We start from the raw sequence: 53,346 nt of genomic DNA, 5'->3' as shown, positions 1-53,346 counted from the left end.
TGGTGCCCACGCCGTCGGTGCCGCTCACCAGCACGGGTTCCTTGTAGCGCTTGGGCACTTCGAACAGCGCGCCGAAGCCGCCGATGCCGGCCAGCACGCCTTCACGCATGGTTTTCTTCGCCAGGGGCTTGATGCGGTCGACCAGGGCGTCGCCTGCGTCGATATCGACACCGGCGTCCTTGTAGCTGAGCGGGGTGGGCGTGGAGGAGGTCATGGGCTGGCGGTGTCGAGAAGAAGGAGCGAAAAGGTTCGCGAAGCGGCGAGGAAGGGCGGGCAGGGGAGGCGCCGGCGACCGAGGCGGCCGGGCCGATAGAATTCCTCACGATTTTAAGGGCCCTCCGGGCCCCCTCCATGAACCTTCCCGGGATGAAACAGCTCGCGCTCGATATCGGCATTGCGACGGGCCCCAGCTTCGACGCCTTTTTTGCCGGCCCCAACGAGGCGGCGCTGCGACACCTGCAAGTGTGGGTGGGCGGCGCCGACGGCAGCCCTGCGCTGCACTCGCCGGTGCCGACCTACCTCTGGGGCGACAGCGGCAGTGGCAAGACCCACCTGCTCGAATCCGTGCGTGTCGCACTGGCCGAGCAGGGCGCCAGCGTGGGCTGGCTGCACGCCGGCCTGCTGGAGCCGCCCGAGTTCGACGAGCGCTGGGGCGCCGTCCTGCTCGACGACGTCCACCTCTACACCGCGGTGCAGCAGCACGCGGCCTTCAACTGGTTTGTCAACGCCCAGACCCTGCAGCGCGGCGTGGTCGCCGCCGGCGCCTTGCCGCCGGCCGACCTGCCGCTGCGCGAAGACCTGCGCACCCGCCTCGGCTGGGGCCATGTGTTCCACCTGCAGGTGCTGAGCGAAAGCGAACGCCGCGCGGTGCTGCGCCAGGCGGCCGACGCGCGCGGCGTGATGCTGTCCGACGACGTGCTCGACTTCATGCTGCACCGCTTCAGCCGCGACCTGGGCAGCCTGATGGAGCTGCTCTCGCAGCTCGACGGCTACGCCTTGCAGACCCAACGCGCGATCACCATTCCGCTGATCCGCTCCATGCTCGAAAACGAATAAATAAGAAGAAGCGTCTGCTCCTCCTCGAAAAACAACCAATGATCAAGAAATTCATCGACAAGCTGCTCGGCAAGTCCGCTGGCAGCGCACAGGGCAAGAGCCGCTTCGGCAAGCGCCAGGAGGTGCCGGCAGAGGTTCACAAGATCGATCCTGCCCTGGTCGACGAACGCGCGAAGAACGTGGTCACCACGCTGCAGCAGGCCGGCTACGAGGCCTACGTGGTGGGTGGCGCGGTGCGCGACCTGCTGCTGGGCCTGCGGCCGAAAGATTTCGACGTGGCCACCAACGCCACGCCCGAGCAGGTCAAGTCGCTGTTCCGCCGCGCCTTCATCATCGGCCGGCGCTTTCGCATCGTGCACGTGGTGTACGGCCGGGGCCGCGAGCACGAGGTGATCGAGGTTTCGACCTTCCGTGCCTACATGGACAACGCCGCTGCCGAGCAGGTGGCCGGCAACGAACGCACCAGCAAGGGCGAGCTCGCGAGCATGAAGCACGCCGTGGACGCCAGTGGCCGCGTGCTGCGCGACAACGTCTGGGGCCCGCAGGAAGAAGACGCGGCGCGCCGCGACTTCACCGTCAACGCCATGTACTACGACCCGGCCAACCAGGTCGTGGTCGACTATCACAACGGCATCAAGGACGCCCAGAAGCTCACGCTGCGCATGATCGGCGACCCGGTCACGCGCTACCGCGAAGACCCGGTGCGCATCATTCGCGCGATCCGCTTCTCGGCCAAGCTGGCCGCGCTCGGCTTCAAGATGGAAGCCAAGACCGCTGCGCCGCTGATCGAATCGAGCAAGCTCTTGGCCGATGTGCCGCAAAGCCGCATGTTCGACGAGATGCTCAAGCTGCTGCAGACCGGCCACGCCATCGCGACGGTGGAGCAGCTGCGCAAGCTGGGGCTCGCCACCGGCATCTATCCGCTGCTCGACGTGGTGGTGGAGCGCGCCGACCAGCCCTTCGTGAAGGCCGCCCTGCAGGACACCGACCGCCGCGTGGGCGAAGGCAAGCCCGTGGCGCCCAGCTTCCTGCTGGCCTGCGTGCTGTGGGCCGACGTGCGCGACGGCTGGGCCCAGCGCCAGGAAGGCCGCCATGGCCAGCGCCCGCAACCGCCGTTTCCGGCGCTGCAGGACGCCATCGACGACGTGTTCAATTCGCGCATCGGCGACGTGTCGGGCCGCGGCAAGCTGGCCGCCGACATGCGCGAGATCTGGATGATGCAGCCGCGCTTCGACAAGCGCACCGGTTCCACGCCCTACAGCCTGGTCGAGCAGGCGCGCTTCCGCGCCGCCTTCGACTTCATGCGCCTGCGTGCCGACGTGGGCGAAGTCGGCGAAGCCATCGCCGAGTGGTGGCAAGAGTTCAGCACCGCCGACGACCTGCGCCGCCAGGACCTGCTCGAACAGGTGCGCGAAGAACAGAAGGTGCGCCAGCGCGTGCGCCTGCGCGACCCGGTCGCTGCGCCCAAGCCGCGCAGCGAACAGCCGGCGCGCCAGAAACAAGCCGCTGCAGAGTCGGACGACGGCGACGGACCCGACATCGAGGCCGACGCTGTGCCGCCGGACGGCGAAGCGGCCGCGCCGCGCAAGCGCAAGCGCCGGCGCAAGCCGCGCCCGGTGGGCGGCGGTAGCGGTGGTGGCGGCAGCGAGGGCGGCGGGAGTGCCGCAGGCGAATGAGCGCGACCGACCGGCCGAAGGACGGCAAGAAGAGCCCTGCAGCCGCCAAGGCAGCCAAAGGGAGCAAGCCCGCGCCGCGCGCCGCAGGCAAGCCGCCATCGGCTGCTAGCAAGAGCGGCCCGCCCGCGCGCCGCGCGCCTTCGCGTCCACGCGGTCCGCGCGAGGACTACCCGACCGTGCAGGCCTTCGTCGCCATCGGCGCCAACCTGGGCGATGCCGAGGCGACCGTGAAGGAGGCCATGGCTGCCATCGGTGCGTTGCAACGCACCCAGGTCACGGCCCGCTCGTCGCTCTACCGCAGCGCGCCGGTCGATGCCGAAGGCCCCGACTTCATCAACGCCGTGGTGGCCGTGCGCACCGGGCTGGACGCGGAGCAGCTGCTCATCGCGCTGCAGCGCCTTGAGACGCTGGCCGGTCGCGAGCGGCCCTTTCCCAATGCGCCGCGCACGCTCGACCTCGACCTGCTGATGCATGGCAATTCGGTGGTCGAAAGCCCCACGCTGACCCTGCCGCACCCGCGCATGCGCGAGCGCGCCTTCGTGCTCAAGCCGCTGGCCGAGATCGCACCCGACAAGGTGCCGCGCGCCGCGCTGGCGCGCGTGACCGGCCAGGTCATCCAGAAAATCCGCTGACCCCGGGGCGGCCGGCATGCGGCTGTACCTGCCCGACCTTGCCGGCGTCGCCGCGTGCGTGCGGCTGGTCGTGGCACTGCGGCTGCCGGTCTGGGCAGGCCCGTCGAGCCGGGGCTCGAAGCTCGGCCCGACCGGTCGTTCCGGTCGCGCCCGTTAAACTCGGGAAGTTTTCACGAAGGCGTCATGAAATTGTGATTGGCGCGTCCCAGGAGTTTTTCCATGTTCGGCAAGCTGCTGCCCCGAGAGGGCAATTTTTTTGAAATGTTCAACCAGCATGCCGAGCGCATCGTGGAGGCGGCGCGTGCTTTCGAGCAGCTCGTCACCCACTATGCGGACGTGCACCTGCGCGAACAGTACAACCGCGACGTCGACAACGCCGAGCGCGCCGCCGACCGCGTGACGCACGACGTCAACCGCCTGATCCACAAGACCTTCATCACGCCCATCGACCGCGAGCAGATCCACAAGCTCATCAACACGATGGACGACGTGGCCGACCTGATCCAGGACTCGGCAGAGACCATGGCGCTGTACGACGTGCGCCACATGACCGACGAGATCGTGCGCCTCACGGCCCTGAGCGTGAAGTGCTGCGACCGCCTCAAGGACGCCGTCAAGTACCTCGGCAAGATCGCCGACCCGGCCGTGGCAGAGGCCACGCTCAAGACCTGCGAGGAGATCGACCGCCTCGAATCCGACGCCGACCGCGTGATGCGCAGCGCCATGAGCAAGCTGTTCCGCGAAGAGCCGGACGTGCGCGAGGTCATCAAGCTCAAGGCGATCTACGAACTGCTCGAGACGATCACCGACAAGTGTGAGGACGTGGCCAACGTGATCGAGGGCATCGTCCTCGAGAATTCCTGAAAACGGGTAGCAACCGATGACAACGGTGCAGGTCGCCCTCTGGGTGGTGGTGGTGCTGGTCGCGCTCGCGATCCTGTTCGACTTCATGAACGGCTTCCACGATGCCGCCAATTCGATCGCGACGGTGGTGTCCACCGGCGTGCTGAAGCCGGGGCAGGCCGTGGTGTTCGCGGCTTTCTTCAACCTGATCGCGATCTTCGTCTTCCACCTGAGCGTGGCGGCCACTGTCGGCAAGGGCATCGCCCAGCCCGGGGTGGTCGACGTGCACGTGGTGTTCGGGGCGCTCATCGGCGCCATCAGCTGGAACCTCGTCACCTGGTACTACGGCATTCCGAGCAGCTCGTCGCACGCGCTGATCGGCGGCATCGTGGGCGCCGTGATCGCCAAGACCGGCACCAGCGGCCTCGTGGCTTCCGGCATCTGGAAGACCGTGGCCTTCATCTTCGTGTCGCCGCTGCTGGGCTTCCTGCTGGGCTCGCTGATGATGATCGTGGTGGCCTGGGGCTTCCGGCGCGCCACGCCGTCGCGCGTGGACCGGTGGTTCCGGCGATTGCAGCTGGTCTCGGCCGGCGCCTACAGCCTGGGGCACGGCGGCAACGACGCGCAGAAGACCATCGGCATCATCTGGATGCTGTTGATCGCCACCGGCTATGCCTCGACCAGCGACGCGGTGCCGCCGACCTGGGTCATCGTGAGCTGCTACGCCGCGATCGCGCTGGGCACCATGTTCGGCGGCTGGCGCATCGTGAAGACCATGGGCCAGAAGATCACCAAGCTCAAGCCCGTGGGCGGCTTCTGCGCCGAGACCGGCGGGGCGCTGACCCTGTTCCTGGCCACTGCGCTGGGCATTCCGGTGTCGACCACGCACACCATCACGGGCGCCATCGTCGGCGTCGGTTCCACGCAGCGCGCCAGCGCAGTGCGCTGGGGCGTGGCGGGGAACATCGTCTGGGCCTGGATCCTGACCATTCCCGCCTCGGCCTTCGTTGCGGCGATGGCTTACTGGTTCAGCTGGCAGATCTTCTGAAGCACTGAAGCGTCGGCGCCTCGTTCGCAGAGGTCGCCGCGCCTGATCCGGCTACTGTGAGATTTTTCGGCCCTCTTCGATCTGGTGCTCGAAGTAGTGCTGGAAGCTGTACACGATGCTCGCCATCAGGATCGAGCTGCCGAAGAACAAAGACGCCACCACGGCACCGATCGTGAGCCAGTTGGTCTGGCCCGGCGCGGCGTCGGGCGCTGCGCCGGCGTTGAAGCGGGCATTCCATTTCTCGGGCGTCATCAGGCCGTAGATGATCGCCATCAAGGCGCAGCCCGCGATCGTGAAGCCGAGCAGCGGAATCAGCGCCCAGCTCACGCCGTCGTCCACGCCGTACATGCGCAGGCGCTCGATGCCGTAGATGCCCAGCGCGGTGGGAATGGGCAGCAGCCAGCCGAGCCAGTCGCCCATGCCGCGCAGGTAGAAGCGGTGCAGGCCCAGCGGGCCGCCGAGGAAGGAGAGCCAGGCGGCCACGGTCTTGCTTTTCATCTTTTTCATCATTCGGGTTTCGTGCGGCTGCCTTCGCCGAGTACTTTTTCCATCAGGACCACATCGCGCCAGGCGTCGAACTTCCAGCCGCAGTCTTTCAGCACGCCCACGTGCGTGAAGCCCTGGCTGCGGTGCACGCCGACCGAACCCGCGTTGGCCGAGTCGCCGATCACCGCGATCAGCTTGCGCACGCCGACCGCTTCGGCCGCCTGCGAAAGCGCCGCCAGCAGCTGTGCGCCCACGCCCTTGCCGCGCGCGGCCTCGGACATGTAGATCGAGTCTTCGGCCGAAAACCGGTAGGCCGGACGCGGCTTGAACCAGTTGCAGTAGGCAAAACCCAACACTTCGCCGTTTTCTTCGGCCACGAGGTAGGGCAGGTTCTTGCCCAGCACATCGGCGCGCCGGGTGGTCATGTCGGCCTCCGACGGAGGCTCGGTTTCGAAGGTGCCGGTGCCGTGCAGCACGTGGTGGGCATAGATGGCCGTGATGGCTGCGATGTCTTCGTCGCGGCTGGGGCGGATGGTGAGGGTCATGCGGGTGGAGCAGGCGGCGCGGGGCCGGAATTCGGAGAAAAACCCGGGTCGGGCTATAATCGTGGGCTTTTCAGCGTGCGCTGGCCGGGTGGCCATGTCGCGTGTCTCGACGCTGGAAGAACATCGTGAGCGGGCCTCTTTCTATTTGAACTGGCTCGCTGACCACCCAAGGATAAATCATGGTCGTCATTCGACTCTCCCGCGGCGGCTCCAAAGGCCGTCCGTTCTTCAACATCGTCGTGTCGGACAAGCGCGTTCGCCGCGATGGTCGCTTCATCGAGCGCCTGGGTTTCTACAACCCGACCGCCAAGGAAAACGAAGAAAGCATCCGCATCGCCCAGGACCGCCTCGCGTACTGGAAGAGCGTCGGTGCCCAGGCTTCGCCCACGGTGCTGCGCCTGATCAAGCAAGCCGCTGCTGCGGCTCCCGCGGCGGCCGCCTAAGCCGCCCGCACGGCGATGTTGCCCACACTCGAAGCCGCCGAACTGCCGGCGGATGCGATCGAGGTCGGACGCATCGCCGATGCCTGGGGCATCAAGGGCTGGTTCAAGGTCCTGCCCCACAGCGCCCAACCTGAGGCGCTTTTTTCTTCCAAGCGTTGGTTCCTGCAGGCTCCCGGAGCCTCCACACCTGCCGCTTTCCGGCTCGCGGTTCGCGAAGCCAAAGAACATTCCGACTGCATCGTCGCCTCGTCCGAGGATGTGCCGGACCGCAACGCGGCTGAGGCGCTTCGCGGCGCGCGCGTGTTCGTGCCGCGCTCGAGCTTTCCGACCGCCGGCGACGACGAGTACTACTGGGTCGACCTGATCGGCCTGTCGGTCGTCAACCGCGAAGGTGTCGTGCTCGGTGCGGTGCGTGAACTGCTCGCCACCGGCCCGCAGACCACGCTGGTGCTGACGGCCGAAGAAGACGGCAAGACCATCGAGCGCATGGTGCCGTTCGTTTCGGTCTTCGTCGACAAGGTCGACCTGCCCGGCCGCCTCATCACGGTCGACTGGCAACCCGAGTTCTGACTCGGGCCGCGCGCGCATGCGCTTCGACGTCCTCACGCTTTTTCCCGAACTGTTCGCGCCCTTCGTGGCCAGCGGCGTGACGCGTCGCGCCTACGAATCGAAGCAGGTCGAGGTCGTGCTGTGGAATCCGCGCGATTTCGCGCAGGGCAACTACAAGCGCGTGGACGATCGTCCCTTCGGCGGCGGACCCGGCATGGTGATGATGGCGGAGCCGCTGACGGCCTGTCTCGATGCCGCGCTGGCTGCCCGCGGCACACCGGCGCCGGTGGTGCTGTTCTCGCCCATCGGCGAGGCGCTGCGCCACGAGGCCGTCGAGCGCTGGTCGGCGAGCGAGGGTGCGGTGCTGGTCTGCGGACGCTACGAGGGCATCGACCAGCGCTTCATCGACGCGCGCGTCACCCACCAGATCAGCCTCGGCGACTTCGTGCTGTCGGGTGGCGAGATCGCGGCCATGGCCTTGCTCGACGCCGTGACCCGCCTGCAGCCCGGCGTGCTGGGCGACGAGGCGAGCCACGTACAGGACAGCTTCAACCCGGCACTCGACGGCCTGCTCGATTGCCCGCACTACACCCGGCCCGAGCAGTGGAACGGGCAGGGCGTTCCGGCGCCGCTGCTTTCGGGTCACCATGCGCAGATCGAGCGCTGGCGGCGCGACCAGCGCCTGGCCATCACGGCCGCGCGGCGCCCCGAACTGATCGATGCTGCCCGGGCGGCCGGCAGGCTGAACAAGGCCGATGAGGCCGCGCTGAAAAAAAAGCTATAATCCGCGGTTCCCCGATCCTCTGTCCGGCCGCGCCCGGTTTCTTGGCGGTTTTCCGCCAAAGCCCACGGCGCCTTTAGTGCAGCCCGAAACGATCGACTATCAGGAAATCATGAACCTCATCCAGACCCTCGAGCAGGAAGAAATTTCCCGTCTCGGCAAGACCATCCCCGATTTCATGCCCGGTGACACGGTCATCGTCAGCGTGAACGTCGTCGAAGGCAGCCGCAAGCGCGTGCAGGCCTACGAAGGCGTCGTGATCGCCAAGCGCAACCGTGGCCTCAACAGCGGCTTCACCGTGCGCAAGATCTCCAGCGGCGAAGGCGTGGAACGTACGTTCCAGACCTACAGCCCGCTGATCGCCGGCATCGAAGTCAAGCGCCGCGGCGACGTGCGCCGTGCCAAGCTGTACTACCTGCGCGAGCGCAGCGGTCGTTCGGCACGCATCAAGGAAAAGCTGCCGGGCAAGTCGCAGAAGGCTGCGTCGGCCGCTTAATCAGCCGCCGTCCTTTCTGCTCAAAAAGCCGCCGCTCTGGCGGCTTTTTGCGTTGGCGCCGCGCATTCAAGACAGCTTTTCATTTTTACGCTCTACTCCCTTCATCCCGTCACAGGCCGCACCTTCTCTTGACCTCCACTTCCTCCGCCCCCACGCCCTCCACCGTCGTCGAACCCGTCAATGCCGTGGTGCCGCCCACGCTGCTGCAGATCGACCCGCGCCAGGTGCCTTTCGTGGACGGAAGTGACGGCCTGCCGGCGGTGGCACCAACGCAGCTGACGGCCGCCGCCCTGCGGGCGCGCTTTGCCTCGCCGCCCGTATGGACGCCCGAGCTGCGCCGCGAGCCCCGCATGAGCGACCGGGTGCCGGCCCAGGCCGCCGTGCTGGTGCCGATCGTGCAGCGCCCGCAAGGCGCGACCGTGCTGCTCACCGAGCGCACCACGCACCTGTCGACCCATTCGGGCCAGGTGGCGTTTCCCGGCGGGCGGGTCGATCCTGAAGACGCCAACATCCAGGCCGCCGCGCTGCGCGAAGCCTGGGAAGAGGTGGGCCTGTCGGCGCAGTTCATCGAGGTGCTCGGCACCTTGCCGACCTACACGACCGTCACCTCCTTCGTCGTGACCCCGGTGGTCGCGCTGGTGCAGCCCGACGTCGTGCTGGACATCAATCCCTTCGAAGTGGCCGAGGCCTTCGAGGTGCCGCTCGCCTGGCTCATGGACCCGGTCAACCACCGCCGCCACGCGGTCAGTGCCACCGATGGCGTCCGTCGCGAGTGGTACTCGATGCCGTACGTCGATGGTCCTCACGAGCGTTTCGTCTGGGGCGCCACGGCGGGCATGCTGCGCAACCTCTACCGCTTCCTCGTCGCCTGAGCCTGATTGGGCACCACCTGAGGCCAAAACCTTCAGGTGCTCTCGCTATCATCGAAGGATGAGCTTCTTTGCCATCCTGTGCGCGTTGCTGATCGAGCAGGTGCGGCCCTTGGGCCCGCACAACCCCGTGTACGGCGGCGTTCTGGCGTGGACGCGCTGGACCAGCCGCAACTTCGATGCGGGCAAGCCGCACCATGGATGGATCGCCTGGGGGCTCGCGGTGTTCGTGCCCACGCTGCTGTCGCTGGGCGTGCACTGGCTGCTGGTGCTCACGCTGGGCCTGCCGTTCGCCGTGCTGTGGAGCGTCGCGGTGCTCTACATGACGCTCGGCTTTCGCCAGTTCAGTCACCACTTCACCGACATCCGCGACGCGCTCGACGAAGGCGACGAGCCGCTCGCGCGCTCGCTGCTGGCGCACTGGCAGGGCGTCGATGCCGCCGAGCTGCCGCGCAGCGAAATCGTGCGCCACGTGATCGAGCATTCGGTCATTGCGGCGCACCGCCATGTCTTCGGCGTGCTGGCCTGGTTCTCGGTGCTCGCCGCCCTCGGCCTGGGGCCAGCGGGCGCGGTGTTCTATCGCATGAGCGAGTTCGTGGCGCGCTACTGGGCCCACAAGAACGGCGCGCCCGTGCAGCCTTCGAGCGTGGCGGTGCAGGATGCGGCCGAGCGCGCCTGGCATGCCGTCGACTGGCTGCCCGCACGCATCACCGCGCTCGGCTTTGCCGTGGTCGGTAGCTTCGAGGAAGCGATCGACTGCTGGCGCAACGACGCACGGCGCTTCCCCAACGAGAACGACGGCGTGATCCTCGCGGCCACGTCCGGCGCCGTGAACGTGCGCCTGGGTGGCGGCTCGCTGAGCCCGATTCCGGTGGCCGATCCGCTGTCGCGCGCGCAGGCCGGCGAGTCGCCAAGCGCCGGGCGCCGCCTGGACAGCGGCAGCACGCCGGGTCGCGAGCCCGAGCCCGGTCACCTGCGCAGCGTGGTCGGCCTGGTCTGGCGCTCGGTCGTGATGTGGATGGTGCTGCTGGCCTTGCTCACGCTCGCGCGTTTGCTCGGCTGACCCCATGAGCACCTCGCCCGCACCGGCCTTCTGGAGCCCGCGCATCGGCGCGCTCGAGCCCTATGTGCCCGGCGAGCAGCCGCGCATCGCCAACCTCGTCAAGCTCAACACCAACGAGAACCCGTACCCGCCATCGCCGGACGCCATCGCGGCGATCCAGTGCGCGGCCGCCGACGGGCTGGAGCGCTACCCCGACCCCACGTCGCTCGCGCTGCGCGAAGCCGTGGCGCGCCGCCAAGGGCTGCAGATCGGTGAGGTGTTCGCGGGCAACGGCTCGGACGAGGTGCTCGCGCACGCGTTCTTCGCGTTCTTCCAGCAGGCGCAGCCGCTGTTGATGCCCGACGTGAGCTACAGCTTCTACAAGGTCTATGCCCAGCTCTACGGCATCGCCTGCGAGCAGCTGCCGGTCGACGAGGGCCTGCGCATCGACATCGATGCGTTCGCGGCGCGCGCCCGCCAGGGCTGCGGCGGCATCGTCATCGCCAACCCGAACGCGCCGACAGGCATCGGTCAACCGCTGGCGCGCATCGAGCAGCTTCTTGCGGCCTGTCCCGATCGCGTCGTGCTGGTCGACGAGGCGTATGTCGATTTCGGCGGCGAGAGCGCGCTGTCGCTCATCAGCCGCTATCCGAACCTGCTCGTGGTGCAGACCCTCTCCAAATCGCGTTCGTTGGCCGGCCTGCGGGTCGGTTTCGCTTGCGGGCAGGCGCACCTGATCGACGCGCTGGTGCGGGTCAAGGACAGCTTCAATTCCTACCCGATCGATCGCCTGGCCTCCGCCGGCGCCGTGGCCTCGCTCGACGACGAGGCGTGGTTCCGCAAGACACGCGACCAGGTCGTCGACACGCGCGAGGGCCTGACTCTGCAGCTCGAAGACCTGGGCTTCGAGGTGCTGCCGTCGCAGGCCAATTTCGTGTTCGCGCGCCACCCGCAGCGCGATGCGGCCGAGTTGGCCGCGTTGCTGCGCGAGCGCGCGGTGCTGGTGCGGCATTTCAGGCAGCCGCGCATCGCGCAGTACCTGCGCATCAGCATCGGCACGCGGGATCAGTGCAGTGCGCTCGTGCAGTGCCTGCAGGACATCCTGGCCTGAAACCCTGAGAGAAATCCTGTCGATGTCGACCCTTCACGCCGACCCGCGCGCCGTTGCCTGCGCATCGTTCTGGCAAGCCTTGAGCGACAAGCTCGAGAGCCTGCAGTCCTTGTCCGGCCACGCGTTGGTGGGTGAATTGAATGCGCTGCTGCAGCCCTTCTTTCCGAACCTGGCGGCCGAAGTGCTGGGCGACCCGCCGGCCTTCACGCTCGTGCTGACGGCGCACGGCGCCGAGGACGATTTCGAGGACCTCATGGCGCTGGTGCACAGCGCGCCCGCATTGCCGCAGGTCGAGGTGGAGGCCTTCCGGCAGCGCATGCGCGAAGGTTTCAGCATGCGCATGAACGACTTCGAACTGGCCTGCTCGGACGTTCTCGTGAAGCACGCGCCCTACAGGGGGCAGGTGGCGCTGGAGATCGGCTTTGCCAAGCCCATTCCGATGGACATGCAGGACCACGCGCGCCACATGAGCCTGATCATGCTCGATCACATCCTGGGCGAGTACGACTTCGCCGTGAAGGTCGGGCCGGTCGATCATGTCGAGGCCGATGCGCAAGCGGATTTCGAGGGCGTGCCGCTCGACGGCTTCGTGCCTCTGTTCGACGCATGCTGGCGCGAGGACCTGGGCCACACCGGCGTGTTTCCCTCAGGCGAGCATGGCTGGTCCGGCCTGACCGCCACGCGCACCGCCGAGGACGGCAGCGAAGTCGAGGCGGTCGTCATGCGAAACGACGCCGCGAATGCGCTGCTCGGGCGCGCCGACCTGGGGCATCGGCTTTCGGCTGCCGTCCCCGTCGAATCGGGCGAAGAACTGGACGAGGCCCGTGTCTACGAAGACCGGCTGACCGCGCTGCTGCAGACGCACGGCGAAGGCTGCTGCACGCACATCGTGCTGGAGGAGGGCGTTCGCACCGTGCACTTCCATGTGGCCGATCCGCAGGCGGCCATTGCGCATGCGCAATCGGTTCAGGAAGCGTTGGAGTTGCCGGTGACGCTGGCCCTGGCCTTCGACCCGACCTGGAAGTCGTACCGCACCTGGCTGGCCTGAGTGCGGCCGGGCCCCCGGTGCGGCGTCAGTAGCGCGTCTGGCTCAACTCGGCGAACAGCTCGCCGTAGATCTTGTAGCGCGAGGCGCTGATCGGGCCAGCTTGCCTCGGCGTTTCGACGTTCGAGATCACACCGCAGCCGGGCTCGTGCAGGTGGGTGCAGTTGTAGAACTTGCAGTCGCCCGTGTGCTCGGCGATGTCGGGCATGAGGCCCGCGAGCTGCATCGGCTCGATGTGGTTCAGGCCGAATTCCTGGAAGCCCGGCGAGTCAATGAGGCCGGTGGTGCGGGCCTCGTCGATCCAGTACCAGGTGGTGCTGGTGGTCGTGTGCTTGCCCGAGTTGAGCGCCTGCGAAATCTCTTGCGTCAGCACGCTCGCACCGGGCACCAGCAGGTTGGTGAGCGTGCTCTTGCCCGAGCCCGACGGGCCGAGCACCAGCGTCGACTTGCCCGCCAGCAGCTTCATCAACGAGGCGTAGTCCGCTTCGCCCGAGGCCTTGAGCGACAGCGGCAGCACGCCGTGGTGCATGCGGCGATAGGGCGCCAGCTTGGCCCAGGCGCGCGCAAAGGGCTCGACGAGGTCGCTCTTGTTGAGCGCGATGATGGGCGTGATGCGTTGGGCCTCGGCCGCGATCAGTGCGCGTGCCAGCTGGTGTTCGGAAAACTCCGGCTCGGCCGCGATCAGGATCAGCACATGGTCGAGGTTGGCCGCGAACGACTTGGTGCGGATCTCGTCCTGCCGGTAGAAGAGGTTGCGGCGCGGCAGCACCTCTTCGATGGTGCCTTCGTCTTCGGTGGCCTGCCAGCGCACGCGGTCGCCGACCACGGCCTGGCTCTTCTTGCCGCGCGGATGGCAGATCAGCCGCTCGCCGGTGGGCGTTTCGACGAGGCAGTGACGCCCGTGGCTGGCGACGACGAGGCCGTCGTGGTGCGCCTTCCCCGTGTTGTGCGCAGCGGGGGTGAAGGCGGCGCGGCCCGGCTTAGCCACAGGCGTGTGTCCTCATGCGGCGGGGCTCGCAACCAGCGCGTCGGCCTGACGCGCGCAATCGAAGTCGGTGCTCGACAGGCCGTTCACGTCGTGCGTGTTGAAGCGCACCACGCAGCAGTTGTAGTGCACCGACAGGTCGGGGTGGTGGTCCTGCGTGTGGGCCACCATGGCCAGCGCATTCACGAAGGCGATGGTCTCGAAGTAGTTCGCGAAGGTGAAGGTCTTCTCGATCGCGACATCGGCGCCGTCGCCGGTGAGCTTCCAGCCGTCGAGCTGGGCCAGGCCCGAGACGATCTCGGTGGCGCTCAGGGCCTTGCGGGGCGGAAGGTTCTTCCAGTCCTTGGGTTTGAACATGCTGCTCATGAGGGGCTTCGCTGAAATAGGGGGTCGAGGGTCACGCCGTGGCCATGCGCGCAAGGCGCTCGGAGGCGGGCGGGTGGGAGTAGTAGAACTTGACGAACACCGGGTCGGGCGTGAGCGTGGAGGCGTTGTCCTGGTAGAGCTTGAGCAGGGCGGCTGACAGGTCGGCGCCGCTGGTCTGCGCCACGGCGTAGGCGTCGGCCTCGAACTCGTGCTTGCGCGACAGGCGCGCCGGCAGCGGGGCGACGAAGAAGCTGAACACCGGCACGGCCAGCATGAACAGCAGCAGCGCCAGCGCGTTGTTGGGCGCGGCCGGCGACAGGTTGGGCTGCACGCCCAGGCCGGCGTAGAACCAGACCTGGGTCGAAACCCAGCCCAGGAGCGCGAAGCCGGCCAGGCTCAGCGCGAATATCACGACGAGCCGCTTCACGATGTGGCGGTGCTTGAAGTGGCCGAGTTCGTGCGCGAGCACCGCTTCCATTTCACCGGCATTGAGCTGGCGCAGCAGCGTGTCGTAGAAGACCACACGCTTACTCGCGCCGAAGCCCGTGAAATAGGCATTGGCGTGCGCACTGCGCGTGCTGCCGTCCATCACGAAAAGGCCCTTGGCCTTGAAGCCGCAGCGCTTCAGCAGGGCCGTCACGCGCTCCTTGAGCGTTGGGTCGTCGAGCGGCTCGAACTTGTTGTACAGCGGCGCAATGAAGATCGGATAGATCACCATGACCAGCAGGCTATAGCCCATCCATGAAGCCCAGGCCCAGAGCCACCACAGCTCGCCGGCTGCGCCCATGAGCCAGAGAATCAGCGCGGCAATCGGCAATCCCATCGCGGTGCCGATGCCTATCGACTTCAGGGTGTCCTTGAACCAAAGCCCCCAGGTCATCTTGTTGAAACCGAAGCGTTCCTCGAGTCTGAAGGTCTGCCAGAGTGCGAACGGCAGTTCGAGAAGGCTGCTGATCGCCGTGAATGCTCCCAGCAGCAGCAACTGCTGCACCATGCCGCCGCCCAGCCACACCAGCAACAGCTTGTTCAGCGTGTCGAGCCCGCCAAGCAGCGTCCAGCCCAACAGCAGGGCGGCGCCCCAGGCCATTTCGACCAGGCTGAAGCGGACCTTGGCGATGGTGTAGTCGGCCGCCTTCTGGTGGGCGGCCAGCGTGATCGTGCTGGCGAAGGCGGCCGGCACGGCGCCGCGGTGGCGCGCCACGTGGCGCACCTGGCGGGTGGCCAGCCAGAACTTCACGAGCAGGCCCGCCACGAGCGCCGCCGCGAAGGCAAGGGTGAAGATGAGCGAATAAGACATCATGAAGCGGCGAGTTTAGTCCCCGGTATATCGGGGCGCAGGCCTTCGACGACAATCCTGCGATGCCCGAATCCCTTGACCCGACGCCCCCCGCAACCGTCCCCACCCTGAAGAAAAGCGACCAGAACCTGGTCTGGCTCGACTGCGAAATGAGCGGCCTCGACCCCGAGAAAGAGCGCCTGCTCGAGATCGCCGTGGTCGTCACCGGCCCCGACCTCACGCCCCGCATCGACGGCCCCGTGCTCGTCATCCACCAGAGCGACGCCGTGCTCGACGGCATGGACGCCTGGAACAAGGGCACCCATGGACGCAGCGGCCTGATCGACAAGGTGAAGGCCTCCACGCTGGACGAAGCCGCGGCCGAGCAGCAGCTGCTCGAATTCATCGCCAAGTACATCCCCAGGAGCGGCTCGCCGATGTGCGGCAACACCATCGGGCAGGACCGGCGTTTCCTGGTCAAGTTCATGCCCAAGCTCGAGGCGTACTTCCACTACCGCAACCTCGACGTCAGCACCCTCAAGGAGCTGGCCAAGCGCTGGAAGCCCGCGGCCTACACCGCCTTCAAGAAGCAGCAGGCGCACACCGCGCTGGCCGACGTGCACGAGTCCATCGAGGAGTTGGCGCACTACCGGGAAACCTTCCTGCGTTTGGTGGATTGACAACAATTAGGTAAAAACCCGAAGCCGTGCCATAATCGCAGGCTTCGCTGATTTGAACGCGTCTTTGGACACAGATCAGCGTCTCTCGCATCTCCCTATCTTGCACACCGCGCCCGATCGCATTCGCTGATCAAAAAGGGCCGCAGCCTCCGACGAAAGCCGGAAGTTGAATGTCGTTGGATGGTTGATGTTTTTAACCACCAACGGGGCGCCGCCCACGGCAGCGCTCGCGTTTGAGATTGATATTCATGACCGACGCTTTTGAAGCGCAGGGCGAACTCGCGCCTGTGCAATCCGCTACCCATAACGAATTCACCGCTGTCGCGGAAACCGTGTCCGAGGCTCCGATCCTCGACGCGCTGGACGCCGCAGCCGCCGAAGCCGAAGCGCCCGCCGCGCCCAACGGTTTCATCAAGCTGGGCCTCGCCCCCGAACTGATCGCCGCCGTGGCCGACATGGGTTTCACCCAGCCGACCACCGTGCAGGAAAAGGTCGTGCCGATCGCCATGGGCGAAGCCGGTTCGGCCCGCTTCGTCGACCTGATGGTCTCGAGCCAGACCGGCTCGGGCAAGACCGCCGCCTTCCTGCTGCCCGTGCTGCACACGCTGATCAAGCGCCAGGCCGAAGCCGAAGCCGAAGCCAAGGCCGAGTTCCAGCGCCTGGCCGCTGAAGCCGCTGCCCGTGGCGAAGCGCCGCTCAAGAAGCCCAAGCGCAAGGACCCGACCAACGCCCGTCATTTCAAGGCCGCCACCCCCGGCGCCCTGATCCTGTGCCCGACGCGCGAACTCGCGCAGCAAGTTGCGCACGACGCCATCGAACTGGTTCGCCATTGCCGCGGCCTGCGCGTTGCCAACGTGGTGGGCGGCATGCCCTACCAGCTGCAAATCGCCAAGCTGCAGAACGCCGACCTCGTGGTCGCCACGCCGGGCCGCCTGCTCGACCTGCAGCGCTCGCAGCAGCTCAAGCTTGACCAGGTCAAGTTCCTGGTCGTCGACGAAGCCGACCGCATGCTCGACCTCGGCTTTGCCGACGACCTGGCTGAAGTCAACCAGCTCACCATCGAGCGCCAGCAGACCATGATGTTCAGCGCCACCTTCGCGCCGCGCATCCAGCAGCTGGCCCAGCGCGTCATGCGCGAGCCGCAGCGCATCACCATCGACAGCCCGCAAGAGAAGCACGCGAACATCAAGCAGTCGCTGTACTGGGCCGACAACAGCCAGCACAAGCGCAAGCTGCTCGACCACTGGCTGCGCGACACCAGCATCAACCAGGCGATCGTGTTCGCCAGCACGCAAGTCGAGTGCGACGGCCTCGCCAACGACCTGCAGCAAGAAGGCTTCAGCGCCGTCGCGCTGCACGGCGCCCTGAGCCAGGGCCTGCGCAACCGCCGCCTGATGGCACTGCGCCAGGGCCAGGTGCAGATCCTGGTGGCCACCGACGTTGCCGCCCGCGGCATCGACGTGCCGACCATCACCCACGTCTTCAACTTCGGCCTGCCGATGAAGGCCGAGGACTACACCCACCGCATCGGCCGCACCGGCCGTGCCGGCCGCGATGGCCTGGCCATCACCTTTGCCGAGTTCCGCGATCGCCGCAAGATCATGGACATCGAGCAGTACAGCCGCCAGCAGTTCAAGGCGGAAGTGGTTGCCGGCCTCGAGCCGCAACAGCGCATGCCGCAATCGCGTCCCCCGATGGGCGAGTACCGCGGTGGCCGCGGCGACAACTTCTCGCGCGATCGCAAGTTCGGCAATGGCGGTGCGGGCGGCGGCGGTGGCTACCGCGGCAACAACAACAACGGCGGCGGCTATGCCGGCGCCAGCGGCTTCAACGACCGCAACGCACGCGGCCCGGCCCAAGGCCAAGGCCCGCGCGGCTTCCAGGGCGGCCAGAACGCCGGCTTCGGCGGCGGCCGTGACGAAGGCGGCAATGGCGGTGGCGGCGGCTACGGTCGCAAGCCGGGCTGGGGCGACAGCGCCCCGCGCGGCGGCCACGGTCATGGCGGCGGTCGCGGCGACGGCGGTTTCGCACCCCGTGAAGGCTTTGCACCCCGCGAAGGTTTCGCACCCCGCGGCAACGGCGCCGGCCACGGTGGCCCGGGCAAGGTGTTCGTGCCCCGCGACGCGCAAAAGCGCGCGTTCAAGCCCAGCCGCTGATCGCCCCCGCAAGCGGCCCTGAAAAGGGTTGCTTCCCCCCCAAAAAGCCCGCGCTTCTCACGAACGCGGGCTTTTTCGTTGTCGGGTTTCCGAGCACTCCGGCGCCCATGAAGTTGGTTGACATCTGAATCGATGAAAAGTAATGTAATAGCGCATTGCTTCTCCCCGGTCCGTTCGCGGCTGCCGGTTCATCGACACCTGTTCTCGACTTTCGACCATGAAAATTGCGATTCTTGGGGGTGGCCACGGCGCCTATGCGGCCGCTGCGGACCTGTCTGAAACCGGCCATGAAGTGCGCCTGTGGCGCCGCGACGCCGCTGCGCTCGAGCCCGTCGTGCAGGCCGGCGCGATCACGCTGAAAGACGCCGCCGGTGCGCGCGAGGTGCCCATCGCGCTGGCCACCGCCGACATCGGCGCCGCGCTGAAGGGCGCCGAGCTCATCGTCATTCCCACGCCCGCCATCGCCCAGCACGACATCGCGCTGGCCATGGCGCCGCACCTGGTCGACGGCCAGGTGGTGTTCCTGCCGCCGGGCACCTTCGGCAGCTACGTGATGGCGCAAGCGGTGAAGGCCGCCGGCAACCGCGCCGACGTGGCCTGGGCCGAGACCGGCACCTTGCCATACCTTGCGCGCAAGCACGGCGAGCGCGAAGTCAACGTCACCATCCGCGCGATCCGCCTGCCCACCGGCGTCTACCCGGCGCGCAAGGAGGCGCAGGCCATCGAGGTGATCCGCCGCGCCTACCCGGCCGTGCACGGCTGCGGCGACGCGCTCTCGGGCGCGCTGATGAACGCCGGCCCCGTCATCCACCCGCCGCTGATGGTGATGAACGCCGCGCCGCTGCAGCACTTCGAGCGCTGGGACATCCACAACGAAGGCACGCAGCGCGCCGTGCGCGACGTGACCGACCGGCTCGACCGCGAGCGCATGGCCGTGCGCGAGGCCTTCGGGCAGGGCGCGCCGCACTATCCGCTGGCCGACCACTACAACAACGACCAGTGGATGTACGGCGATGCGCACAAGCAGCTGGTCAAGTCGGGCGACTGGCGCGAGAACATCGACCTGCACACGCACCGCTACATCACCGAAGACACCGAGCTCGGCCTGGCCTTCCTGGCCTCGGCCGCGCGCCATGCGGGCGTCGATGCGCCCATTGCGCACGGCCTGCTGGCCATCGTCGGCGGCTTCCTCGGGCGCGACCTGCGCCAGGGCCCGCGCACCTTCGAGAGCCTGGGCCTCGCCAGCCTGAGCGCGGCCCAGCTCAAGCAGAGGTTGCACGATGGCGAATGAGCCCGCGCCGCCGCGCTTTGCCGCCGTGGGCGCCGGCCGCATGGGGCGCGGCATCGCCATCGCGTTCGCCTATGCGGGCCACCGCATTTCGCTGATCGACCTGCGCCCGCGCACGCCCGAGGCCTGGCAGCGGCTGCGCGACGAGGCACAGGCGGAAATCGCCGCGAGCCTTTCGGGCTTGGCGCAGCTCGGTGTGATCGATGCGTCGCAGGTCGAGCGCATCGCCGCGCGCGTGGACTTCGTGAACGCAGCAGAAGCACCGCGCGCACTGGCCGCTGCCGAGCTGGTGTTCGAAGGCGTGCCCGAAACCATGGAGGCCAAGCGCGAGGCCTTCGAGCACCTGAACCGCCATTGCCGCGACGACGCGATCCTCACCTCGACCACCAGCAGCATCCTCGTGACGCAGCTGGCCGCGCTGGTGCGCCGGCCCGAGCGCTTCCTGAACATGCACTGGCTCAACCCGGCCTACGTGATCCCCGTGGTCGAACTGAGTTGCCACCCCGGCACCGACGCCGGCGTGCTCGCACGCACCAAGGCACTGATGGAGGCCATCGGCAAGCTGCCCGTGGTCTGCGGCGCGTCGCCCGGCTACATCGTGCCGCGCCTGCAGGCGCTCGTGATGAACGAGGCGGCCCGCATGATCGAAGAAGGCGCTGCCACAGCGGAAGAAATCGACAAGGCCACGCGTTACGGCCTGGGCCTGCGCTTCGCGGCGCTCGGCGTGGTCGAGTTCATCGACTTCGGCGGTTGCGACATCCTGCACCACGCGAGCCGCGAGATGTCGGCCTCGCTCGACGCGGGGCGCTACACCGCGCCGGCCATCGTCGGGCGCATGGTCGAGGAGGGGCGGCTGGGCCTGAAGAGCGGCAGCGGCTTCTACGACTACGCGGGCCGTGACACCGCCGCGTATCGGCGCGACGTGCTCTCGCGCACGCTCGGCGAGCTGAAGCACGCGGGCCTGTGGCGCGCACCGGCCGACGAGACGCTGTCATGACGATCCGCCGCGCCTTCGCCGACCTGTCGGTGGGGCAGGTGCATCACGCCGCGTGCGGCGACGCGCAGGCGCCGGCCGTGCTGCTGCTGCACCAGTCGCCGCGCAGCTGGGCCGAGTACCGCGAGGTGCTGCCGCTGATCGCCGGCGCGGGCTACCGCGTCATCGCCATGGACACGGCGGGCTTCGGCGATTCGGCCGACGGCGGCGTGCCGGCGAGCATTGCGCAGTGGGCGCGCGTGGCGTGCGAGCTGCTCGATGCGCTCGGCATCGCGCGGGCCGACGTGGTGGGGCACCACACCGGTGGCGTGATCGCGATCGAACTGGCCGCGGCGTTTCCAGAGCGCGTGCGTAGCCTCGTGCTCTCGTCCACGCCGTACACCGACGAGGTGTTTCGCCGCGCCCGCGCGCAGCGTCCGCCCATCGACGAGGTGGCGCCGAGCGACGACGGCAGCCACCTCGCCGCGCTGTGGCAGAAGCGGCAGGCCTTCTACCCGCCGGGACGCCCCGACCTGCTCGAGGCCTTCGTGCGCGATGCGATGAAGGTCGGCCACCGTGTCGAAGAAGGGCACCGCGCCGTGGCCTCCTACTGCATGGAAGCGCGCATCGGCCGCGTGACGCAGCCGACGCTCATCGTGCGCGCCACGCTCGACCCTTTCGCCGCGCCGCATGCGGCGGAGCTGCAGCATCAGCTGCCGCAGGCGCGCATCGTCGACATCGACGGCGGCATGGTGCCCTTGCCCGATCAGATGCCCGAGGCCTTCGCGCGCACGGTGCTCGACTTTCTGGCGACACGGCCATGAAGGCCGTTCGCATCCATGGCTTCGATGCGGTGCCGGTGCTCGAAGACGTGGCCGAGCCCGTGGCGCGACCCGGCCGCACCCTCGTGCGCATGCAGGCCGCCACCGTGGGCCACATCGATCGCACCGTGTGGCAAGGCCGCTTCCTGCGGCATCCGCCGTTGCCGTACACGCCGGGCGTGGAAGCGGCGGGCGTGGTCGTCACGAGCGACCGGTATGCCGTCGGGCAACGCGTCTGGTTGCGTGGCAGCGGCTTGGGCACGCTGTTCGACGGCACCTGGTGCGAGCTCATCGATGCGCCTGACGACGCACTCGGCGTGTTGCCCGATGCGGTGCCGATGCCACTCGGCGCGGCGTTCTTCTCGCCCACCACATCGGCCTGGGTCGCCTTGCATGAGGTCGCCCGATTGAAGTCTGGAGAGCAAGTTCTGGTGACGGGTGCGAGTGGCGCGGTGGGTTCGTTGGTGATGCAGTTGGCGCGCGATGCCGGCTGCACCGCAACGCCTGTCGATCCGAAAGCCGCACCGCCTGAACTCGCCAGCGCCGACCTGCTCATCGACACCGTCGGCGGCGATGTGCTCGCCGCCGCCTTGCCTGCCGTGCGCCCCGGTGGCCGCGCTGTGCTGATCGGCTACACCGCCGGCCCGACGCTGCAGCTGGACATCGCGCACTTCCTGCAGCGCGACGTGGCGCTGCTGCCGCTCAACATGTTCCGGCGCGAAGCCGCAGGCCGCGCAGCCGCTCCAGAGTTGCTTGCGAGGCTGGCCGATGGCCGCCTGCACCTCGACGTGCAGTCCTTCGCGCTCGCCGATGCAGCCCTCGCACTCGACTGGATCGCCCAACGCGGCCATCGCGGCCGCGCGGTGCTCGTGCCTTAGTCAGGCCACGCGCTTCAGTCTTCGTCCGGCACCTCGACCGGCACGTGCACATGCAGGTCGATCATCTGCCGCAGCGTCTGCTTGAGCTCTTCGGCGCGTCGCAGGCCGAAGGGTTCGAGCACGCGGCGCTCGTGCTCGCGCGCCAGCTCCATCAGGTGCTCGACCGCCTTCAGCCCCGCGGGCGTGATGCGCACCAGCGTGATGCGGCGATCACTTTCATGGGGCAGGCGTTCGACCTGGCCGCGCGCTTCCATGCGGTCGAGTAGCCGCGTCACCGTCGGCTGCTTGGTCACCGTCACCTGCGCGAGCTGGCCGATGCTGACCGCGTCGCTGCCCGCCAGCGACGCCATCACGCGCCACTCCGACACCGAGAAACCCTGCTGCCGCGCCACCTCGTGGAACTCCGAAGAGATCAGCTGGCTGGCCTGCGCCAGCAGCGCGGGCAGGTAGTCATCGACGAAGCGATGCGTTTCCTTGGATGGTTCAGACATGAAGGCGCCTCCTGTTTGCCGCAGGCATGCGGATTGCATGGCTAGGGTAATTCATGATTGTGGATACATTCATTTCTAAACATTATAGGAACCGTGATGTGACCCCGGGGCCGCATCCTCCCACGAGAAAGAAGAAGGACATCCATGGCTGAGCGTTCGTTCGTCGAAGAAGTCAAGAAGCTGCGACTTACTGGTGGAGAAGTGTTCCGCGGCGAAGGCATTCTGGCCGTCACCAAGGCCCTGCTGGAGTCGGGGGTGTCGTACGTGGCGGGCTACCAGGGCGCGCCCATCTCGCACCTCATGGACGTGCTGGCCGACGCGCAGGACATCCTGGCCGACCACGGCATCCGCTTCGAGAACAGCGCCAGCGAAGCCACCGCCGCCGCCACGCTGGCCGCCTCCGTCAACTACCCGCTGCGCGGCGCCGTCACCTTCAAGGCGACCGTCGGCACCAACGTGGCGTCCGATGCGCTGGCCAACCTGGCCTCGGGTGGCGTCACCGGCGGCGCGCTCATCATCGTGGGCGAGGACTACGGCGAAGGCTCGTCGATCATGCAGGAGCGCAGCCATGCGTTCGCCATGAAGTCGCAGATCTGGCTGCTCGATCCGCGGCCCAACCTGCCGAGCATCGTCGATGCGGTGAAGACCGGTTTCGACCTCTCGGAGGCCAGCAACACGCCGGTGATGCTGCAGCTGCGCATCCGTGCTTGCCACGTGCACGGCCACTTCATCGCCGGCGACAACAAGCGCGCCAAGTTCACGCTGAAGGAAGCGCTGGAGAACCCGCAGCGCGACGTCAGCCGCATCGTGCTGCCGCCCGCGAGCTTCGTGCATGAACAAGAGAAGGTGAAAGACCGCTGGCCCGCCGCCGTGCGCTTCATCGAAGAGCGCCAGCTCAACGAGTTCTTCTCCGAAGACGCCGACGACATCGGCATCATCGTGCAGGGCGGCAGCTACAACACGCTGCTGCGCGCACTCGAACGCCTGGGCCTGGCCGACGTGTACGGCGAGACCCGCGTGCCGCTGTATGTGATGAACGTGGCCTATCCCGTCATCGAGAGCGAAGTCATCCGCTTCTGCGAAGGCAAGCGCGCCGTGCTCATCGTGGAAGAAGGCCAGCCCAACTTCGTCGAGCAGAACCTCGCGACCATCCTGCGCCAGGCCGGCTCCACCACCGCGCTGCACGGCAAGGACATGCTGCCCGTGGCCGGCGAGTACACGACGCTCGAACTGCTCAAGGGCACGCGCACCTTCTGCGAGCGCTACGAACGCCTTGCGCCGCTGCCGGTGCCCGCACCGGTGCGCAAGGTGATTCCGCTGAAGGAAGTGGCGGCCATCGGCGTCGATGCCGCGCCCGAGCCCGCGCAGCCGTCGAGCGCGCTCGGCGACGTGGTGCATGCGCGCCCGCCGGGCTTTTGCACCGGCTGCCCCGAGCGCCCGATCTTCAGCGCCATGAAGCTGGTCGAGCGCGAACTCGGTGCGCACCACGTGAGCGCCGACATCGGCTGCCACCTGTTCTCGATCCTGCCGCCCTTCAACATCGGCAACACGACGATGGGCTACGGCCTCGGCGGTGCGGGCGCTTCGGCGCTCAACGCACCCGCGGGCAAGCGCGCGATCTCGATGATGGGCGACGGTGGCTTCTGGCACAACGGCCTGACGAGCGGCGTGGCCAACGCGGTCTTCAACAAGAGCGACAACCTCACCATCATCGTCGACAACAACTACACCTCGGCCACGGGCGGGCAGGACATCCTCTCGTCGACCGCCGTCAACAAGACGCGCAGCACCGGCCACGAGATCGAGCGCGCCGTGCGCGGCGTGGGCGTCGAATGGGTGAAGACGATGCGCCGCACCTACGACGTCGCCGGCATGCGCGACGCGCTGAAAGACGCGCTCACCACCACCAAGAAGGGCCCCAAGGTCCTCATCGCGCAGTCGGAGTGCATGCTCAACAAGCAGCGCCGCGAGAAGCCGCTGGTGCGCAAGGCCATCGCCGACGGCAAGCGCATGGTGCGCGACAAGTTCGGCGTCGATGCCGACACCTGCACCGGCGACCACTCGTGCATCCGCCTGTCGGGCTGCCCGTCGCTCTCGATCAAGCCTAACCCCGATCCGCTGCGCATCGACCCCGTCGCCACCGTGCTCGACAGCTGCGTGGGCTGCGGCAACTGCGGCGACGTCTCGCACGCCGCCGTGCTGTGCCCCTCGTTCTACAAGGCGCAGGTCGTGAGCAACCCGACCGCCTGGGACCGTTTCCGCCAGCGCGTGCGCACCGCCGTCATCGGCTGGCTGCAGCGCGGCGACGCGCGCCGCCGCGACGCCTATGCCTTCTGACGCCATGACGAACAAGGTTCAACCCATCAAGATTGCCATCCTCGCCATGGGCGGCGAGGGCGGCGGCGTGCTCGCCGACTGGATCGTCGACATGGGTGAGGCCAACGGCTACGTCGCCCAGACCACCTCGGTGCCCGGCGTGGCCCAGCGCACCGGCGCGACCATCTACTACGTCGAGCTGTACCCCGATGCGCAGGCCCACGCCGACGGCGGGCGCCCCGTGCTCGCGCTGATGCCGCTGCCGGGCGACGTCGACGTGGTGCTCGCCTCCGAGCTCATGGAAGCCGGCCGCGCGGTGCAGCGCGGGCTGGTCACGCGCGACCGCACCACGCTCATCGCCTCCACGCACCGCGTCTTCTCCATCGCCGAAAAGAGCGCCATGGGCGACGGCCGTGTCGACAGCGACCAGCTGCTCGCCCACACCGCGCGCGCCGCCAAGCGCTTCATCCGCTTCGACATGGCGCAGGCCGCCGAAGCCTCGGGCAGCGTGATCAGCGCCGTGCTGTTCGGCACGCTCGCGGGCTCGGGCGTGCTGCCCTTCGGCCGTGCGCAGTTCGAGGCCACCATCGAGCGCGGCGGCGTGGGCGTGAAGCCCAGCCTCAAGGCCTTCGGCGCGGCATTCGACCGTGCACAGGACGGCGACGACGGCGAACCCGCCAAGGTCGCACCGGCCGCCACGCCCGCACCGCAGCCGCGCCACCCGGCCGTGCGCGCATTGGTCGAGCGCGTGCAGCGCGACTTTCCGCTGCCCGCGCACGACTTCCTGCTCGAAGGCGTGCGCCGCCTCATCGACTACCAGGACCTGGCCTACGCCGGCCTGTACCTCGACCGCATGGCCGCGGTTGCGAAGCTGCCCGACGACGCCCACCGCCTGCTGCGCGAGACCGCGCGCCACCTCGCGCTGTGGATGTCCTACGAAGACACGGCCCGCGTCGCCGCCCTGAAGACCCGCGCGACCCGCTTCGAGCGTGTGCACGGCGAGGCCGGCGTGCAGCCGGGCCAGCTGCTCGCCATCCACGAGTACATGCACCCGCGCCTGCAGGAAATCTGCGAGACGCTGCCCGGCGGCCTTGGCCGCTGGCTCATGCACTCCACGCTGCCGAAGAAGATCGTCGAGCGCTTCACGCAGCACGGCCGCGTGATCCGCACCAGCTCGCTGCGCGGCTACTTGATGCTGCGCATGGTCGCGGCCTGCAAGGGCTGGCGCCGCTCGACGATGCGCTACGCCGACGAAAACCGCCGCATCGAGGAATGGCTGCAACGCATTGCCGCCACCGCGCCACGCAACCCCGCGCTCGCCGTCGAGCTCGCTCAGTGCCAGCGCCTGGTCAAGGGCTACAGCGACACGCACGAGCGCGGCCTGCGCAACTACGACACCGTGATGCGCGCGTTCGAGCGCGCGGGTGCCGCGTTGGCGCCCGCCACGCTGCGCGAACTGCGCGACGCGGCGCTCGCCGACGAACACGGCCACAAGCTGCAGGCCGCGCTGGTGCAGCACGCCTTGGCCTGAAGGGACCCGAACCATGACCGCCCCCACGCTCCAGCTTCGCGTCGTCGAAGCGCGCGCCCTCAACCCGCTGATCCGCCTGCTGCGCCTGCGCGCCGAAGACGGCCGCGCGCTGCCCGGCTTCGCCGCTGGCGCGCACATCCGCGTGCAGGTGACGCTGGCCGACGGCACCACCGACTGGCGCCACTACTCGCTCATCAACTTCGCCACCGAGCGCAACGCCACCAACGCCCCGACCGACTACGTGATCGCCGTGCGCAAGGAGGCCGAAGGCCGTGGCGGATCGCGCTTCATGCACGAAGGGCTGGCCGAGGGCAGCGTGCTCACCATCGAGCCGCCGAAGAACGACTTTCCGCTGCACACCGGCCCGGGCGGCACGGTGCTGGTGGCGGGTGGCATCGGCGTGACGCCGCTGGCGTCGATGGCCGCGCGCCGCCGCGCCGAAGGCGCCGCCGTGCGCATGCACTACGCCGGCCGCAGCCGCGACCTCATGGCCTTCCTGCCCGAGCTGCAGGCGCTGCTGGGCGACGACCTGCGCGTGCACGCCGACGCCGAGGCCGGTGCGCCGTTGGACATCGACGCGCTGCTCGACGCCGTGCCCGCCGGCGACCGCCTCTACGTGTGCGGCCCCAAGGTCATGCTCGACGCCGTGCTCGCGCGCACACAGGGCCGCGGCTGGGAACACGACCGCGTGCATTTCGAACTCTTCACCGAACCCGTCGTGGAGGAGGGCGACCAGCCCTTCGAGGTGGAACTCGCCCAGTCGGGCCAGCGCTTCACCGTGCCGGTCGGCCAGAGCATCCTCGACTGCCTCATCGAACACGGCTGCGACCCGATGTTCGATTGCAAGCGCGGCGAATGCGGCGTGTGCGCCGTGCCCGTGATCGAGGGCGAGATCGACCACCGCGACTACGTGCTCACCGCCCGCGAGAAGGCGGAAGGCACCGTCATGCAGATCTGCATCTCGCGCGCCAAGGGAGCGCGCCTGGTGCTCGACCTCTGAGAAAAGCCAGCCAGGAAGGAGCCAGGAGAACCATGCCTTCGTACCGAGACAACCCCGATGCCGTTCGCGCGCTCGTGCAGAACGACCGCGTGCACCGCGACCTGTACACCAGCCAGGAGCTTTTCGAGCTGGAGCAGGAGCACTTCTTCGCCAACACCTGGAACTACGTCGGCCACGAGAGCCAGCTGCCGAAGTCGGGCGACTGGATCACCAACGAGATCGCGGGCCGTCCACTGATCGTCGTGCGCCACAGCGACGGCAGCGTGCGCGTCATGATGAACCGCTGCGCCCACAAGGGCTCGCGCCTGGTGAACGGGCCCTGCGGCAACACCGGCAAGTTCTTTCGCTGCCCGTACCACGCCTGGACCTTCAAGACCGACGGCGCGCCGCTGGCCATTCCGCTGAAGACCGGCTACGAGCACACGCAACTCCACGAATGCGAGTCGGGCAAGGGCCTCACGCCGGTGAAGCACGTGCGCAGCCATCGTGGCTTCATCTTCGTGAAGATCAACGATGCGGGCCCCGACTTCGACGCGTACTTCGGCGATTCGCTCAGCTCCATCGACAACATGGCCGACCGCTCGCCCGAGGGCGAACTCGAAATCGCCGGCGGCTGCCTGCGCTTCATGCACCAGTGCAACTGGAAGATGTTCGTCGAGAACCTCAACGACACCATGCACCCGATGGTGGCGCACGAGTCGTCGGCCGGCACCGCCAAGCGCATGTGGGCCGACAAGCCGGAAGACGAACCCAAGCCCATGGCCGTGGAGCAGTTCGTGCCCTTCATGTCCGACTACAAGTTCTTCGAGGACATGGGCATCCGCACGTACGACCACGGCCACAGCTTCACGGGCGTGCACTTCAGCATCCACAGCAAGTACAAGGCGATCCCCGAGTACGACGACGCCATGAAGGCGCGCTACGGCGAAGAGAAGACGGCGCAGATTTTGGGCATGGCGCGGCACAACACCGTGTACTACCCGAACCTCACGATCAAGGGCGCGATCCAGGCGATCCGCGTGGTCAAGCCGATCTCGGCCGACAAGACCCTCATCGAGAGCTGGACCTTCCGCCTCAAGGGCGCGCCGCCCGAGCTGCTGCAGCGCACCACCATGTACAACCGCCTCATCAACTCGCCGTTCTCGGTGGTGGGCCACGACGACCTGCAGGCCTACCGCGGCATGCAGGCCGGCCTGCACGCCAGCGGCAACGAGTGGGTGAGCCTGCACCGCGACTACGACGCCTCGGAACTGAAGGGCGGCGAGATCACCACGGGCGGCACCAACGAGCTGCCCATGCGCAACCAATATCGAAGCTGGGTGCAGCGCATGACGGAGACGATGTAATGGCTGCCGCCGATATCACCCGCCAGGACCTCGTCGACTTCGTCGTCAACGAAGCGCGCCTGCTCGACACCCGCCGCTACGAGGCGTGGAACGCGCTCTTCACCGACGACGCGTTCTACTGGATTCCGCTCGTGCCCGAGCAGGAAGACGGCCTGAACCACACCTCGCACCTGTACGAGGACAAGCTGTTGCGCGAGCTGCGCATCGAGCGCCTGAAGAGCCCGCGCGCGTTCTCGCAGCAGCCGCAAAGCCGCTGCCACCACCTGCTGCAGGTGCCCGTGGTCGAGACCTTCGACACCGAGGCCCGCCGCTTCGTGGCGCGCACCGAGTTCCACTACACCGAGTCGCAGGGCGACGAGCTGCAGTTCTACGTCGGCACCTTCTTCCATCACCTCACGGTGCAGGACGGCGCGCTGCGCATGACGCTCAAGCGCGTCGACCTGCTCAACTGCGACGCGGCGCTTCCGGCCGTGCAGCTCTTCATCTGAGGACGCGATGACCCACGCCACCGTCCACCAGGTGTTCGCCGCCACGGCCGCGCGCACCCCGCAGGCCGAATTCCTCTTCACCGAATCGGTGACCGCCGCCGCCTACGGCATCGCCGCCGGCGCCATCCGCTGGGGCGAGGCCGCCGCAGAAATCGAGCGGCTGCGCACCGCCTACGCACGGGCCGGCTACGGCCACGGCCACCGCGTCGGCCTGCTGCTGGAGAACCGGCCCGCCTTCATCTTCCATTGGCTCGCGCTGAACGCGCTGGGCGCGAGCGTGGTGCCGATCAACGCCGAGATGCGCTCGGCCGAGCTGGTCTACCTCATCGGCCACAGCGAGATCGGCCTGGCTGTCACGCTGCCCGAGCGCGCCGCCGATCTGCAGGCCGCCGCCGCGCAGGCCGGCGTGGCCTTCGAGACCATGGGCCCCGACGATGCCGTGCCGCCCGCGAAGACCGCCGCGCCGCGCGCCGGCGAGCCCATCGGCACCGACACCGAATGCGGCCTGCTCTACACCTCGGGCACCACGGGCCGGCCCAAGGGCTGCATCCTGAGCAACGCGTACTTCCTGCGTGCCGGCGAGTGGTATGCCGCGCTCGACGGCGTGTGCAGCATCCGCCCCGACGCCGAGCGCGTGATCACGCCGCTGCCGCTCAACCACATGAACGCGATGGCGTTCTCGACCATGGTGGTGCTCATTGCAGGCGGCTGCCTCGTGCAGCTCGACCGCTTCCACCCGAAGAGCTGGCTGGTCAGCGCGAAGGAAAGCGGCGCGACCATCGTCCACTACCTGGGCGTGATGCCCGCGATGCTGCTGTCGGCCCCCGCGTCGGCGGCCGACCGCGACCACGCGATCCGCTGGGGCTTCGGCGCCGGTGTCGACCGCAAGAACCACGCGCCCTTCGAGGAACGCTTCGGCTTCCCGCTGGTCGAGGCCTGGGCCATGACCGAGACCGGCGCCGCCGCCTGCATCATGGCCAACCGCGAGCCGCGCCTCGTGGGCACCAGCTGCTTCGGCCGGCAGGAAGACTTCGTCGAGATCCGCCTCATGGGCGAGGACGGCAGCGACGTGGGCACCGACATGCCCGGCGAACTGCTGGTGCGCTCGGCCGGCGCCGACCCGCGCCGTTATTTCTTCTCCGGCTATCTGAAGGACGAAGAGGCCACGCGCGAGGCCTGGGCCGACGGCTGGTTCCACACCGGCGACCTCGTGCGCCGCGATGCCGACGGCAACTTCTTCTTCGTCGATCGCAAGAAGAACGTGATCCGCCGCAGCGGCGAGAACATCTCGGCCGTCGAGGTCGAGAGCGTGCTCAACCAGCACCCGGCCGTGAAGACCTCGGCCGTGGCCGCCACGCCCGATGCGGTGCGCGGCGACGAGGTGCTGGCGTGCATCGTGCTGCGCGACGGCAGCGATGCGTCGCAGCGCGAAGCGGTCGCGGCCAGCATCGTCCAGCATGCGCTGGCGCAGCTGGCGTACTACAAGGCGCCGGGCTACGTGGCCTTCGTCGACGCGCTGCCGCTCACGCCCTCGCAGAAGATCCAGCGCGGCCAGCTGCGCGAGATGGCGCAGTCGCTGCCGGGCCAGGGCCATTGCATCGACACGCGCTCCATGAAAAAGAGGCAGGCATGACCAAGCGCAACCGGCTTTCCTACGAAGGCGTCGCGGTCGCGGTGCCCGTCACCGTGCCCTACGTGCGCTACTCCACGCGCACCGCGCACTGGTTCGTCGGCCAGGCCATCGACGCGCTGGTGCAGGCCAGCGGCGTGGCCAAGGAACAGATCGACGGCCTGTGCCTGAGCAGCTTCTCGCTCGCGCCCGACACGGCCGTGGGCGTCACGCAGCACCTGGGCCTGTCGCCGCGCTGGCTCGACCACATGCCCACCGGCGGTGCCTCGGGCGTGATGTGCCTGCGCCGCGCGGCGCGCGCCGTGCAGGCGGGCGATGCCGACATCGTCGCCTGCGTGGGCGCCGACACCAACCACGTCGACTCCTTCCGACAGACGCTGGGCAGCTTCAGCAACTTCGCGCGCGATGCGAGCTACCCCTACGGCTCGGGCGGCCCGAACTCGATCTTCGCGTTCATCACCGCCAACTACATGCGCACCTACGGCGCCACGCGCGAAGACTTCGGGCGCATCTGCGTGGACCAGCGCACCAACGCGCTGGGCAACCCCAACGCCATGTTCAAGAAGGGCCTCACGCTCGACGAGTACATGGCCGCGCGACCCATCTCCGACCCGATCCACCTGTTCGACTGCGTGATGCCCTGCGCGGGCGCTGATGCCTTCCTCGTGATGAGCGAGGAGCGCGCGCGCGACCTGGGCCTGGCGCACGTCGTGATCCGCGGCGCCATCGAGCGCCACAACGCCTACGCCGAAGACCCGGTGATGGTGCAGGGCGGCTGGCGCAAGGACCGCGACGACCTCTACGCGCAGGCCGGCGTGCAGCCCGCCGCACTCGACTTCGTGCAGACCTACGACGACTACCCCGTCATCGTGATGATGCAGTTCGAAGACCTGGGGTTCTGCGAGAAGGGCGAGGGCTCGGCCTTCGTGCAGGCCAACACCATGACCTTCGACGGCAGCTTTCCGAACAACACCAGCGGCGGCCAGCTCTCGGCCGGGCAGGCCGGTGCGGCGGGCGGCTTCCTCGGCATGGTCGAGGCGATCCGACAACTGACCGACCAGGCCGGCGCGCGCGCCGTGCCCAACGCCCAGCTGGGCCTTGTCGCCGGCTTCGGCATGGTGACCTACGACCGCTGCCTCTGTACGGGCGCGGTCATCCTGGGGAGACCCGCATGACGATGCCGATGATGCGCCCCCCGCGCAAGAACCCGGTGCTGCGCACCCGGCAGATGAACCTGCCGCCCGGCGCGCGTGGCCGCGTGGCGCTCGGCCTCACGGCCGCCGCCGCCGAAGGCCGCTTCGAGCTGCAGACCTGCGAAGACTGCGGCACGGTGCAGTACCCGCCGCGCGAGGTCTGCCACAAGTGCCTGTCGGCCGCGCTGCGCTGGCGCCAGCAGAGCGGCGAGGGCGCGCTGCTCGGCAGCACCACGCTGCACCACAGCAACGACCTGTTCTTTCGCGAGCGGCTGCCCTGGCGGCTGGGCCTGGTGCACCTGGATGCCGGCCCCACGCTCATGGTCCACCTGCACGGCGAGGTCGGCGATGCGCCCACGCGCGTGCGTGTCGGCGCCCGGCTCGACCGCGCCGGCCAGGCCGTCCTCATTGCTTTTCCGACTGAAGGGAGTCCCCACATGGCCGACGACAAGATGCTGCGCGAAATGACCAGCGACCCGAAGTTCCGCAAGGTGCTGGTGACCGACGGCAAGACCGAGACGGGCCAGGCCCTCGTGCGTGCGCTGGTGAAGGCCGGCGCCGACATCGTCTGGGTCGGCCATGCCGAACCCTGGAAGAAGATGGGCGACGGGCTCGATGACATCTCGGCGCTGCCGCAGGTCACGCTGGTGCCGCTGGACCTCACCAACGGCCGCCAGGTGACCGAGCTGGCCGGTTCCATCGGCGGCAAGGTCGACATCGTGATCAACAACGCCGAGGTGCACCGCACCTTCGGCATCGGTGCGCGCCGCGGCACCGACGTGGCCAAGGCCGAGATGGACATCAACTACTTCGGCCTGCTGCGCCTGGCGCAGGAGTTCGGCCCCGCGCTCAAGGGCCGCTCGGCCGACGGCGCCACGGGCGCGACGGCGTGGGTCAACCTGCTGTCGATCTACGCGCTGAGCAATTTCCCGCCGCACGGCACCTTCAGCGCCTCGAAGGCCGCGGCGCATTCGCTGGCGCAGTGCCTGCGCGCCGAGATGCGGCCCGCCGGCATCCGCGTGATCAACGTGTTCCCCGGCCCCATCGACGACGAATGGAACCAGCACACGCCGCCGCCCAAGCTGGCACCCACCACGTTGGCCAGCGCCATCGTGAAGGCACTGCGCGACGGCGTGGAAGACGTGTACCCCGGCGACGTGGCGCAGGAGTGGCTGGAGCGCTGGCGCGACAACCCCAAGGTGCTCGAACGCGAACTGGCCGCTGGCGGCTGAGCAGAGGAATCACACGATGACCACGACCACCAACGAACTGATGTCCGCCGCCGAAGTCCTCGGCAGCCTCGTGACCGCCATGGCCAGCGGCCGCATCCGCGTGATCGACCTCACGCAGACGCTCACGCCCGAGTTTCCGCAGATCGCGCTGCCGCCCGAGATGGGCCAATGCTGGCCCTTCCGCATCGAGGAAGTGTCCAAGTACGACGAGCGCGGCCCGGGCTGGTACTGGAACAACTTCTCCTGCGGCGAGCACACCGGCACGCACTTCGACGCGCCGATCCACTGGATCTCGGGCCGCGACCTGCCGAACAACTCGGTCGACACCATTCCCGTGCAGCACTTCGTGGCGCCGGCCTGCGTGATCGACTGCTCGCCGCAGGTGAAGGACGACCCCGACTACCTGCTGACCCTCGAGGACATCGAAGCCTACGAAGCCGCGCACGGCCGCATTCCCAAGGGCGCGTGGGTGCTCATGCGCACCGACTGGTCCAAGCGCGCCGACCCCGAGGCGTACCAGAACTTCGACGAGACCGGCCAGCACACGCCCGGCCCGAGCACCGAGGCCGTGCGCTTCCTGGTCGAGCAACGCGACGTGCTGGGCTTCGGCTCCGAAGCCATCGGGACCGACGCGGGGCAGGGCTACCACCTGCGCCCGCCGTACCCCTGCCACTACTACATGCACGGCGCGGGCCGCTACGGCCTGCAGTGCCTGAGCAACCTCGACCTGCTGCCAGCATCGGGCGCGGTGCTGATCTGCCCGCCGCTGAAGATCGAGAAGGGCAGCGGCAGCCCGCTGCGCGTGCTGGCCCTGGTGGGAGCCACGGCATGAGCGCCGCCGCCCCCAAGGTCGCGGCCGTCACCGGCGGCAGCGCCGGCATCGGCAAGGCCATCTGCGAAGACTTGCTCGCGCAAGGCTACGAGGTGGTCTCGCTCGCGCGCCGCAAGGCCGAGATCGACCACCCCAAGATGCACAGCCTCGAGGTCGACCTGGCCGACCGCGCCGCCACCGGCCAGGCCGTGCGCGAACTGGTCGAGCGCTTCGCACCGACCACGATCGTGCACAACGCCGGCGTCATCCGCGCCGCGCTGCTGCCCGAGGTGAAGCTCGACGACCTCGATGCGCTGGTCGACCTGCACCTGGGCTGTGCCATCCAGCTCGTGCAGGGCGCGCTGCCCGCGATGCGTGCGCAGCGCTTCGGCCGCGTGGTGCTGCTGTCGTCGCGCGCCGCGCTGGGCCTGGCCACGCGCACCAGCTACTCGGCCACCAAGGCCGGCATGCTGGGCATGGCGCGCACCTGGGCGCTGGAGCTCGCGGCCGACGGCATCACGGTGAACGTGGTGGCGCCGGGCCCGATCCGCACCGACATGTTCTACGACGTCGTCGAGGCCGGCAGCGAGAAGGAGCGTGCGCTCGCGGCCTCGGTGCCCGTCAAGCGCCTGGGCGAATCGGCCGACGTGGCACGCGCCGTGCGTTTCTTCGCCGCGCCCGAGAACAGCTTCGTCACCGGCCAGGTCCTCTACGTGTGCGGCGGCACCAGCGTCGGCAGCCTGGCCCTCTAGTTTCATTTCAGCGTCCGTTTCGTTCCGTTCCGTTCAAAAACATCACCTCTGGAGCATCGCCATGAAAGTCCTGAACCGAATTCGCACCCTCGCGGCTGTTGTCGCGGGCCTCGGCGCGCTGAGCGCCGCCAGCGCATGGGCCGCCGATCTCAAGGTCGGCTTCATCACCTCGCTGTCGGGGCCGGTGTCGTCGCTGGGCATTCCGTACGAAAAGGGCATGAAGGCCGCGCTCGCCTACAAGGCCGACCTGGGCGGCCGCAAGATCCAGCTGGTGCAGCTCGACGATGCGTCCGACCCCACCACGGCCGCGCGCAATGCACGCAAGATGATCGACGAGGACAAGGTCGACGTCATCATCGGCACGGCCGGTTCGCCCGGCGCGCTTGCCATTGCCGGCGTGGCGCGCGAAACCAAGACGCCGCTGATCTCCATCGCCAACGCCAACCTGCCGGGCGAGGAGGGCGCGTGGATGGTCACGCTGCCGCAGCCCGCGCCGCTCATGGTGAGCGCGGTGGTCGAGCGCATGAAGAAGTCGGGCGTGAAGACGGTCGGCTACATCGGCTTTTCCGACGCCTGGGGCGACCTGGTGTACGGCGCGCTGCAAAAGAGCGCCGAGCCGGCCGGCATCAAGATCGTGTCGAACGAGCGCTATGCGCGCGGCGACGCCTCGGTGACCGGGCAGGTGCTCAAGATCGTGGCGCTGCGCCCCGACGCGGTGATCACCGGCACCTCGGGCACGCCGGGTGCGCTGCCGTACCTCGCGCTTTCGGAGCGCGGCTACAAGGGCCAGATCTACGGCATGCACGCGCTCATCAACCCCGACTTCGTGCGCGTGGGCGGTGCCTCGGTCGAAGGCCTGCTGGCCCCCACCGGCCCGGTGATCGTGGCCGAGCAGCTGCCCGCCGACAACCCGATCCGCAAGGTGTCGATGGACTTCCGCGCGGCTTACCAGAAGGCCAACGGCGCACCGCCGACCGACGCCTTCTCGGCCTACACCTTCGATGCCTGGCTGGTGTACCTGGACGCCGCCCAGCGCGCGCTGGCCACCAAGGCCGAGCCCGGCACGCCGCAGTTCCGCCTGGCGCTGCGCGATGCCATCGTGAGCACCAAGGAGCTGGTGGGCACGCACTCGGTCTACAACTTCAAGCCCACCGAGCGCTACGGCTCGGACGACCGTTCGCGCGTCGTCGTGAAGCTCGAGAAGGGCCAGTGGAAGCTGGTGCCCTGAACGCCCTCGCGTCGATCCGATGAACGCCGCCCACCCCATGCACCCGCTGCTTCGTTCCCTGCGTCGCCGGCGCGCGACCGGCACCGTGCTGTTCGCCGCCGCGCTGCTGGCCGGCTGCGCCGCGACCGCACCCGGCAGCAGCGGAGAAGTCACCATCAAGCGCGACCGCTACGGCGTGCCGCACGTCTACGCCAGCGACACGCGCGGCCTGTTCCACGGCTTCGGCTATGCCGTTGCCGAAGACCGGCTCTACCAGCTGGAGATGGCGCGGCGCTCGGGCAACGGCAGCGTGGCCGAGGTGCTGGGGGCCGAGTTCGTCGCGACCGACAAGGCCACGCGCGCCAACATCGATCCGGTGTCGATCCGCCGCCAGATCGATGCATTGAACGCGGACGACCGCGCCATGTTCGAAGGCTACGCCGCGGGCGTCAACGCGCGCATCCGCGACGTGCTGGCCGACCGCGCCAAGCTCATGCCGCGCGAGTTCATCGACAACGGCTTCGAGCCCGCGCCCTGGACCGCCGACGACGTGGCCATGGTCTGGATCGGCCTGATCCTCAACCGCTTCTTCGCGGGCACGGCCGAGGTGGCCAACCTCTCGCTGCTCAACCAGCTCAAGGCCGCGCGCGGCGACGTCGCCGGCCTGCAGCTGTACGAGCAGCTGCGCTGGCTCGAAGACCCGACCGCGCCGACCATCGTGCCGCGCGGCACCGCGAACCGGCTGGCAAGCGCCGAGCCCGGCGACGCCGCGCTCGCGCCGGTCTCCGCGCAGGCCGCCGCCGACTTCCGCGCCACGCAGGTCGCCCGCATGGGCCTGGCCGCCACCGAAGGCATGCCGACCGCGAGCAACGCCTGGGTACTCGGCCCCTCGCGCACCAAGGAAGGCGTGGCCGTCCTGTACAACGGCCCGCAACAGGGCTTCAACAATCCGTCGTTCGTGCACGGCATCGGCCTGCACGGCGCGGGCTACGACCTCACGGGCCTCACGCCCATCGGCTTGCTGCCGGTGCTGTTCGGCACCAACGGCACCATCGCCTGGGGTTCGACGGTGGGCTCGCTCGACACCAACGACATCTACCAGGAAGAACTGAACCCGGCCAACCGCCACGAATACAAGTACGACGGCGCCTACCGCCCGATGACCCGGCGCACCGACGTCATCCGCGTGAAGGGCGCCGCGCCGCAGAGCGTGGACATCTACGCCACGGTGCACGGCTTCGTGCAGAGCTGGGACGCGGACAACGCCCGCGCCTACACCGCCCGCAGCACCTGGCAGGGCCGCGAGGTCGAGACCATGCTCGGCTGGGCGCGTGCCGCACGGGCGCGTGACTGGTCGGGCTTTCTTGCGCAGGGCGAGCGCGTGGCCGCGTCCATCACCTGGTTCTATGCCGACGTGGCGGGCAACATCGGCGCCGTGGGCCTGGGCCGCATGCCGCGCCGCCCGGCCACGCAGGACATCCGCTTTCCCGCACGCGGCGACGGCAGCATGGAGTGGCAGGGCAGCCTGCCGTTCAGCGCCAACCCGCGTGCCTACAACCCCGCGCAGGGCTACCTCGCGAGCTGGAACAACCAGATCGCCGAAGGCCTGCGCGCGGACGGCGCGAACTTCTCGCACGTCGACCGCGTCGCCGAAATCCATGCGCAGCTGCAGGGCACGGCGAAGCTGGGCGCCGACGAGGTCTGGCGCGTGAGCCAGGGCGCGGCATTGGCCGACCTGAACGCGCGCTACTTCGTGCCCCTCATCGTCGACGCGGCCAAGGGCCTGCCGGCCGGTGACCCCGTGCGCCGCGCGGCCGACCTGCTCGCCAACTGGGACCTGAAGAACCGCGTCGCCCCGGGCGGCGAGGTGTACGACAACCGCGCCACCACCGTGCTGCGCGCCTGGCTGGGCGCGATGTCGCGGCGCCTGCTGGCCGACGACCTGCCGCCGGCCGTGTTCGCGACCTACGCCAACCTCGGCTATCCCACGCTCACGCCGCGCGGCTCGCCGGGCAGCGCCCAGCCCGCGGCCGTGGCCAAGCTGCTGTGGAACGCGCTGAGCGGCCCGGCCTCGGGCGTGCCGCAGCGCCACGACTTCTTCAACGGGCAGGACCCGCGCACGATGGTGCGCGCCGCGCTGACCGATGCGGTGGGCGAGCTGCGCACCCGCCTCGGGCCCGACATGGCCGCGTGGACCACGCCCGTGGTGCGGCATCGCTTCTCGCGCATCAACGCCATCGGCGTGCCATGGGCCGGCGCGGGCGACGAGCCCGAGGTCAGCCCCTACATGAACCGCGGCACGCTCAACTACCGCGTCGTGCTGCGCCCGGGCGCGCTCGACATGTGCTCGGTCGCGGCGCCGGGGCAGAGCGGTTTCGTGAGCCCGGCCGGCGTGCGCGACCGCCACTACGCCGACCAGCTGGCGCTGTTCGAGCGCTTCGAATGCAAGCCGGAGCGGCTCACGCCCGCGCAGGTCGACGCCGACCTCGAATCGCGCCGCACCTTGCGCTACTGACCGTCCCTCGTCCCCATTCCAACCCCCGAAGAGGAAGCTCCCATGAAGAAAATCTCCCGCCTTGGCCTCGCGCTGCTGGCCGCCTTCACCGCCGTCGGTGCGGCGGCGGCAGACCTCAAGATCGGCTTCATCAGCTCGCTCTCGGGGCCGGTCGCGGCGCTGGGCGTGCCCTACGAGAAGGGCATCCGCGCGGCCATCGCCGAGCGGCCCGAGATCGGCGGGCGCAAGGTGCAGCTCATCGTGCTCGACGATGCGTCCGACCCGACCACCGCCGGGCGCAACGCGCGCAAGCTGGTGACGGAAGACAAGGTCGACGTGCTCATCGGCACCTCGGGCGTGCCGGGCGCGATGGCCATCGCCTCGGTGGCGCGCGAGCTCAACACGCCGCTCATCTCGCCCACGCCCGTGACCATCCCGGGCGCGGACGGCGCATGGACCGTCACCGTGTCGCAGCCGTTCCCGCTCATGGTGGCGGGCGTGGTCGAGCGCATGCAGAAGTCGGGCGTGAAGACGGTGGCCTTCATCGGTTTTTCGGACGCGCTGGGCGACCTGGCCTACGACTCGCTCGTGAAGAGCGCCGCCACCGCCGGCATCAAGGTGGTGGCCAACGAGCGCTATGCGCGCAGCGATTCGTCGGTGGCCGGGCAGATCCTGAAGATCGTCGCGGCGCGGCCCGACGCGGTGTTCGCGGGCAACTCCGGCACGCCGGGCGCGCTGCCCTACCTGGCACTGGCCGAGCGCGGCTACAAGGGCAAGATCTACGGCACGCACGGCCTCATCAACGCCGACTTCGTGCGCGTGGGCGGCACGGCCATCGACGGCCTGCAGGTGCCCAGCGGCCCGGTGCTGGTGGCCGACCAGCTGCCCGACAGCAACCCCATCAAGAAGGTCGCGATGGGCTTTCGCGCTGCGTACCAGAAGGCGAACGGCGCGGTGCCCACCGATGCGTTCTCGTCGTACACCTACGACGCCTACCTGCTGCTGGCCGATGCGGCCTCGCGCACCAAGGGCGAGCCCGGCACGCCGCAGTACCGCACGGCGCTGCGCGATGCCATCGTGGGCACGAAGGAGCTGGTGGGCACGCACGGCATCTACACCTTCAAGCCCGACGACCGCTACGGCTCGGACCAGCGCGGCGTCGTGATCGTGCAGATGAACAAGGGCCAGTGGAAGCTGGTCCCCTGACCTCGGTTTAACCGAAGCCCACCGCCATGACCGCCTACCGCAACCGCCCCGATCTCGTCGCGGCGCTGGTCCGCGACGACCGGGTGCACCGCGACCTGTACCTCAGCGACGAATTGTTCGCGCTGGAGCAGGAGCGCCTGTTCGCCCGCACCTGGGTCTTCCTGGGCCATGCCAGCCAGGTGCCGGCGGCGGGCGACTTCGTCACGCAGGAGATCGCGGGCCGCCCGCTGCTCATGGTGCGCCAGCCCGACGGCGCGGTGCACGTCATGTACAACCGCTGCGCCCACAAGGGCACGCAGCTCGTGACCGACGAGAGCGGCAACACCGGCCGCTTCTTTCGCTGCCCGTACCACGCGTGGACCTACAAGCTGGACGGCGCGCCGCTGGGCCTGCCGCTGAAGAACGGCTACGAGGGAACCCAGCTCAAGGCCTGCGAGTCGGGGCAGGGGCTGTCGGTGGTGAAGCACGTGAAGGTGTACCGCGACTTCGTGTTCGTGCGCCTGTCCGACACCGGCCCGTCGTTCGAGGACTACTTCGGCGACGTGCTCGGCGCCCTCGACAACATGGTCGACCGCTCGCCTGAGGGCAAGCTCACCGTGGGCGGTGGCGTGCTGCGCAACATCGTCCATTGCAACTGGAAGATGTACCTGGAGAACATCAACGACACGGTGCACCCGATGTCGACGCACGAGTCGGCCACCAAGGCGGCCGAGGCGCTGTGGGAAGGGCATGCGCCCACCGACCCCAAGCCGATGGCGATGGAGCAGATCCTGCCCTTCGGCTCGGGCTACGAGTTCTTCGACCAGATGGGCGGGCGCGTGTTCGCCAACGGCCACAGCGTGCTGGGCGTGAACTTCAGCATCCATTCCAACTACGCGCAGCTGCCCGAGTACGAAGCCGCGATGCAGGCCGCGCACGGCGTGGAGCGCGCCGCCGACATCCTGCAGCGCTCGCCGCAGAACTCGGTGCTGTACCCGAGCCTGTCGGTCAAGGGCTCGCCGCAGGCCATCCGCGTGATCCGCCCGCTGGCGGCCGACCGCACGCTCATCGAGGCCTGGAGCTTCCGCGCGGCCGGTGCGCCCGCGCTGCTGTTCGAGCGCGCCATGAGCTACAACCGGCTCGTGTTCTCGCCCATGTCGGTGGTGGCGCACGACGACGTGCACCTGTTCGAGAGCATCCAGAAGGGCCTGCGCGCCGGCGGCAACGAGTGGATCAGCCTGCACCGCAACCACGACCCGGCCGAGACGCAGCAGGCCACGGTGACCACCAACGGCACCAACGAGCTGCTCATGCGCAACCAGTTCCGGGCCTGGGCCCGCGCCATGACGCCGGAGGTGGCGGCATGAACGACCCGCGTGACTTCATCGCCCACGAAGCAGCCCTGCTCGACGCGCGCCGCTTCGACGACTGGCAGGCCCTGTTCGCCGACGACGGCCACTACTGGGTGCCGCTGCTCGGCGCGGCGCAGGCCGATCCGTTCTCGCACAACTCGCTGGCCTACGAAGACCGGCTGCTGCTGCAGCTGCGCGTGGAGCGGCTGAAGAACCCGCGCGCGCATTCGCAGCACCCGGCCAGCCACAGCCAGCATGTGCTGCAGCCTTCGCACATCGAGGAAGAGGGCGCCGACGACGTGCGCCTGCGCACGCCCTTTCTCTACATCGAGGCGCGCGGCGACGACCAGATCCTGCTGAGCGGCACCGCCCGCCACCACCTCATTCGCACCCCCACGGGCTGGTCCATCCGCGAGAAGCGCATCGACCTGCTCAATGCCACGCGCGCCTTGCCCGCGATCCAGTTGTTCATCTGAGTTTCTGTTCCTTCCATCCTTCCTCACTGGAGCTACGACATGAAGAACCTGATGCAGACCTTGACGCGCGGTGCCCTCGCCGCGGCGCTGACCGCCTGTGGTGTGGCGAGCGCACTGGCGGCCGACCTCAAGGTCGGACTCAGCGTGTCGCTGTCGGGGCCCAACTCCTCGCTGGGCGTGCCGTACGCCAAGGGCATGCAGGCCGCGCTGGCCTACAAGGGCGAGGTCAACGGCCGCAAGATCCAGCTCGTGGTTCTCGACGACGGCTCCGACCCGACCACGGCCGGGCGCAACGCGCGCAAGCTCATCGAGGACGAAAAGGTCGACGTGCTCATGGGCACCTCGGGCGTGCCGTCGGCCATCGCGATGGCGCAGGTGGGCAAGGAGGCCAAGACGCCCATGATCGGCCTCACGCCCATCCTGCTCGACCCCAACGAGAACCCGTGGGTGATGACGGTGGCGCAGCCCACGCAGCTCATGATCGACGCGGTGGTCGAGCGCATGAAGCGCAACAACGTCAAGACGGTGGGCTACATCGGCTTTTCCGACGCCTGGGGCGACCTGGTGTACGAGGCCCTCAACAAGGCCGCGCCCGCCGTCGGCATCAAGGTGGTGAGCAACGAGCGCTACGCGCGCGCCGACGCCTCGGTGACGGGCCAGGTGCTGAAGATCGTGGCGCTGCGCCCCGACGCGGTGATGACCGGCGGCGCCGGCACGCCGGGCGCGCTGCCGTTCCTGGCGCTGCAGGAGCGCGGCTTCAAGGGCGGCGTGTACGGCCAGCACGGCCTGATCAACCCCGACTTCGTGCGCGTGGTCGGCGCGGCCGGCCAGAACGCGCTGATGCCCACGGGCCCGGTGATCGTCGCCGAGCAGCTGCCGGCCGACTACCCGACCAAGAAGATCGCGACCGACTTCCGCGCCGTGTTCCAGAAGGTCAACAACGCACCCACCAGCGATGCCTTCTCGGCCTACTCGTTCGACGGCTGGCTGGTGTTCGCCGACGCCGCCTCGCGCGCCATGAAGAAGGCCGAGCCGGGCACGCCCGAGTTCCGCGTGGCGCTACGCGACGCCATCTTCAGCACCAAGGAAGTGGTCGGCACGCACGGCGTCTACACCTTCAAGCCCGGCAGCCTGTACGGCGTGGACGAGCGCGCCCGCGTGATCGTCAAGCTCGACAACGGCCAATGGAAGCTCGCCCCTTGAATCTCCCGTTTTTCTTCACGACAACGACAACGATGACTCCGACAGAGGTTTTTCTATGAACTGGGACGTGGCATTGATCCTCGTCACCGACGGCCTGGCCAACGGTGCCGTCTATCTGCTGGCCGGGCTCGGGCTGGTGCTGATCTTCTCGGTCACGCGGGTGGTGTTCGTGCCGTTCGGCGACATCGCGGCCTTTGCCGCGCTGTCGCTGGCGGCCTTCGAAACCGGCCGCGTGCCGCCGACCATCGGCATGGTCGCGGTGCTGGCCGCGCTGGCGCTGGCCACCGAGGTTGGCAGCCTGCTGCGGCGCGGCGAGGCCGCGCGCATTCCCAAGGCGGTGCTGACCTGGGGCGTGCTGCCGGCCATTCCGTGCGTGCTCGCCTGGCTGGCGGCGCGGCCCGGCGTGCCGGTGGCGGTGCACATCGCGGTGGCCGTGCTGCTGGTGGTGCCCATCGCGCCGCTGCTGGCGCGCGTGGTGTTCCAGCCGATCGCCGATGCCTCGGTGCTGGTGCTGCTGATCGTGTCGCTGGCGCTGCACTTTCTGCTCTCGGGCCTGGGCCTGCTGTTCTTCGGGCCCGAGGGCTCGCGCACCACGCCGCTCACGAGCGCGGTGTTTACGCTGGGCGACGGCTTCACGGTCAGCGGCCAGGTGGTGCTGATGGTGGGGGCGGCCGTGGTGCTGAGCGGGTTGTTCTTCCTGGTGTTCGAGCGCACGGTGGCCGGCAAGGCCCTGCGCGCCACGGCCGTGAACCGCGTGGGTGCGCGGCTGGTCGGCATCCGGCCGGTGCGCACGGCGCTGCTGGCCTACGGCTGCGCCTCGCTGCTCGCAGGGCTCATCGGCGTGCTGATCGCGCCGGTGACCACCATGTACTACGACTCGGGTTTCATCATCGGCCTGAAGGCCTTCGTGGCCGCGATCATCGGCGGGCTCGTGAGCTACCCGATGACGGCCATCGGCGCGCTGGCGGTCGGCGTGGTCGAGAGCTTCGCGTCGTTCTGGAGCGGCGCACTGAAAGACGTGATCGTGTTCAGCCTGCTGATCCCGGTGCTCATGCTGCGCTCCTTCATGGCGGCCCATTCGGAAGAGGAAGAAGACGAGGTGGACCAATGAACGGCAACACGAAACGCATGGCGTGGATCGCGGGCGTGATCGTCGTGCTGGCCCTGGTGCCGGCCGTGGCGGGCAGCTTCACGGTCTCGCTGCTCAACGACATCGGCATCGGCGCGCTGGTGGCGCTGGGCCTCGTGCTGCTCACCGGCGTGGGCGGCGCCACCTCGTTCGGCCAGGCGGCCTTCGTGGGCATCGCGGCCTACGCCACCGCGTGGCTCACCACCGCGCAGGGCCTGTCGCCGTGGCTGGGGCTCCTGTTCGCGCTGCTGCTCACGGGCCTGTCGGCGCTGGCCATCGGCATGCTGACCTTGCGGCTGGGCGGGCACTTCCTGCCGCTGAGCACCATCGCCTGGGGGCTGTCGATCGCGATGCTGTTCGGCAACGTCGATGCGCTCGGGCGCCACACGGGCCTGTCGAACATCCCGGCGCTGCAGATCGGCGGCTGGTCGCTGGCCGATCCGCGCGCGATGTACTACCTGATCTGGGTGGTGGTCGGGCTGGCCTGCCTGTTCAGCCACAACCTGCTCCAGTCGCGCCCCGGCCGCGCGATTCGCGGGCTGCGCGGCGGCGCCACGCTGCTGGCCAGCGTGGGGGCGGATGCGTACCGCGTGCGGCTGTCGCTGTTCGTCACGGCGGCGCTGTTCGCGGGGCTGGCGGGTTGGCTCTATGCGCACATGAACCGCTTCGTGAGCCCGTCGCCCTTCGACGTGCGCGCCAGCATCGAGTACCTGCTGATGGCCGTGGCCGGCGGGCTCGGGCAGCTGGCGGGCGCGCTGGTGGGCGCGGCACTGGTGCTGGTGCTGAAGAACGGCCTGCAGGACGTGCTGCCGATGCTCACGCAGCGCGCCGGCCAGCTGGAGGCCGTGGCCTTCGCGGCGCTGTTCATCCTGCTGCTGCACTTTGCGCGCGGCGGCGTGATGGGCCTGCTGCGGCGCTGGACGCGCCGGCGCGCCGCGCCGCAGGGCGCCTCGCGCTACACCGGCGCCCCGGTCGAGCCGCTGCCGCACCGGCAGCTGCCGGCGCGCGGCACGCAGGTGCTGTCGGTCAACGGCGCCGTGAAGCGCTTCGGCGGGCTGGTGGCGGTGAACGACGTGAGCTTCGACGTCAAGGCGGGCGAGATCATCGGCCTCATCGGACCCAACGGCGCGGGCAAGTCGACCATGTTCAACCTGCTGACATGCACGCTGCCGATGAGCGCGGGCCAGGTGCGCTTTCTCGAGCACGACATCGCCGGCATGCCGCAGCGCGCGGTGGCGCGGCTCGGGCTGGCGCGCACCTTCCAGCACGTGAAGCTGCGCCCGCACATGAGCCTGCTGGACAACGTGGCGCTGGGCGCGCACTCGCGCACGCGCTCGGGCATCCTGAAGGCGGGCCTGCGGCTCGATCGCACCGAAGAAAGCCAGATCCTGCAGGAGGCGCAGCGCCAGCTCGACCGCATCGGCCTGGGCGACCGCGCGCACGAACTCGCGGGCAGCCTGCCGCTGGGCACGCAGCGCATCCTGGAGATTGCGCGTGCACTCGCCGCCGACCCCGTGCTGCTCGTGCTCGACGAGCCCGCGGCCGGCCTGCGCCGCAAGGAAAAGATGGCCTTGGGCGACCTGCTGCGCAAGCTGCGCGAGGAGGGCGTGACCATCCTGATCGTCGAACACGACATGGACTTCGTGATGAAACTGGTGGACCGTCTGGTGGTGATGAACTTCGGCTCCAAGCTCGTGGAGGGCGTGCCGTCGGCGGTGCGTGCCGACGAGCGTGTGCAGGCGGCTTACCTGGGGAGCGTTGTATGACCGCGATGCTGGAGATTGGTGACCTGCACGTGTCGTACGGGCAGGTCGAGGCGGTGCGCGGCGTGTCGCTCGACGTGCAGCGGGGCCAGATCATCTCGGTGATCGGCCCCAACGGCGCGGGCAAGACCACGCTGCTGGCCGCGGCCATGGGCCTGCTGCCGTGCAAGGGCACGCTGCGCTTCGAAGGCGAAGACCTGCAAGGGCTCGACGTGGAGTCGCGCGTGGAGCGCGGCCTGTGCCTCGTGCCCGAGCGGCGCGAGCTGTTCGGCGAGCTCACCGTGCTCGACAACCTGCAGCTGGGCGCCTACGCCAAGCGGCTGCGCGGCGACGCGATGAAGCGGCAGCTGCAATCGGTGTACGACCGCTTCCCGCGCCTGGCCGAGCGCCGCGCGCAACGCGCCGACACGCTCTCGGGCGGCGAGCGGCAGATGCTGGCCGTGGGCCGCGCGCTCATGTCGGCGCCGCGCCTGCTGATGCTCGACGAGCCCAGCCTGGGCCTGGCGCCGCTGATCGTGCGCGACATCCTCACCATCGTGCGCAAGCTGCGCGACGACGGCGTGTCGATCCTGCTGGTGGAGCAGAACGCGCGCGCCGCGCTCGAAAGCTCGGACGAAGGCTATGTGCTGGAGACCGGCGAGATCGCGCTGTCGGGTGCTTCCGGGGACCTCGCGAGCGACCCGCGCGTGCAGGCCACCTACCTCGGCGGAGGCACGCACGATGACGAGTGACCCGCGCGCGGTGCCGCCGGCGCAACGCACGCTGCCCGCCATGCTGCAGCGGCAGGCGGCGCTGTTCGGCAGCCGACCGCTGCTGCGCGTCGCGGGCCGGCAATGGACGCATGCCGACGCGGCCGACGCGGCGGCCACGCGCGCCGGTGCGCTCGCACAGCATGGCGTGGCGCGCGGCGACCGCATCGCCGTGATGTGCGGCAACCGCATCGAGTTCCTCGACACTTTTCTCGGTGCGGGCTGGCTCGGCGCCTCGGTCGTGCCGGTCAACACGGCGTCGATGGGGCCGCAGATCGAATACTTCCTCGCGAACAGCGAGGCAAAGCTGCTGGTGATCGAGGCGGGCTTTCTCGATCGGCTGGCGACGGCCGACCTGGCCCGCACGGCGCTGCGCGAGGTGTGGGTGGTGGGTGAGGCCGAAACGCCGTGGACACCGCCCGCCGGCGTGCGCGTGTCGGCCTACCCGCCGGGCGCGCAGGCGCTGCCGCCCGCGCCGGTGCAGCCGGGCGACCCGCTCGCCATCCTCTACACCTCGGGCACCACGGGCCCGGCCAAGGGCGTGATCTGCCCGCAGGCGCAGTACTTCTGGTGGGGCGTGAACAGCGCCGAGGTGCTCGGCGTGGGCCGCGACGACGTGCTGTGCACCACGCTGCCGCTGTTTCACATCAACGCGCTCAACACCTTCGCGCAGGCCGCGCTCACCGGGGCCGAGGTGGTGTTCGAGTCGCGCTTCTCCGCTTCGGGCTTCTGGCCGGCGATGCGCGCCAACGGCGCGACCGTGGTCTACCTGCTCGGCGCGATGGTGCCGATCCTGCTGGCCCAGCCCGAAGGCGAGGGCGAGCGCAACCACCGCGTGCGCACCGGCCTCGGGCCCGGCGTGCCCGCGGCCGCGGGGCAGGCCTTCCAGGCGCGCACGGGCGTGTCGCTGCTCGAAGGCTACGGCTCGACCGAGACCAACTTCGCGATCGCCACTGCGCCCGATTCGCCGCGCGGCGGCGTCATGGGCTGGCTGCGCCCCGGCTTCCAGGCCTGCGTGGCCGACGAAGACGACGTGCCGCTGCCGCCCGGCGAGGCCGGCGAGCTGCTGCTGCGCGCCGACGAGCCGTACGCCTTTGCCAGCGGCTACTTCCACATGCCCGAGAAGACCGTCGAGGCCTGGCGCAACCTGTGGTTCCACACCGGCGACCGCGTGGTGCGCGATGCCGACGGCGCGTTCCGCTTTGTCGACCGCATCAAGGACGCGATCCGCCGGCGCGGCGAGAACATCTCGTCCTTCGAGGTCGAGCAGGTGCTGCTGAGCCACCCCGGCGTGGCCTCGTGCGCGGTGTACCCCGTGCGCTCCGAGCTGGCCGAAGACGAGGTGATGGCTGCGCTGGTGGCGCGCGAAGGCGTGGCCATCGACCCGGCCGAACTGGCGCGCTTCTGCGAAGGCCGCCTGCCGTACTTCGCGGTGCCGCGCTACATCGACCTCTTGCCCGACCTGCCGCGCACCGAGAACGGCAAGGTGCAGAAGTTCAAGCTGCGCGAGCGCGGCGTGGGGCCGCAGACCTGGGACGGTCGGCCCGCCAAAGCCGGATGACGCACGCCACCGCGCTTCCGCTGGCAGGGCGCGTGGCCTTCGTGACCGGTGCGGGGCAGGGGCTGGGCGCGGCCATCGCGCGCGGGCTGGCGCAGGCTGGTGCGCGCGTGGCGGTGGCCGATATCGACCAAGCCAATGCCCGGGCCGTTGCCACCGAGGTGAACGGCCTCGCGCTGCCGCTCGACGTGCGCGACGAGCAGACCTTCGGCGACCGCTTCGCGCAGGCCGTGGCGCGCTTCGGCGCGGTCGATATCCTGGTCAACAACGCGGCGCGCACGCCGACCACCTCGCTGTGGGACATCACGCCCGCCGAGTGGGACGACGTGCTCGCCATCAACCTGCGTGGCAGCTTCTTCGGCTGCCGCATCGCCGGAAAGCACATGCGCGAACGTAGCGCGGGCCGCATCGTCAACCTGGCCTCGCTGGCGGGGCAACAGGTCAGCAGCGCCACCGGCGTGCACTACGCGGCCAGCAAGGCCGGCCTGCTGGCGCTGACGCGTGCCTTTGCGCAGGAACTGGCGCCGCACGGCGTGACCGTGAACGCGCTGGCCCCCGCCGCCATCGACAGCCCCGCGCTCGCTGCGCTGGCGCCCGAGCGGCAGCAGGCGCTGAAGGCCGGCATTCCGCTCGGCCGCTTCGGCCTGGCCGACGAGGTGGCCGCCGCCGTCGTCTACCTGGCCTCGCCGGCCGCCGGCTTCATGACCGGGGCGACGCTGGACCTCAACGGCGGCCGTTTCATGCGGTAGCACCACGCCGGGGCGCAAGCGGCTAAAATGATTCAGAACTAAACCATTCAGGTATGCACACAAATTCGCTCACTGGCCGTCATGCCCTCGTCACCGGTGCCGCTCGCGGCATCGGCGCAGAGATCGCCCGCACCCTCGCTGCCCAGGGGGCCGTGCTGACCTTGCTGGGCCGCGATGCGCAGGCCTTGCAGCGCGTGGCCGAGACCCTGGCGGGCAGCGGCCACGGCGTGGTGGCGGCCGACGTGGCCGACCCGCAGGCCGTGCAGTCGGCCTTTGCGCAGGCGCGCGCCGAACGCGGGGCGGTGACCGTGCTGGTCAACAACGCGGGCGCCGCCGAGAGCGCGCCGTTCCTGAAGACCTCGGTCGAGCTGTGGCAGCGCATGCTGTCGGTCAACCTCACCGGCAGCTTCCTGTGCGCGCAGGCCGCGCTGCCCGACATGCTCGACGCCGGCTGGGGCCGCATCGTCAACATCGCCAGCACGGCGGGACAGAAGGGCTACGCCTACGTGTCGGCCTACACCGCCGCCAAGCACGGCGTGATCGGCCTCACGCGCGCGCTGGCACTCGAGGTGGCGCGCAAGGGCATCACCGTGAACGCCGTGTGCCCGGGCTACACCGACACCGACATCTTGCGCAACAGCGTCGCCAACGTGGTCGGCAAGACCGGCCGCAGCGAAGCGGATGCGCTGGCCGAGTTCTCCAGCGTGAACCCGCAAAAGCGCATCGTGCAGCCCGCCGAAGTGGCCGACGCCGTGCGCTGGCTGTGCGGCGAGGGCGCCGCGTCGGTCACGGGCCAGTCGATCTCCGTTTCCGGAGGAGAAGTCACATGAGTCGCAACGATGCCTCCCACGCCGTGCTGAGCGACGCCGAAGAACTCGGCCACGAAGCCCGCGCCGGCCATGAAGACCACGCCATGCTCAAGCTGTGGCTGCGCATGCTCGCGAGCACCACGCAGATCGAGGCCGAGATCCGGCGCCGGCTGCGCGAGCGCTTCGGCATCTCGCTGGCGCGCTTCGACTACATGGCGCAGCTGTACCGCTACGAAGACGGCCTGAAGATGCGCGTGCTCTCGCGCTACCTGATGGTCACCGGCGGCAACGTCACCGGCCTGACCGACGAGCTCGAGCGCGAAGGCATGGTGGCGCGCGCGCCCAGCCCCGACGACCGCCGCGCCTGGATCGTGAGCCTCACGCCCGAAGGCCGCAACGCCTTCGAAGCCATGGCCACCGAGCACGAGCAGTGGATCCTCGAGATGTTCTCGGGCCTGGATATGAAGACCGTCAAGCAGATGCACAACCAGCTCGGGCTGCTGCGCGTGCACGTGATGCGCGGCGACGGCGCGGTCGAGGACCGCGCATGAGCGGCGAGGGCGGTGGTGTGGAGTTCCAGCGCCCGCGCCTGATCCGTTTTTCCGACTGCGACCCCGCGGGCATCGTCTTCTATCCGCAGTACTTCGTGATGCTCAACGGCCTGGTCGAAGACTGGGTGAGCGAGGGGCTCGGCGTGGGCTACCACGCACTGATCGGCGAACGCCGCGTCGGCCTGCCGACCGTGAAGCTCGACGCCGACTTTCGCGCCGTGAGCCGCATGGGCGACCAGGTGATGCTCGGCCTCTCGGTCGCGCAACTGGGCTCGCGCTCGATCGCGCTCGCGTTGCGCTGCTTCGAGCCCACCACGGGCGAGCTGCGCATGCAGGTGCGTCAGGTGTTGGTGACGACCTCGCTCGACACCCACCGCGCCATCGCCGTGCCGGACGACATGCGCGCGGCCATCCTGCGCGATGCGCCGGCGCTGGCTGCTGCCGAGCCCGCTGGCAAGGCCTGAAGGCCTGAGCAAGGCTAGGGCGCCGGCGCAGGGCCGTCGGCAGGCTCGAGCGCCTTCTTCTCCTGCGCGTGCTTCTTCAGCCAGCCGCTGAGTTCGCGCTTCCCCTTCGCATTGGCCTGGCGCCACGCCTCACGCGCGGCGGCCACGAAGCGTTCTTCCGCCGCATCGGGCGGTGCTTCTGAAGGCGCAGTGTTGTCTTCGTCGAGCCAGCCCGCGGCCACGTCGCAATGCCGCTCGATCTGCCGTGCGAGCTTGTCGCCGATGGGCCGCGCACTCTTGATCTGGCTCCACATGCTCGGAGAGATCTCGAGCTTGCGTGCGAACGCCTGGTCGAGCCCCTTGGCGGGCAGGCCCGCCGCGACGGCGTCCTCGAGAAAGCGGCGATGCAGCACAAGCGCATTGCGGCGGCGCGCGACGGTGGTATGGGGCACTGTTCAAAAACAACAACAAGACAAGAAAAGATTGTCCCGGTTGTTGACGTCGCCGTAAACACTCTTTACAGTTGCCTCCAATTCACGGCACCAGCCGTCCCTTCTTTCCAACCCCTTACAGCCGACAGCGGCAATTTTTGACCAGGAACCATCGTGAACACCGCACTGACCCTCACCAGCCATCGACCCGCCTCGGGCCGACCGCTCGTGCGCGTCGGGTTCTGCCATGGTTTCGACATGCCGTCGCCCCTGTCGTTGTCTTCGCACCTGAACACCGCGTACGCCGCCAAAGCCGCAGCCCGTCTGCGCGTGGGTGGTCAGTTCGAGGCTCATCAGGTGCCCCCGGGTGGAGGTCGCGCGTAGGCGCGCATCTCTCAAGCTCTCTCGCAAAGAGGCCCGGACACCGCAAGGTTCCGGGCCTTTTTGTTTTTGCCGCTTTCCATTTCGGGTGTGCCTTCACCCCACCGCCAGAAATTGCCGCGTCGACGGTCTGGCGGGATGTGCATGAGTTGATCACTCCTGTGCAGCGACGTTCGATGGGGCCGCGCCCAGCGCGCGGCCCGTCGCGTGAGGACACAACCGAAATGGAAGCGCGGCAGGCTTCTTTTGTTTTTCTTCCGTGTGTGGCGCAGCCTGGTAGCGCATCTGGTTTGGGACCAGAGGGTCGCAGGTTCAACTCCTGCCACACGGACCACACCCGAGCGGGACCGGGCCATGCCAACGCGTGGCCCGCCCGCGGAAACCGGCCGCAAAGATAGGGCGGCGCCGGAACCCGTCACCGGACATTTTTCAAGTCATTACTTTCTTTTTTCGTTACCGACCCAGGAGGCCCTCATGCGCAAGCGCAACTCACCGATCCGGATGATCGCCGTGCACCCGGCGCCGCTGCCGCGCAGGCACATGGTGTGGTCGCTGGCCCAGCGCTTCGGCGTGGGGCTCGGGCCGCGCTACGTGGCCGATCGCGCGTCGGCATCGCCGGGCGGTAGCGAGGCATCGCTCGACAGCCTCGACCTCGACCAGCGCGTGCGCGCGTCGGGCGAGTGGTAGCAGTTCAGCACTGCTCGTCTTCTGTTTCTTCAATGGTGCGTGTAGCTCAATGGCAGAGCCGCGGGTTGTGGTCCCGCTGACAACGGTTCGATTCCGTTCGTGCACCCCAACCGTTCACCACAAGCCATCGCCGCGAAGGGAGGCGATTCGTCATGCATTCACACGTCCTGCAACTCGACATTCAGGGCACGCCGCAAGCCTGGATCTCGCTGGAGCAGGCGGTGTTGCACTACGCCACCGGCAACGTGGCCTGGGAAGACGGCGCGCTGCCGCTGGCCACGCTGCGCGGCGGCTTCAACGTGGCGCGCGGTGTGCAGTCGCGCATCGACGTCGCGCCCATCATCGCGCTGCGCGGTGCGTCGAAGATCAACCTCTTCGACGTCGTGCCCGGCGTGACCAAGGCCAAGCTGCTGCGCCGCGACCGCCATACCTGCGCCTACTGCGCGCAGGTGTTCGCCGACCGCGACCTGCAGTGCGAACACGTCATGCCCGAGTCGCGCGGCGGCCCGTGGAGCTGGACCAACCTCGTCAGCGCCTGCGCCGTCTGCAACAACCGCAAGGCCGCGCGCACGCCCGAAGAAGCGGGCATGCCGCTGGTCTACCTGCCGTACGTGCCGAGCCGCTTCGAGAACTTCCTGCTCGAAGGCCGCAACATCCGTGCGGACGTGCACGAGTGGCTGGCCAAGCGCCTGCCGCGTGGCTCGCGGCTGCAGTAGCGCGATGCGCACAAAGAGAAAAGCCCGCTTCCGTTGGATCAACGGACAGCGGGCTTTGCCTTGTGTGGCTCGCGGTGCGCGAGCGACGCGTGTGTGAGTGAATGAAGGCGCGAGTGGCTTGCTTGTTTGTGTTCAGCGCCCCGCGCCGAAGAAGCTGTAAGCCACGGCTGTGGCTGCTGCGAGCCCGCCGAGCAAGATGAAGAGCACCTTTGTCGTACGGCGAGGGCCGCGCCGTGAACGGACCCAATGCTCCGGCCCGATCAGATCGATCGGAACCGTGGGTTTACCTATGTCGGATGCCTTTTCCATGCCAAGAAATATAGCGCAGGCGCCAAGGCAAGAAGTTACAACGGCTTTTTGGCCCCATCGCACCGTGGCCGCTTGCCGACACCAGGCAGAAACGTGTGAAATATTCCTCATGAACCAACAAATCATTCTCGAGAGCCTGGTCCGCGCCCTGGAGAGCTGGGGCCGCAACGCCTCCGCGGCCGAGCTGTGGCGCGTGCACCGCGAGGGCGGCCTGGGCGCATCGATCCGCACCGAAGGCGAGAGTGTTGATTGCCGCCGAAAATTGACCCAGCTAACGCAGTAATTTCCGTCTAAGACTGACCCACGTAAAACCCTACCC

Annotated in this window: 56 protein-coding genes and 2 tRNA genes (1 of these 58 only partly in view); 48 read left to right on the top strand and 10 right to left on the bottom strand. The window is 68.8% G+C overall.

All coding sequences use genetic code 11. The features are described 5' to 3' along the window. Positions 1–214 carry the start of a phosphoribosylformylglycinamidine cyclo-ligase gene (gene purM / locus AC07Q9_RS30330; protein WP_062475090.1) on the bottom strand. The gene continues 827 nt to the left of window position 1, outside the view, so 214 of the gene's 1,041 nt are visible here — the first part of the coding sequence; its start codon is at positions 212–214; its stop codon lies beyond the left edge, outside the window. Positions 215–366: 152 nt separating this feature from the next. Between purM and hda the strand changes: the two genes are divergently transcribed. From hda to AC07Q9_RS30305, 5 genes are all read left to right on the top strand, one after another. Next, positions 367–1,056, top strand: a complete 690-nt coding sequence (hda, locus tag AC07Q9_RS30325; RefSeq protein ID WP_056571899.1) for a DnaA regulatory inactivator Hda — start codon at positions 367–369, stop codon at positions 1,054–1,056. Positions 1,057–1,094: 38 nt separating this feature from the next. Then, positions 1,095–2,732, top strand: coding sequence for a polynucleotide adenylyltransferase PcnB (gene pcnB / locus AC07Q9_RS30320; protein WP_489058022.1), 1,638 nt, complete (start codon positions 1,095–1,097; stop codon positions 2,730–2,732). After that, positions 2,729–3,364: a 2-amino-4-hydroxy-6-hydroxymethyldihydropteridine diphosphokinase gene (gene folK, locus AC07Q9_RS30315; RefSeq protein ID WP_489058023.1), complete on the top strand. Its 636-nt coding sequence runs from the start codon at positions 2,729–2,731 to the stop codon at positions 3,362–3,364. Before pcnB ends, folK begins: the two co-directional genes overlap by 4 nt. Positions 3,365–3,583: 219 nt before the next feature. Continuing rightward, a complete protein-coding gene (locus tag AC07Q9_RS30310) occupies positions 3,584–4,228 on the top strand; it encodes a DUF47 domain-containing protein (RefSeq protein ID WP_056571891.1) in 645 nt (214 codons plus the stop codon). 16 nt (positions 4,229–4,244) lie between these two features. Further along, positions 4,245–5,255 carry an inorganic phosphate transporter gene (locus AC07Q9_RS30305; RefSeq protein WP_070062319.1) on the top strand — a complete coding sequence of 337 codons (1,011 nt, stop codon included), beginning with the start codon at positions 4,245–4,247 and terminating at the stop codon, positions 5,253–5,255. A gap of 51 nt (positions 5,256–5,306) precedes the next feature. Here AC07Q9_RS30305 and AC07Q9_RS30300 read toward each other — a convergent pair whose 3' ends face one another. Further along, positions 5,307–5,753, bottom strand: a complete 447-nt coding sequence (locus AC07Q9_RS30300) for a TM2 domain-containing protein (protein ID WP_070062592.1) — start codon at positions 5,751–5,753, stop codon at positions 5,307–5,309. Positions 5,754–5,761: 8 nt separating this feature from the next. Continuing rightward, on the bottom strand, positions 5,762–6,286 hold the full coding sequence (locus AC07Q9_RS30295; RefSeq protein WP_495312820.1) for a GNAT family N-acetyltransferase: 525 nt from the start codon (positions 6,284–6,286) through the stop codon (positions 5,762–5,764). A gap of 179 nt (positions 6,287–6,465) precedes the next feature. On the opposite strand from AC07Q9_RS30295, the gene rpsP reads away from it, so the two are divergent. From rpsP to AC07Q9_RS30255, 8 genes are all read left to right on the top strand, one after another. Then, positions 6,466–6,729 (top strand): 30S ribosomal protein S16, encoded by a 264-nt coding sequence (rpsP, locus tag AC07Q9_RS30290; protein ID WP_070062321.1) that lies wholly within the window; start codon positions 6,466–6,468, stop codon positions 6,727–6,729. Between the two features lie 15 nt (positions 6,730–6,744). After that, on the top strand, positions 6,745–7,299 hold the full coding sequence (gene rimM / locus AC07Q9_RS30285) for a ribosome maturation factor RimM (RefSeq protein ID WP_159275690.1): 555 nt from the start codon (positions 6,745–6,747) through the stop codon (positions 7,297–7,299). A 16-nt stretch (positions 7,300–7,315) separates the two neighbouring features. Then, the gene (gene trmD, locus AC07Q9_RS30280; RefSeq protein ID WP_495312819.1) at positions 7,316–8,062 is read left to right on the top strand and encodes a tRNA (guanosine(37)-N1)-methyltransferase TrmD; all 747 of its coding nucleotides are present in this window, start codon (positions 7,316–7,318) and stop codon (positions 8,060–8,062) included. Between the two features lie 109 nt (positions 8,063–8,171). Continuing rightward, on the top strand, positions 8,172–8,555 hold the full coding sequence (gene rplS, locus AC07Q9_RS30275; protein ID WP_056572437.1) for a 50S ribosomal protein L19: 384 nt from the start codon (positions 8,172–8,174) through the stop codon (positions 8,553–8,555). Between the two features lie 128 nt (positions 8,556–8,683). After that, positions 8,684–9,427: a CoA pyrophosphatase gene (locus AC07Q9_RS30270; RefSeq protein ID WP_495312818.1), complete on the top strand. Its 744-nt coding sequence runs from the start codon at positions 8,684–8,686 to the stop codon at positions 9,425–9,427. Positions 9,428–9,485: 58 nt separating this feature from the next. Beyond that, on the top strand, positions 9,486–10,487 hold the full coding sequence (locus AC07Q9_RS30265) for a CobD/CbiB family protein (protein WP_489058029.1): 1,002 nt from the start codon (positions 9,486–9,488) through the stop codon (positions 10,485–10,487). 4 nt (positions 10,488–10,491) lie between these two features. After that, positions 10,492–11,577, top strand: a complete 1,086-nt coding sequence (gene hisC, locus AC07Q9_RS30260; protein WP_495312817.1) for a histidinol-phosphate transaminase — start codon at positions 10,492–10,494, stop codon at positions 11,575–11,577. A 22-nt stretch (positions 11,578–11,599) separates the two neighbouring features. Then, positions 11,600–12,625, top strand: a complete 1,026-nt coding sequence (locus AC07Q9_RS30255) for a hypothetical protein (RefSeq protein ID WP_495312816.1) — start codon at positions 11,600–11,602, stop codon at positions 12,623–12,625. Positions 12,626–12,650: 25 nt separating this feature from the next. On the opposite strand, the gene rsgA is transcribed toward AC07Q9_RS30255, so the two are convergent. The 3 genes from rsgA to AC07Q9_RS30240 are packed head-to-tail and all read right to left on the bottom strand — an operon-like array spanning position 12,651 to position 15,270. Continuing rightward, complete coding sequence (rsgA, locus tag AC07Q9_RS30250; protein WP_495312815.1) at positions 12,651–13,610, bottom strand: ribosome small subunit-dependent GTPase A; 960 nt, start codon at positions 13,608–13,610, stop codon at positions 12,651–12,653. 12 nt (positions 13,611–13,622) lie between these two features. Further along, a complete protein-coding gene (locus AC07Q9_RS30245) occupies positions 13,623–13,973 on the bottom strand; it encodes a 4a-hydroxytetrahydrobiopterin dehydratase (RefSeq protein WP_495312814.1) in 351 nt (116 codons plus the stop codon). Between the two features lie 31 nt (positions 13,974–14,004). After that, complete coding sequence (locus AC07Q9_RS30240; RefSeq protein WP_495312844.1) at positions 14,005–15,270, bottom strand: M48 family metallopeptidase; 1,266 nt, start codon at positions 15,268–15,270, stop codon at positions 14,005–14,007. Positions 15,271–15,332: 62 nt separating this feature from the next. On the opposite strand from AC07Q9_RS30240, the gene orn reads away from it, so the two are divergent. From orn to AC07Q9_RS30210, 6 genes are all read left to right on the top strand, one after another. Further along, positions 15,333–15,929: an oligoribonuclease gene (gene orn / locus AC07Q9_RS30235; protein WP_489058033.1), complete on the top strand. Its 597-nt coding sequence runs from the start codon at positions 15,333–15,335 to the stop codon at positions 15,927–15,929. A gap of 248 nt (positions 15,930–16,177) precedes the next feature. Beyond that, positions 16,178–18,085: a DEAD/DEAH box helicase gene (locus AC07Q9_RS30230; RefSeq protein ID WP_495312813.1), complete on the top strand. Its 1,908-nt coding sequence runs from the start codon at positions 16,178–16,180 to the stop codon at positions 18,083–18,085. A gap of 217 nt (positions 18,086–18,302) precedes the next feature. Then, positions 18,303–19,376: an NAD/NADP-dependent octopine/nopaline dehydrogenase family protein gene (locus tag AC07Q9_RS30225; RefSeq protein WP_056571854.1), complete on the top strand. Its 1,074-nt coding sequence runs from the start codon at positions 18,303–18,305 to the stop codon at positions 19,374–19,376. Then, positions 19,366–20,370 carry a 3-hydroxybutyryl-CoA dehydrogenase gene (locus AC07Q9_RS30220; RefSeq protein WP_495312812.1) on the top strand — a complete coding sequence of 335 codons (1,005 nt, stop codon included), beginning with the start codon at positions 19,366–19,368 and terminating at the stop codon, positions 20,368–20,370. The genes AC07Q9_RS30225 and AC07Q9_RS30220 overlap by 11 nt, the downstream gene beginning before the upstream one ends. Further along, complete coding sequence (locus AC07Q9_RS30215) at positions 20,367–21,170, top strand: alpha/beta fold hydrolase (RefSeq protein WP_495312811.1); 804 nt, start codon at positions 20,367–20,369, stop codon at positions 21,168–21,170. The genes AC07Q9_RS30220 and AC07Q9_RS30215 overlap by 4 nt, the downstream gene beginning before the upstream one ends. After that, on the top strand, positions 21,167–22,045 hold the full coding sequence (locus AC07Q9_RS30210; RefSeq protein ID WP_495312810.1) for a quinone oxidoreductase family protein: 879 nt from the start codon (positions 21,167–21,169) through the stop codon (positions 22,043–22,045). The genes AC07Q9_RS30215 and AC07Q9_RS30210 overlap by 4 nt, the downstream gene beginning before the upstream one ends. Positions 22,046–22,059: 14 nt before the next feature. On the opposite strand, the gene AC07Q9_RS30205 is transcribed toward AC07Q9_RS30210, so the two are convergent. After that, on the bottom strand, positions 22,060–22,536 hold the full coding sequence (locus tag AC07Q9_RS30205; RefSeq protein ID WP_062475035.1) for a MarR family winged helix-turn-helix transcriptional regulator: 477 nt from the start codon (positions 22,534–22,536) through the stop codon (positions 22,060–22,062). Between the two features lie 144 nt (positions 22,537–22,680). On the opposite strand from AC07Q9_RS30205, the gene AC07Q9_RS30200 reads away from it, so the two are divergent. The 24 genes from AC07Q9_RS30200 (at position 22,681) to AC07Q9_RS30085 (ending at position 50,524) form a co-directional block, all read left to right on the top strand. Beyond that, a complete protein-coding gene (locus AC07Q9_RS30200) occupies positions 22,681–24,873 on the top strand; it encodes a thiamine pyrophosphate-dependent enzyme (RefSeq protein ID WP_495312809.1) in 2,193 nt (730 codons plus the stop codon). A 4-nt stretch (positions 24,874–24,877) separates the two neighbouring features. Next, the gene (locus tag AC07Q9_RS30195; RefSeq protein ID WP_495312808.1) at positions 24,878–26,383 is read left to right on the top strand and encodes an indolepyruvate oxidoreductase subunit beta family protein; all 1,506 of its coding nucleotides are present in this window, start codon (positions 24,878–24,880) and stop codon (positions 26,381–26,383) included. 13 nt (positions 26,384–26,396) lie between these two features. Next, positions 26,397–27,383, top strand: a complete 987-nt coding sequence (locus AC07Q9_RS30190; RefSeq protein WP_495312807.1) for a PDR/VanB family oxidoreductase — start codon at positions 26,397–26,399, stop codon at positions 27,381–27,383. A gap of 32 nt (positions 27,384–27,415) precedes the next feature. Then, positions 27,416–28,729, top strand: a complete 1,314-nt coding sequence (locus AC07Q9_RS30185) for an aromatic ring-hydroxylating dioxygenase subunit alpha (protein WP_095950543.1) — start codon at positions 27,416–27,418, stop codon at positions 28,727–28,729. Then, positions 28,729–29,217 carry an aromatic-ring-hydroxylating dioxygenase subunit beta gene (locus tag AC07Q9_RS30180; RefSeq protein WP_495312806.1) on the top strand — a complete coding sequence of 163 codons (489 nt, stop codon included), beginning with the start codon at positions 28,729–28,731 and terminating at the stop codon, positions 29,215–29,217. Before AC07Q9_RS30185 ends, AC07Q9_RS30180 begins: the two co-directional genes overlap by 1 nt. A 7-nt stretch (positions 29,218–29,224) precedes the next feature. Then, on the top strand, positions 29,225–30,850 hold the full coding sequence (locus tag AC07Q9_RS30175; RefSeq protein WP_495312805.1) for an AMP-binding protein: 1,626 nt from the start codon (positions 29,225–29,227) through the stop codon (positions 30,848–30,850). Further along, complete coding sequence (locus AC07Q9_RS30170; protein WP_487848927.1) at positions 30,847–32,022, top strand: thiolase family protein; 1,176 nt, start codon at positions 30,847–30,849, stop codon at positions 32,020–32,022. Before AC07Q9_RS30175 ends, AC07Q9_RS30170 begins: the two co-directional genes overlap by 4 nt. Beyond that, positions 32,019–33,272, top strand: coding sequence for an SDR family NAD(P)-dependent oxidoreductase (locus AC07Q9_RS30165; protein WP_495312804.1), 1,254 nt, complete (start codon positions 32,019–32,021; stop codon positions 33,270–33,272). The genes AC07Q9_RS30170 and AC07Q9_RS30165 overlap by 4 nt, the downstream gene beginning before the upstream one ends. Before the next feature lie 16 nt (positions 33,273–33,288). Further along, positions 33,289–34,104, top strand: coding sequence for a cyclase family protein (locus tag AC07Q9_RS30160; protein ID WP_495312803.1), 816 nt, complete (start codon positions 33,289–33,291; stop codon positions 34,102–34,104). After that, complete coding sequence (locus AC07Q9_RS30155; protein WP_070062343.1) at positions 34,101–34,835, top strand: SDR family oxidoreductase; 735 nt, start codon at positions 34,101–34,103, stop codon at positions 34,833–34,835. The genes AC07Q9_RS30160 and AC07Q9_RS30155 overlap by 4 nt, the downstream gene beginning before the upstream one ends. Before the next feature lie 61 nt (positions 34,836–34,896). After that, positions 34,897–36,063 (top strand): ABC transporter substrate-binding protein, encoded by a 1,167-nt coding sequence (locus tag AC07Q9_RS30150; RefSeq protein WP_495264152.1) that lies wholly within the window; start codon positions 34,897–34,899, stop codon positions 36,061–36,063. Positions 36,064–36,100: 37 nt separating this feature from the next. Then, the gene (locus AC07Q9_RS30145) at positions 36,101–38,557 is read left to right on the top strand and encodes a penicillin acylase family protein (RefSeq protein WP_495312802.1); all 2,457 of its coding nucleotides are present in this window, start codon (positions 36,101–36,103) and stop codon (positions 38,555–38,557) included. Between the two features lie 42 nt (positions 38,558–38,599). Further along, positions 38,600–39,742 (top strand): ABC transporter substrate-binding protein, encoded by a 1,143-nt coding sequence (locus AC07Q9_RS30140; protein WP_159273269.1) that lies wholly within the window; start codon positions 38,600–38,602, stop codon positions 39,740–39,742. Positions 39,743–39,768: 26 nt separating this feature from the next. After that, on the top strand, positions 39,769–41,088 hold the full coding sequence (locus AC07Q9_RS30135) for an aromatic ring-hydroxylating dioxygenase subunit alpha (protein WP_495312801.1): 1,320 nt from the start codon (positions 39,769–39,771) through the stop codon (positions 41,086–41,088). Beyond that, the gene (locus AC07Q9_RS30130; RefSeq protein WP_495312800.1) at positions 41,085–41,549 is read left to right on the top strand and encodes an aromatic-ring-hydroxylating dioxygenase subunit beta; all 465 of its coding nucleotides are present in this window, start codon (positions 41,085–41,087) and stop codon (positions 41,547–41,549) included. The genes AC07Q9_RS30135 and AC07Q9_RS30130 overlap by 4 nt, the downstream gene beginning before the upstream one ends. A 39-nt stretch (positions 41,550–41,588) precedes the next feature. Next, positions 41,589–42,752 (top strand): ABC transporter substrate-binding protein, encoded by a 1,164-nt coding sequence (locus tag AC07Q9_RS30125; protein WP_495312799.1) that lies wholly within the window; start codon positions 41,589–41,591, stop codon positions 42,750–42,752. Positions 42,753–42,807: 55 nt separating this feature from the next. Further along, positions 42,808–43,863, top strand: a complete 1,056-nt coding sequence (locus AC07Q9_RS30120; protein WP_495260958.1) for a branched-chain amino acid ABC transporter permease — start codon at positions 42,808–42,810, stop codon at positions 43,861–43,863. Continuing rightward, positions 43,860–45,647, top strand: coding sequence for a branched-chain amino acid ABC transporter ATP-binding protein/permease (locus tag AC07Q9_RS30115; protein ID WP_095746373.1), 1,788 nt, complete (start codon positions 43,860–43,862; stop codon positions 45,645–45,647). The genes AC07Q9_RS30120 and AC07Q9_RS30115 overlap by 4 nt, the downstream gene beginning before the upstream one ends. Continuing rightward, complete coding sequence (locus tag AC07Q9_RS30110; protein WP_095950531.1) at positions 45,644–46,375, top strand: ABC transporter ATP-binding protein; 732 nt, start codon at positions 45,644–45,646, stop codon at positions 46,373–46,375. Before AC07Q9_RS30115 ends, AC07Q9_RS30110 begins: the two co-directional genes overlap by 4 nt. Further along, positions 46,365–47,954: an ATP-dependent acyl-CoA ligase gene (locus AC07Q9_RS30105; protein ID WP_495312798.1), complete on the top strand. Its 1,590-nt coding sequence runs from the start codon at positions 46,365–46,367 to the stop codon at positions 47,952–47,954. Before AC07Q9_RS30110 ends, AC07Q9_RS30105 begins: the two co-directional genes overlap by 11 nt. Beyond that, positions 47,951–48,700, top strand: coding sequence for an SDR family NAD(P)-dependent oxidoreductase (locus AC07Q9_RS30100; protein WP_495312797.1), 750 nt, complete (start codon positions 47,951–47,953; stop codon positions 48,698–48,700). Before AC07Q9_RS30105 ends, AC07Q9_RS30100 begins: the two co-directional genes overlap by 4 nt. 53 nt (positions 48,701–48,753) lie before the next feature. Beyond that, entirely contained in the window at positions 48,754–49,530 is a 777-nt protein-coding gene (locus AC07Q9_RS30095; RefSeq protein ID WP_070062353.1) for an SDR family NAD(P)-dependent oxidoreductase, read from the top strand. After that, positions 49,527–50,060 carry a MarR family winged helix-turn-helix transcriptional regulator gene (locus AC07Q9_RS30090; RefSeq protein WP_062473285.1) on the top strand — a complete coding sequence of 178 codons (534 nt, stop codon included), beginning with the start codon at positions 49,527–49,529 and terminating at the stop codon, positions 50,058–50,060. Before AC07Q9_RS30095 ends, AC07Q9_RS30090 begins: the two co-directional genes overlap by 4 nt. Beyond that, complete coding sequence (locus AC07Q9_RS30085) at positions 50,057–50,524, top strand: acyl-CoA thioesterase (protein ID WP_495312796.1); 468 nt, start codon at positions 50,057–50,059, stop codon at positions 50,522–50,524. Before AC07Q9_RS30090 ends, AC07Q9_RS30085 begins: the two co-directional genes overlap by 4 nt. Positions 50,525–50,538: 14 nt before the next feature. On the opposite strand, the gene AC07Q9_RS30080 is transcribed toward AC07Q9_RS30085, so the two are convergent. Both AC07Q9_RS30080 and AC07Q9_RS30075 read right to left on the bottom strand, forming a co-directional pair. Continuing rightward, a complete protein-coding gene (locus AC07Q9_RS30080) occupies positions 50,539–50,955 on the bottom strand; it encodes a hypothetical protein (RefSeq protein ID WP_139702007.1) in 417 nt (138 codons plus the stop codon). Positions 50,956–50,958: 3 nt separating this feature from the next. Continuing rightward, on the bottom strand, positions 50,959–51,288 hold the full coding sequence (locus AC07Q9_RS30075; RefSeq protein WP_495312795.1) for a hypothetical protein: 330 nt from the start codon (positions 51,286–51,288) through the stop codon (positions 50,959–50,961). A 284-nt stretch (positions 51,289–51,572) separates the two neighbouring features. Between AC07Q9_RS30075 and AC07Q9_RS30070 the strand changes: the two genes are divergently transcribed. The 4 genes from AC07Q9_RS30070 to AC07Q9_RS30055 all read left to right on the top strand — a co-directional run bounded on the left by AC07Q9_RS30070 (position 51,573) and on the right by AC07Q9_RS30055 (position 52,718). Next, positions 51,573–51,649 (top strand) — tRNA-Pro (locus AC07Q9_RS30070). A 140-nt stretch (positions 51,650–51,789) separates the two neighbouring features. Next, positions 51,790–52,002, top strand: coding sequence for a short-chain dehydrogenase (locus tag AC07Q9_RS30065; RefSeq protein ID WP_495312794.1), 213 nt, complete (start codon positions 51,790–51,792; stop codon positions 52,000–52,002). 35 nt (positions 52,003–52,037) lie between these two features. Further along, positions 52,038–52,111 (top strand) — tRNA-His (locus tag AC07Q9_RS30060). 43 nt (positions 52,112–52,154) lie between these two features. Next, a complete protein-coding gene (locus tag AC07Q9_RS30055; RefSeq protein ID WP_062473294.1) occupies positions 52,155–52,718 on the top strand; it encodes an HNH endonuclease in 564 nt (187 codons plus the stop codon). A gap of 132 nt (positions 52,719–52,850) precedes the next feature. Here AC07Q9_RS30055 and AC07Q9_RS30050 read toward each other — a convergent pair whose 3' ends face one another. After that, positions 52,851–53,027, bottom strand: a complete 177-nt coding sequence (locus AC07Q9_RS30050) for a hypothetical protein (protein WP_157627325.1) — start codon at positions 53,025–53,027, stop codon at positions 52,851–52,853. Positions 53,028–53,136: 109 nt separating this feature from the next. Between AC07Q9_RS30050 and AC07Q9_RS30045 the strand changes: the two genes are divergently transcribed. Then, a complete protein-coding gene (locus AC07Q9_RS30045; protein WP_495312793.1) occupies positions 53,137–53,310 on the top strand; it encodes a hypothetical protein in 174 nt (57 codons plus the stop codon). The last annotated feature ends 36 nt before the right edge of the window (positions 53,311–53,346 follow it).

This window comes from Variovorax sp. GW821-FHT09A10 (assembly GCF_059418385.1).
This window is presented reverse-complemented; position numbering and strand designations above follow the sequence as displayed.

What these genes read in the sequence shown, in the direction of transcription:
- hda (WP_056571899.1), top strand. Translation starts at nt 367, where the DNA reads ATGAAACAGCTCGCGCTCGATATCGGCATTGCGACGGGCCCCAGCTTC.
- pcnB (WP_489058022.1), top strand. Translation starts at nt 1,095, where the DNA reads ATGATCAAGAAATTCATCGACAAGCTGCTCGGCAAGTCCGCTGGCAGC.
- folK (WP_489058023.1), top strand. Translation starts at nt 2,729, where the DNA reads ATGAGCGCGACCGACCGGCCGAAGGACGGCAAGAAGAGCCCTGCAGCC.
- AC07Q9_RS30310 (WP_056571891.1), top strand. Translation starts at nt 3,584, where the DNA reads ATGTTCGGCAAGCTGCTGCCCCGAGAGGGCAATTTTTTTGAAATGTTC.
- AC07Q9_RS30305 (WP_070062319.1), top strand. Translation starts at nt 4,245, where the DNA reads ATGACAACGGTGCAGGTCGCCCTCTGGGTGGTGGTGGTGCTGGTCGCG.
- AC07Q9_RS30300 (WP_070062592.1), bottom strand. Translation starts at nt 5,753, where the DNA reads ATGAAAAGCAAGACCGTGGCCGCCTGGCTCTCCTTCCTCGGCGGCCCG.
- AC07Q9_RS30295 (WP_495312820.1), bottom strand. Translation starts at nt 6,286, where the DNA reads ATGACCCTCACCATCCGCCCCAGCCGCGACGAAGACATCGCAGCCATC.
- rpsP (WP_070062321.1), top strand. Translation starts at nt 6,466, where the DNA reads ATGGTCGTCATTCGACTCTCCCGCGGCGGCTCCAAAGGCCGTCCGTTC.
- rimM (WP_159275690.1), top strand. Translation starts at nt 6,745, where the DNA reads ATGTTGCCCACACTCGAAGCCGCCGAACTGCCGGCGGATGCGATCGAG.
- trmD (WP_495312819.1), top strand. Translation starts at nt 7,316, where the DNA reads ATGCGCTTCGACGTCCTCACGCTTTTTCCCGAACTGTTCGCGCCCTTC.
- rplS (WP_056572437.1), top strand. Translation starts at nt 8,172, where the DNA reads ATGAACCTCATCCAGACCCTCGAGCAGGAAGAAATTTCCCGTCTCGGC.
- AC07Q9_RS30265 (WP_489058029.1), top strand. Translation starts at nt 9,486, where the DNA reads ATGAGCTTCTTTGCCATCCTGTGCGCGTTGCTGATCGAGCAGGTGCGG.
- hisC (WP_495312817.1), top strand. Translation starts at nt 10,492, where the DNA reads ATGAGCACCTCGCCCGCACCGGCCTTCTGGAGCCCGCGCATCGGCGCG.
- AC07Q9_RS30255 (WP_495312816.1), top strand. Translation starts at nt 11,600, where the DNA reads ATGTCGACCCTTCACGCCGACCCGCGCGCCGTTGCCTGCGCATCGTTC.
- AC07Q9_RS30245 (WP_495312814.1), bottom strand. Translation starts at nt 13,973, where the DNA reads ATGAGCAGCATGTTCAAACCCAAGGACTGGAAGAACCTTCCGCCCCGC.
- AC07Q9_RS30240 (WP_495312844.1), bottom strand. Translation starts at nt 15,270, where the DNA reads ATGTCTTATTCGCTCATCTTCACCCTTGCCTTCGCGGCGGCGCTCGTG.
- orn (WP_489058033.1), top strand. Translation starts at nt 15,333, where the DNA reads ATGCCCGAATCCCTTGACCCGACGCCCCCCGCAACCGTCCCCACCCTG.
- AC07Q9_RS30230 (WP_495312813.1), top strand. Translation starts at nt 16,178, where the DNA reads ATGACCGACGCTTTTGAAGCGCAGGGCGAACTCGCGCCTGTGCAATCC.
- AC07Q9_RS30225 (WP_056571854.1), top strand. Translation starts at nt 18,303, where the DNA reads ATGAAAATTGCGATTCTTGGGGGTGGCCACGGCGCCTATGCGGCCGCT.
- AC07Q9_RS30220 (WP_495312812.1), top strand. Translation starts at nt 19,366, where the DNA reads ATGGCGAATGAGCCCGCGCCGCCGCGCTTTGCCGCCGTGGGCGCCGGC.
- AC07Q9_RS30215 (WP_495312811.1), top strand. Translation starts at nt 20,367, where the DNA reads ATGACGATCCGCCGCGCCTTCGCCGACCTGTCGGTGGGGCAGGTGCAT.
- AC07Q9_RS30210 (WP_495312810.1), top strand. Translation starts at nt 21,167, where the DNA reads ATGAAGGCCGTTCGCATCCATGGCTTCGATGCGGTGCCGGTGCTCGAA.
- AC07Q9_RS30205 (WP_062475035.1), bottom strand. Translation starts at nt 22,536, where the DNA reads ATGTCTGAACCATCCAAGGAAACGCATCGCTTCGTCGATGACTACCTG.
- AC07Q9_RS30200 (WP_495312809.1), top strand. Translation starts at nt 22,681, where the DNA reads ATGGCTGAGCGTTCGTTCGTCGAAGAAGTCAAGAAGCTGCGACTTACT.
- AC07Q9_RS30195 (WP_495312808.1), top strand. Translation starts at nt 24,878, where the DNA reads ATGACGAACAAGGTTCAACCCATCAAGATTGCCATCCTCGCCATGGGC.
- AC07Q9_RS30190 (WP_495312807.1), top strand. Translation starts at nt 26,397, where the DNA reads ATGACCGCCCCCACGCTCCAGCTTCGCGTCGTCGAAGCGCGCGCCCTC.
- AC07Q9_RS30185 (WP_095950543.1), top strand. Translation starts at nt 27,416, where the DNA reads ATGCCTTCGTACCGAGACAACCCCGATGCCGTTCGCGCGCTCGTGCAG.
- AC07Q9_RS30180 (WP_495312806.1), top strand. Translation starts at nt 28,729, where the DNA reads ATGGCTGCCGCCGATATCACCCGCCAGGACCTCGTCGACTTCGTCGTC.
- AC07Q9_RS30175 (WP_495312805.1), top strand. Translation starts at nt 29,225, where the DNA reads ATGACCCACGCCACCGTCCACCAGGTGTTCGCCGCCACGGCCGCGCGC.
- AC07Q9_RS30170 (WP_487848927.1), top strand. Translation starts at nt 30,847, where the DNA reads ATGACCAAGCGCAACCGGCTTTCCTACGAAGGCGTCGCGGTCGCGGTG.
- AC07Q9_RS30165 (WP_495312804.1), top strand. Translation starts at nt 32,019, where the DNA reads ATGACGATGCCGATGATGCGCCCCCCGCGCAAGAACCCGGTGCTGCGC.
- AC07Q9_RS30160 (WP_495312803.1), top strand. Translation starts at nt 33,289, where the DNA reads ATGACCACGACCACCAACGAACTGATGTCCGCCGCCGAAGTCCTCGGC.
- AC07Q9_RS30155 (WP_070062343.1), top strand. Translation starts at nt 34,101, where the DNA reads ATGAGCGCCGCCGCCCCCAAGGTCGCGGCCGTCACCGGCGGCAGCGCC.
- AC07Q9_RS30150 (WP_495264152.1), top strand. Translation starts at nt 34,897, where the DNA reads ATGAAAGTCCTGAACCGAATTCGCACCCTCGCGGCTGTTGTCGCGGGC.
- AC07Q9_RS30145 (WP_495312802.1), top strand. Translation starts at nt 36,101, where the DNA reads ATGCACCCGCTGCTTCGTTCCCTGCGTCGCCGGCGCGCGACCGGCACC.
- AC07Q9_RS30140 (WP_159273269.1), top strand. Translation starts at nt 38,600, where the DNA reads ATGAAGAAAATCTCCCGCCTTGGCCTCGCGCTGCTGGCCGCCTTCACC.
- AC07Q9_RS30135 (WP_495312801.1), top strand. Translation starts at nt 39,769, where the DNA reads ATGACCGCCTACCGCAACCGCCCCGATCTCGTCGCGGCGCTGGTCCGC.
- AC07Q9_RS30130 (WP_495312800.1), top strand. Translation starts at nt 41,085, where the DNA reads ATGAACGACCCGCGTGACTTCATCGCCCACGAAGCAGCCCTGCTCGAC.
- AC07Q9_RS30125 (WP_495312799.1), top strand. Translation starts at nt 41,589, where the DNA reads ATGAAGAACCTGATGCAGACCTTGACGCGCGGTGCCCTCGCCGCGGCG.
- AC07Q9_RS30120 (WP_495260958.1), top strand. Translation starts at nt 42,808, where the DNA reads ATGAACTGGGACGTGGCATTGATCCTCGTCACCGACGGCCTGGCCAAC.
- AC07Q9_RS30115 (WP_095746373.1), top strand. Translation starts at nt 43,860, where the DNA reads ATGAACGGCAACACGAAACGCATGGCGTGGATCGCGGGCGTGATCGTC.
- AC07Q9_RS30110 (WP_095950531.1), top strand. Translation starts at nt 45,644, where the DNA reads ATGACCGCGATGCTGGAGATTGGTGACCTGCACGTGTCGTACGGGCAG.
- AC07Q9_RS30105 (WP_495312798.1), top strand. Translation starts at nt 46,365, where the DNA reads ATGACGAGTGACCCGCGCGCGGTGCCGCCGGCGCAACGCACGCTGCCC.
- AC07Q9_RS30100 (WP_495312797.1), top strand. Translation starts at nt 47,951, where the DNA reads ATGACGCACGCCACCGCGCTTCCGCTGGCAGGGCGCGTGGCCTTCGTG.
- AC07Q9_RS30095 (WP_070062353.1), top strand. Translation starts at nt 48,754, where the DNA reads ATGCACACAAATTCGCTCACTGGCCGTCATGCCCTCGTCACCGGTGCC.
- AC07Q9_RS30090 (WP_062473285.1), top strand. Translation starts at nt 49,527, where the DNA reads ATGAGTCGCAACGATGCCTCCCACGCCGTGCTGAGCGACGCCGAAGAA.
- AC07Q9_RS30085 (WP_495312796.1), top strand. Translation starts at nt 50,057, where the DNA reads ATGAGCGGCGAGGGCGGTGGTGTGGAGTTCCAGCGCCCGCGCCTGATC.
- AC07Q9_RS30075 (WP_495312795.1), bottom strand. Translation starts at nt 51,288, where the DNA reads ATGAGCCTCGAACTGACCACCCACGCGCAGACGGGCTGCGGCTTTGGC.
- AC07Q9_RS30065 (WP_495312794.1), top strand. Translation starts at nt 51,790, where the DNA reads ATGCGCAAGCGCAACTCACCGATCCGGATGATCGCCGTGCACCCGGCG.
- AC07Q9_RS30055 (WP_062473294.1), top strand. Translation starts at nt 52,155, where the DNA reads ATGCATTCACACGTCCTGCAACTCGACATTCAGGGCACGCCGCAAGCC.
- AC07Q9_RS30050 (WP_157627325.1), bottom strand. Translation starts at nt 53,027, where the DNA reads ATGGAAAAGGCATCCGACATAGGTAAACCCACGGTTCCGATCGATCTG.
- AC07Q9_RS30045 (WP_495312793.1), top strand. Translation starts at nt 53,137, where the DNA reads ATGAACCAACAAATCATTCTCGAGAGCCTGGTCCGCGCCCTGGAGAGC.